46 protein-coding genes and 2 pseudogenes (2 of these 48 cut by a window edge) are annotated in these 57671 nt (G+C 75.2%); 14 read left to right on the top strand and 34 right to left on the bottom strand.

Annotated features, from left to right (window positions below; genetic code table 11):
- The 3 genes from ACWPWW_RS13340 to ACWPWW_RS13330 form a co-directional block, all read left to right on the top strand.
- Positions 1-92: the final stretch of a S8 family serine peptidase gene (locus tag ACWPWW_RS13340; RefSeq protein WP_454051818.1), read on the top strand. 1192 nt of this gene lie to the left of the window's left edge; only the last 92 of its 1284 coding nucleotides appear in the window; the start codon falls outside the window, past its left edge; its stop codon occupies positions 90-92.
- Positions 85-1554, top strand: a complete 1470-nt coding sequence (locus ACWPWW_RS13335) for a hypothetical protein (protein ID WP_454050851.1) — start codon at positions 85-87, stop codon at positions 1552-1554. The genes ACWPWW_RS13340 and ACWPWW_RS13335 overlap by 8 nt, the downstream gene beginning before the upstream one ends.
- Before the next feature lie 270 nt (positions 1555-1824).
- Entirely contained in the window at positions 1825-3075 is a 1251-nt protein-coding gene (locus ACWPWW_RS13330; RefSeq protein ID WP_454050850.1) for a S8 family serine peptidase, read from the top strand.
- Positions 3076-3124: 49 nt separating this feature from the next.
- On the opposite strand, the gene ACWPWW_RS13325 is transcribed toward ACWPWW_RS13330, so the two are convergent.
- Together ACWPWW_RS13325 and ACWPWW_RS13320 are read right to left on the bottom strand one after the other, a co-directional pair.
- Entirely contained in the window at positions 3125-4423 is a 1299-nt protein-coding gene (locus ACWPWW_RS13325) for an RDD family protein (RefSeq protein WP_454050849.1), read from the bottom strand.
- A 54-nt stretch (positions 4424-4477) separates the two neighbouring features.
- Positions 4478-5839, bottom strand: a complete 1362-nt coding sequence (locus ACWPWW_RS13320) for a hypothetical protein (protein ID WP_454050848.1) — start codon at positions 5837-5839, stop codon at positions 4478-4480.
- Between the two features lie 275 nt (positions 5840-6114).
- Here ACWPWW_RS13320 and eccCa point away from each other — a divergent pair.
- Positions 6115-10008 (top strand): annotated as a pseudogene (eccCa, locus tag ACWPWW_RS13315) (type VII secretion protein EccCa); the annotation flags it as partial.
- Between the two features lie 298 nt (positions 10009-10306).
- On the opposite strand, the gene ACWPWW_RS13310 reads toward eccCa, so the two are convergent.
- The 18 genes from ACWPWW_RS13310 to ACWPWW_RS13225 all read right to left on the bottom strand — a co-directional run bounded on the left by ACWPWW_RS13310 (position 10307) and on the right by ACWPWW_RS13225 (position 31400).
- Positions 10307-11587, bottom strand: coding sequence for an RDD family protein (locus ACWPWW_RS13310; RefSeq protein ID WP_454051817.1), 1281 nt, complete (start codon positions 11585-11587; stop codon positions 10307-10309).
- Between the two features lie 2 nt (positions 11588-11589).
- A complete protein-coding gene (locus ACWPWW_RS13305; RefSeq protein ID WP_454051816.1) occupies positions 11590-12597 on the bottom strand; it encodes a polyprenyl synthetase family protein in 1008 nt (335 codons plus the stop codon).
- An 89-nt stretch (positions 12598-12686) separates the two neighbouring features.
- Positions 12687-14405 carry an NADH-quinone oxidoreductase subunit NuoN gene (nuoN, locus tag ACWPWW_RS13300; RefSeq protein WP_454050847.1) on the bottom strand — a complete coding sequence of 573 codons (1719 nt, stop codon included), beginning with the start codon at positions 14403-14405 and terminating at the stop codon, positions 12687-12689.
- Positions 14402-15991, bottom strand: a complete 1590-nt coding sequence (locus tag ACWPWW_RS13295; RefSeq protein WP_454050846.1) for an NADH-quinone oxidoreductase subunit M — start codon at positions 15989-15991, stop codon at positions 14402-14404. The genes nuoN and ACWPWW_RS13295 overlap by 4 nt, the downstream gene beginning before the upstream one ends.
- Before the next feature lie 10 nt (positions 15992-16001).
- Complete coding sequence (gene nuoL / locus ACWPWW_RS13290; protein WP_454050845.1) at positions 16002-17909, bottom strand: NADH-quinone oxidoreductase subunit L; 1908 nt, start codon at positions 17907-17909, stop codon at positions 16002-16004.
- A 16-nt stretch (positions 17910-17925) separates the two neighbouring features.
- Positions 17926-18225, bottom strand: coding sequence for an NADH-quinone oxidoreductase subunit NuoK (gene nuoK / locus ACWPWW_RS13285; RefSeq protein WP_454050844.1), 300 nt, complete (start codon positions 18223-18225; stop codon positions 17926-17928).
- Complete coding sequence (locus tag ACWPWW_RS13280; protein ID WP_454050843.1) at positions 18222-19136, bottom strand: NADH-quinone oxidoreductase subunit J; 915 nt, start codon at positions 19134-19136, stop codon at positions 18222-18224. The genes nuoK and ACWPWW_RS13280 overlap by 4 nt, the downstream gene beginning before the upstream one ends.
- A complete protein-coding gene (gene nuoI / locus ACWPWW_RS13275; protein WP_454050842.1) occupies positions 19133-19861 on the bottom strand; it encodes an NADH-quinone oxidoreductase subunit NuoI in 729 nt (242 codons plus the stop codon). Before nuoI ends, ACWPWW_RS13280 begins: the two co-directional genes overlap by 4 nt.
- Positions 19854-21251 (bottom strand): NADH-quinone oxidoreductase subunit NuoH, encoded by a 1398-nt coding sequence (gene nuoH / locus ACWPWW_RS13270; RefSeq protein ID WP_454050841.1) that lies wholly within the window; start codon positions 21249-21251, stop codon positions 19854-19856. The genes nuoI and nuoH overlap by 8 nt, the downstream gene beginning before the upstream one ends.
- Positions 21248-23830 carry an NADH-quinone oxidoreductase subunit G gene (locus ACWPWW_RS13265; protein WP_454050840.1) on the bottom strand — a complete coding sequence of 861 codons (2583 nt, stop codon included), beginning with the start codon at positions 23828-23830 and terminating at the stop codon, positions 21248-21250. Before ACWPWW_RS13265 ends, nuoH begins: the two co-directional genes overlap by 4 nt.
- Complete coding sequence (gene nuoF, locus ACWPWW_RS13260; RefSeq protein ID WP_454050839.1) at positions 23827-25170, bottom strand: NADH-quinone oxidoreductase subunit NuoF; 1344 nt, start codon at positions 25168-25170, stop codon at positions 23827-23829. The genes ACWPWW_RS13265 and nuoF overlap by 4 nt, the downstream gene beginning before the upstream one ends.
- Entirely contained in the window at positions 25170-26087 is a 918-nt protein-coding gene (nuoE, locus tag ACWPWW_RS13255) for an NADH-quinone oxidoreductase subunit NuoE (RefSeq protein ID WP_454050838.1), read from the bottom strand. Before nuoE ends, nuoF begins: the two co-directional genes overlap by 1 nt.
- A complete protein-coding gene (locus ACWPWW_RS13250) occupies positions 26087-27445 on the bottom strand; it encodes an NADH-quinone oxidoreductase subunit D (RefSeq protein ID WP_454050837.1) in 1359 nt (452 codons plus the stop codon). Before ACWPWW_RS13250 ends, nuoE begins: the two co-directional genes overlap by 1 nt.
- The gene (locus ACWPWW_RS13245; RefSeq protein WP_454050836.1) at positions 27442-28239 is read right to left on the bottom strand and encodes an NADH-quinone oxidoreductase subunit C; all 798 of its coding nucleotides are present in this window, start codon (positions 28237-28239) and stop codon (positions 27442-27444) included. The genes ACWPWW_RS13250 and ACWPWW_RS13245 overlap by 4 nt, the downstream gene beginning before the upstream one ends.
- Complete coding sequence (locus ACWPWW_RS13240) at positions 28236-28787, bottom strand: NuoB/complex I 20 kDa subunit family protein (protein WP_454050835.1); 552 nt, start codon at positions 28785-28787, stop codon at positions 28236-28238. Before ACWPWW_RS13240 ends, ACWPWW_RS13245 begins: the two co-directional genes overlap by 4 nt.
- 1 nt (position 28788) lies before the next feature.
- Positions 28789-29157 (bottom strand): NADH-quinone oxidoreductase subunit A, encoded by a 369-nt coding sequence (locus tag ACWPWW_RS13235; protein ID WP_454050834.1) that lies wholly within the window; start codon positions 29155-29157, stop codon positions 28789-28791.
- 100 nt (positions 29158-29257) lie between these two features.
- Positions 29258-30565 (bottom strand): geranylgeranyl reductase family protein, encoded by a 1308-nt coding sequence (locus ACWPWW_RS13230; protein WP_454050833.1) that lies wholly within the window; start codon positions 30563-30565, stop codon positions 29258-29260.
- A 133-nt stretch (positions 30566-30698) separates the two neighbouring features.
- A complete protein-coding gene (locus ACWPWW_RS13225) occupies positions 30699-31400 on the bottom strand; it encodes a demethylmenaquinone methyltransferase (RefSeq protein WP_454050832.1) in 702 nt (233 codons plus the stop codon).
- A 114-nt stretch (positions 31401-31514) separates the two neighbouring features.
- Here ACWPWW_RS13225 and ACWPWW_RS13220 point away from each other — a divergent pair.
- Positions 31515-32844 (top strand): annotated as a pseudogene (locus ACWPWW_RS13220) (isochorismate synthase).
- Positions 32845-33139: 295 nt separating this feature from the next.
- Here ACWPWW_RS13220 and ACWPWW_RS13215 read toward each other — a convergent pair.
- The 3 genes from ACWPWW_RS13215 to ACWPWW_RS13205 form a co-directional block, all read right to left on the bottom strand.
- Positions 33140-34837, bottom strand: coding sequence for a S1C family serine protease (locus ACWPWW_RS13215; protein WP_454050831.1), 1698 nt, complete (start codon positions 34835-34837; stop codon positions 33140-33142).
- Between the two features lie 106 nt (positions 34838-34943).
- Entirely contained in the window at positions 34944-36755 is a 1812-nt protein-coding gene (gene menD / locus ACWPWW_RS13210) for a 2-succinyl-5-enolpyruvyl-6-hydroxy-3-cyclohexene-1-carboxylic-acid synthase (protein WP_454050830.1), read from the bottom strand.
- Positions 36752-37702: an o-succinylbenzoate synthase gene (locus tag ACWPWW_RS13205; protein WP_454050829.1), complete on the bottom strand. Its 951-nt coding sequence runs from the start codon at positions 37700-37702 to the stop codon at positions 36752-36754. Before ACWPWW_RS13205 ends, menD begins: the two co-directional genes overlap by 4 nt.
- 42 nt (positions 37703-37744) lie before the next feature.
- Between ACWPWW_RS13205 and ACWPWW_RS13200 the strand changes: the two genes are divergently transcribed.
- Positions 37745-38701 carry a 1,4-dihydroxy-2-naphthoyl-CoA synthase gene (locus ACWPWW_RS13200; protein WP_454050828.1) on the top strand — a complete coding sequence of 319 codons (957 nt, stop codon included), beginning with the start codon at positions 37745-37747 and terminating at the stop codon, positions 38699-38701.
- 31 nt (positions 38702-38732) lie between these two features.
- On the opposite strand, the gene ACWPWW_RS13195 is transcribed toward ACWPWW_RS13200, so the two are convergent.
- Entirely contained in the window at positions 38733-39794 is a 1062-nt protein-coding gene (locus ACWPWW_RS13195; protein WP_454050827.1) for a DUF3048 domain-containing protein, read from the bottom strand.
- A gap of 86 nt (positions 39795-39880) precedes the next feature.
- On the opposite strand from ACWPWW_RS13195, the gene menE reads away from it, so the two are divergent.
- Positions 39881-41095: an o-succinylbenzoate--CoA ligase gene (gene menE, locus ACWPWW_RS13190; protein WP_454050826.1), complete on the top strand. Its 1215-nt coding sequence runs from the start codon at positions 39881-39883 to the stop codon at positions 41093-41095.
- A gap of 57 nt (positions 41096-41152) precedes the next feature.
- A complete protein-coding gene (locus ACWPWW_RS13185) occupies positions 41153-42022 on the top strand; it encodes a 1,4-dihydroxy-2-naphthoate polyprenyltransferase (protein WP_454050825.1) in 870 nt (289 codons plus the stop codon).
- Between the two features lie 3 nt (positions 42023-42025).
- Here ACWPWW_RS13185 and ACWPWW_RS13180 read toward each other — a convergent pair whose 3' ends face one another.
- On the bottom strand, positions 42026-42328 hold the full coding sequence (locus ACWPWW_RS13180) for a DUF4229 domain-containing protein (protein ID WP_454050824.1): 303 nt from the start codon (positions 42326-42328) through the stop codon (positions 42026-42028).
- A gap of 104 nt (positions 42329-42432) precedes the next feature.
- Between ACWPWW_RS13180 and ACWPWW_RS13175 the strand changes: the two genes are divergently transcribed.
- Complete coding sequence (locus ACWPWW_RS13175) at positions 42433-42810, top strand: PLDc N-terminal domain-containing protein (RefSeq protein ID WP_454050823.1); 378 nt, start codon at positions 42433-42435, stop codon at positions 42808-42810.
- 97 nt (positions 42811-42907) lie between these two features.
- On the opposite strand, the gene ccsB is transcribed toward ACWPWW_RS13175, so the two are convergent.
- Genes ccsB through ACWPWW_RS13145 form a run of 6 tightly spaced genes read right to left on the bottom strand, consistent with a single transcriptional unit; the run spans position 42908 to position 48491 of the window.
- Positions 42908-44023, bottom strand: coding sequence for a c-type cytochrome biogenesis protein CcsB (gene ccsB, locus ACWPWW_RS13170; protein ID WP_454050822.1), 1116 nt, complete (start codon positions 44021-44023; stop codon positions 42908-42910).
- A gap of 5 nt (positions 44024-44028) precedes the next feature.
- Positions 44029-45765 (bottom strand): cytochrome c biogenesis protein ResB, encoded by a 1737-nt coding sequence (gene resB, locus ACWPWW_RS13165; RefSeq protein ID WP_454050821.1) that lies wholly within the window; start codon positions 45763-45765, stop codon positions 44029-44031.
- 1 nt (position 45766) lies between these two features.
- Positions 45767-46642 carry a cytochrome c biogenesis CcdA family protein gene (locus tag ACWPWW_RS13160; protein ID WP_454050820.1) on the bottom strand — a complete coding sequence of 292 codons (876 nt, stop codon included), beginning with the start codon at positions 46640-46642 and terminating at the stop codon, positions 45767-45769.
- Entirely contained in the window at positions 46639-47238 is a 600-nt protein-coding gene (locus tag ACWPWW_RS13155; RefSeq protein WP_454050819.1) for a TlpA family protein disulfide reductase, read from the bottom strand. The genes ACWPWW_RS13160 and ACWPWW_RS13155 overlap by 4 nt, the downstream gene beginning before the upstream one ends.
- The gene (locus ACWPWW_RS13150) at positions 47235-47891 is read right to left on the bottom strand and encodes a histidine phosphatase family protein (protein ID WP_454050818.1); all 657 of its coding nucleotides are present in this window, start codon (positions 47889-47891) and stop codon (positions 47235-47237) included. The genes ACWPWW_RS13155 and ACWPWW_RS13150 overlap by 4 nt, the downstream gene beginning before the upstream one ends.
- Before the next feature lie 42 nt (positions 47892-47933).
- Entirely contained in the window at positions 47934-48491 is a 558-nt protein-coding gene (locus tag ACWPWW_RS13145) for a MarR family winged helix-turn-helix transcriptional regulator (RefSeq protein ID WP_454050817.1), read from the bottom strand.
- 130 nt (positions 48492-48621) lie between these two features.
- Between ACWPWW_RS13145 and ACWPWW_RS13140 the strand changes: the two genes are divergently transcribed.
- The gene (locus ACWPWW_RS13140; RefSeq protein ID WP_454050816.1) at positions 48622-49176 is read left to right on the top strand and encodes a YceI family protein; all 555 of its coding nucleotides are present in this window, start codon (positions 48622-48624) and stop codon (positions 49174-49176) included.
- A gap of 119 nt (positions 49177-49295) precedes the next feature.
- Here ACWPWW_RS13140 and ACWPWW_RS13135 read toward each other — a convergent pair whose 3' ends face one another.
- Together ACWPWW_RS13135 and ACWPWW_RS13130 are read right to left on the bottom strand one after the other, a co-directional pair.
- Positions 49296-49961 carry a redox-sensing transcriptional repressor Rex gene (locus ACWPWW_RS13135; protein ID WP_454050815.1) on the bottom strand — a complete coding sequence of 222 codons (666 nt, stop codon included), beginning with the start codon at positions 49959-49961 and terminating at the stop codon, positions 49296-49298.
- Between the two features lie 15 nt (positions 49962-49976).
- Positions 49977-50270: a glutaredoxin family protein gene (locus ACWPWW_RS13130; protein ID WP_454050814.1), complete on the bottom strand. Its 294-nt coding sequence runs from the start codon at positions 50268-50270 to the stop codon at positions 49977-49979.
- A gap of 34 nt (positions 50271-50304) precedes the next feature.
- On the opposite strand from ACWPWW_RS13130, the gene ACWPWW_RS13125 reads away from it, so the two are divergent.
- The 3 genes from ACWPWW_RS13125 (at position 50305) to ACWPWW_RS13115 (ending at position 53325) form a co-directional block, all read left to right on the top strand.
- Complete coding sequence (locus tag ACWPWW_RS13125; RefSeq protein WP_454050813.1) at positions 50305-51141, top strand: HAD family hydrolase; 837 nt, start codon at positions 50305-50307, stop codon at positions 51139-51141.
- Complete coding sequence (locus ACWPWW_RS13120) at positions 51138-51668, top strand: N-acetyltransferase family protein (protein WP_454050812.1); 531 nt, start codon at positions 51138-51140, stop codon at positions 51666-51668. Before ACWPWW_RS13125 ends, ACWPWW_RS13120 begins: the two co-directional genes overlap by 4 nt.
- 118 nt (positions 51669-51786) lie before the next feature.
- Complete coding sequence (locus tag ACWPWW_RS13115; RefSeq protein ID WP_454050811.1) at positions 51787-53325, top strand: DUF222 domain-containing protein; 1539 nt, start codon at positions 51787-51789, stop codon at positions 53323-53325.
- 248 nt (positions 53326-53573) lie between these two features.
- Here ACWPWW_RS13115 and ACWPWW_RS13110 read toward each other — a convergent pair whose 3' ends face one another.
- A complete protein-coding gene (locus tag ACWPWW_RS13110; RefSeq protein WP_454050810.1) occupies positions 53574-56654 on the bottom strand; it encodes a glycoside hydrolase family 13 protein in 3081 nt (1026 codons plus the stop codon).
- 305 nt (positions 56655-56959) lie between these two features.
- Here ACWPWW_RS13110 and ACWPWW_RS13105 point away from each other — a divergent pair, with 305 nt between their 5' ends.
- On the top strand, positions 56960-57671 hold the 5' portion of the coding sequence (locus tag ACWPWW_RS13105; RefSeq protein ID WP_454050809.1) for a LacI family DNA-binding transcriptional regulator. It continues 326 nt past the right edge of the window; the window shows 712 of its 1038 coding nt (coding positions 1-712); the start codon lies at positions 56960-56962; its stop codon lies beyond the right edge, outside the window.

Below are 57671 nucleotides of genomic sequence, written 5' to 3'. Positions count from 1 at the left end.
TGGTCGGCGTCGTCGTCGCCCGGAACCGCCGCCGCCGAGACGATTCGCAGGACGTGCAGACGCCCACGTACGCAAGGGGGAACCATGGGTGACAAGGCAGACGAGCTCGGCCGGACTCTCGACGCCGACCTGGGCGCGATCGACAACGCCGGGGCGAGCCTGACGACCTACCGTCAGACGGTCGACGCCTCGGCAGACTCCCTGCGCGGCATCGCGGGCGACCTGGGTATCCGCGGGAGCGGGGCCGAGGCCGCGGAGGCGCGTTTCTCGGCCCTGGCGACCGAGGTCTCCGCGGCAGCCGCGCGACTCGACGCCATCCAGAACGCCGGCGCACAGGCGCGGAGCGCGATCGCCGATGCTCGCGAGGCGTTCCGTGACCTGCCCGACGGCGGGCTCTCGCTCTCCGAGCGCGCGGGCCTCGCGGCGATGACGTCCGTCGTGCTGCCCGGTGTCGGGACCGTGGCCGGGGTCGCGGCCGGCGAGATCATCTCGCGCCAGCGCGAGGAGAAGCGCGAGTCGGCTGCAGCCCGCGCGCTGACCGCCCTCGACGGGTCGCTCAGCGCGATCTCGTTCGACGGAGAGCGGCGAAGCGGCGACCGGCAGGAGCTGCCGACCGCCGGAACCACCGACCCGGGGTCGGGCCCGTCGGGAGGAAGCGGCGGTCCAGGAGTCAGCGGTGGGTGGTCCCCGTCGGCTCAGCCCGGCGCGGGCTCCTCCACTCCGTCCAGCAGCGGCACGAGCACGGTGAGTGCCACGTGGACGCCCCAGGACGGGCTCGGCAGCATCGGCTCCGGCACCCCCGGCTCCGGCGGTGGCGGCTGGTCCGTCTCCGACCCCTGGTCCGGCGCGGGCAACGGATCGGGGTCCGGCGGGAGCACCGGTGGCTCCGGCAGCTCCGGCGGCGCGGGCGGCGGCTCGGGCATCGGTGGCGGGTACGTGCCCGGCACCGGCGACGGCACCTCGTCCGACGGCTTCGTCGGCGGCACCGTGCCCGGCGGCTCGGGCTCTGGTGCGGGTGCCGGCTTCCACCTCGGCGGCTCGGGGGGCAGCGGTGCCTCGGGCGCGGGCGCCCTGGGCGGCCTGGGAGCGGGCGGTCTCGCGGGTGGCCTGACGGTCGGCGGTGCGGCGCTCGGCGGCGCGGGCCTCAACCGCCTGGCGGGGGGCGGCGGCGGCGTCGCGTCGATCGGCGGGATCGGCGGTGCCGGAGGCGCGGGGGCGGGCGTGCCGCTCGGCACCCTCGGCTCGGGCGCCTCCGGGTCGGGCCTGTCCGGGTCGTCCTCCGCGCTCGTGCAGGGCTCGCAGTCCGGTGCGGCAGGAGCCGGCGCCTCGGGCGCCCGCGCGGGCGGCATGATGGGCGGCCCGATGGGTGGCGGCGGTGGCGCCGGGTCCTCGGACAAGTCCAAGCGCCGCGGGAGCGCCGGGCTGCTCGCCCCGGACATCGCGGTCGAGGACGGCGAGGAGGCGCCGCACCTCGGCGCGGCCGCTCGTGCCGGTGGGCGCGACACGCTCCGGAACACCCCCGCGGTGGCGGTCGAGTCCGACGACGAGTGGTGACGCGGAGGCCGCCGTCTGATCGCAGATCCGGGCGGCCGACCGTTCGCGCCGCTGGGTCGGGTGGCGTGCGAGCGCGCCCAGCGGCCGCGCCCCTCGGGCCGACCCTTCGTGTATGGCAGGGACAGAATCGGGAAGCGCGTGATCGCTGTGCGGCTGACGGGATCGACACGGCGACGGGGCACGTCGGTGCCCACGGGCTGCGGCACCACCGGCGCGAGCACGCAGCGACGCCGGTCGCTGCGTGTGCTCGCGCGGGGCTGCACGACCACGATGGCATCACTCCTGCTGGCGGGCACGGCCGCGGTCGTCGCCGGTCCCGCTGCCGCCCAGCCCGCCGGGGACATCGACGAGGGCCTCTGGTACCACAGCCAGACCGGGCTCGAGCAGCTCCATGAGCAGGCCAGGGGCGCGGGCATCACGATCGCCTTGATCGACAGCCAGATCAACCCGGCCGCCCCCGACCTGGTCGGCGTGGACCTCCAGGTGCACGAGCCGTCCTACTGCGTCGATGCGCCGGGCGGTCCTGTCGTGCCCGCGGCCGCCACCACGCCCAATGCCGAGCACACGACCAACATGGCGTCGCTGCTCGTGGGTACGGGTGCCGGCGCGGCGGGGCAGACGGGTGTGCGTGGCATCGCCCCCGGGGCGGCGCTCCACGTCTACACGGTCACCGGGTCGACCTCCGGCACGTGCGAGGCGACGGCCGACGGCGTCCGCGTCGACGACGCGCTGCTCGATGCGCTCGACGACGGAGCCGACATCGTCGTGGTCCCGGGCTCACGCGCGATCCGGGAGGACGCCGTCGCCCGAGCGCTGCGCGCCGGGACGATCCTCGTCGCCGCCGGCGGGAACGACGGCATCGTGACCGGGTACCCGGCGCTCTCCAACGGCGTCGTCGCGACCGGCACCGTCGACGAGACCATCACGCTCGGCGAGGGCAGTCCGCGCGGTGACGAGCTCGGCGTGGTCGCGCCGGGCGCCCACATCCGCGCCGTCCGAGGAACCTGGGACGGCTACGGCATGTCCACGGGCTCCTCGAACTCCGCTGCGTTCACGGCCGGGGCTCTCGCGCTCGCCTGGTCGCTCCACCCCGAGGCGACGGGCAACCAGGTCGTGCAGGCGCTGATCCACACGACCGACGGCCGCACGAGCACGCAGCCCGCGCACGACGACGAGTGGGGCTACGGCACGGTCAACGTGCGGCAGCTGCTCTCGGTCGACCCCAGCGCGTACCCGGACGAGAACCCGTTCCTCTACGACGCCGCGGACCGGTTGCCGACCGTGGCGGACGTCCTCGGGTCCGCGAGCAGCACAGCACCCGCGCCGGACGTCGAGCAGGAGGAGGAGGCGGCGGCGGAGGCGGCGCCGGTCGCAGAGGACGCGGTCCCCGACGCCGGCGCGCCCGTCGGTCTGGTCGTCGGCATCGCAGCCGCGGTCCTGGTGCTGACTGCCGTCGTCGTCGCGGCATCGGCAGCACGACGACGCCGCTCGGAGTCGTCGCCGCGCACCACGGTCCCCTGACGAGGACGCGGCGCTCGCCTCCGGCTCGGTAGCACCGCCGACGGTGGGGTCAGCCCCGCGCCGCCCCCGGCGCGTCGATCCGCACCCCGCGGTCCCCCACCTGGATGGTCGACCCCGACGGCACCAGCACCCGCTGGTCCGCCGGCACGGGGATCACGCGTCCGCCGGGCAGCCGCAGCGTGGTGCCGTTCCCCGAGCCGGCGTCCGACACCCAGAACGTGCCGCCGTCCATCCCGAACCGCGCGTGCGTGCGGGAGACCGAGCGCTCCGGGTCGTCCACGACGATGACGTGGTCGCACCGCTCGCCCGGCGCAGGGCGGGGCATCCGGCCGATCAGGCCGGGGCCGGTGACGGTCATGACCTCGCCGGTGTCGAGCGTGACGAGGAACGGGGCGGGCTGCTCCTGGTGCGTGGTCCGGCTCGGCGGGGCGGGCTCGGGCTGCGCGACGGCGGGGACGACCGGGCGGATCCCGGTCGAGGCCGGCGCGTCCGTGGCGGGCTGCAAGGGCTGCGACGGCACTGCCTGCACCGCCGCGGGCGCGGCCTGCTCGGCGGCGCGCGCGGCACGACGGCCCGTGGGCAGCGCGACCTGCGGCGGGACCGCCTGCTGCGGCGGCACGGCCGCGTGCGGCACGACGCCCTGCGGCGCCGCGGACGGCACGGCCCGCACCGCCTGCACGGCCCGGTCGGCGGCGTCCAGCTCCTCCTCGACCGCCCGCTCGTGCGCGCGCACGTCGACGACCACGGCCCGGCCGACGCGGTCGTGCCACGCCTGCGCCTTGCCGGACTTGTCGAACGCGGTCGACGCCACGACGAGCCACTGCCCGAGCCCGGCGGCGGCGTGCCCGGCGGCGAGCACGAGCCCGCGGAGGAACCCCCGGGCGGGACCGACGGAGTACGGCGTCTCCTCGCGCGCGGTCCGCAGGCCGAGCAGCGAGTTGCCGAGCGTGCGGCCGGTGTGCGCCTCCCAGACCAGCAGGCCGATGCCGAGCTCGAGCACGGTCAGCGCGGCGAGCAGCAGCGACCCGGTCCACGCGTACAGCCCGCCGGCGACGACGCCGACGGCCACGGCGTCGATCGCGTAGGCGGCGACCCGGCGGCCGGTGCCGGCCGGGGTGGCGTCGCCGAACGCGGGGTGCAGCACGGACGGGCGCGGCTCGCGGGCGCGGGCGTCAGCACGGGCCCGGCCCTGGGCGCCCTCGACGACGTGCACGGTGACGTCGCCCTGCACGGGCGTGCCGCAGGCGGTGCAGAACCGCGCATCGGGCCGCAGGGGCCGGTGGCAGCTCGCGCACCCGTGGACGGCGACGCTGCCCAGCGGCACCGCGGCGCTCATCGTCTGCTCCACGTCGGGCCCCCTGTCATGCGCGTCATCCTGCCACCGCGGTCCTGCCGGGCCTCGTCACGAGGTCATCCGGCGCAGCGTCTCGATCATGTCGGCGGCGACCAGCGCCGCGGGGAGGGCGAGCACGACGCCCAGGCCCTCGAACGCGTCGCCGAACCGGGAGGCGACGACGGAGCTCCAGCCGCGGCCGAGCGCCAGGCTGACGGCGGCGGCGACCAGGGCCAGCAGCACGCAGGCGACGGCGAGCAGCGCCGCGTCGAGCCCGAGCCAGGGCCCGCCGACGACGGCCAGCTCCACGAGCACGAGCGACGCGGCGACGCGCGGCGCCCAGCGGGCGACGGGCCCGCGCGCGGTCCGCGGCTGCAGGGTGAGCACGAGGACCAGCGCGGCCACCAGGACGACGCCGCCCCAGCCGCGCACGGTGTCGCCGAGCGCGGGCGCGAGCAGGACCGGCACCAGCACCGGCGGGACCGCGCAGACCAGCAGCACGCCGGCGTCCGTGCGACGCTCGGCGGATCCGACGGTGCGGACGACCTGGCGCTCGTTGACCCGGCCGAGGCCCCGCGGCCGCGGCCCGCGGACGGACGGTGCGGTGCGGGCGACGTGCGCGAGGTCGACCAGCTGCTCGTCGGGCACGGTCAGCGCCCAGACCGGCAGGACCCGCAGCGCGATCGGCACCAGCCCGAGCAGCACGGCCGCCGCGACGACCCCGGGCAGCGCGGCCAGCAGCACCGCCAGGCAGAGCGCGGCGACGGCGCCGACCGCGACCAGGAGCACCGTGGCCAGGTCCTGGCCCCGGCGCTGCGCGCGGGTGCCGACGAACCGCACGGCCGCCACGCCGGTGGCCGTGATCAGCCCGGCGACCAGCGCGAGCCGCCGGTCGGCGTCGGTGGCGGGGTCGACGGCCGCGACGCCCGCGGCGAACCCGAGCACCGGGCCGACCAGGGTGGCGGCGGACGACGCGGCGACCCGGGAGACGGCGAGCACGGCCGCGCCGGCGCCCAGCACGAGCGCGGCGGCGAGCGCCGGCCAGCCGCGCCGGTCCGGGTCGAGCAGCAGCACGGCAGCCAGGACGGCGGCGACCGCTGCGGCGGCACCGAGCAGGCCGGGCTGCGGGTCGGGCCGGCGGGCCACCCACGCGGCGCGGGCCCGGGCCGCACGGCCGCGGGGCCGGGGGGCGGGTGCCACCACGTGCACGAGCGAGCCGTCGACCACCTGCTCGGCCACGGGCGCGGCGAGGTCGAGGACCCGGCCGCCCGAGTCGAGGACGAGCAGGCCCGGGACCAGCGGGACGCCGGCGGCGGCGAGCAGCTCGGCGAGCGTGCGGGACGCGTCGAGCGCGACGTCCAGGCGGCGGCTGCCCAGGTGGACGCCGACGCGGATCAGGGCGGCAGGCGCGGCGAGCCCGGGGACCGTCACGCGCACCTCCTGCCTTCGTCCGGTGCCACGGAGGTCGGGCGTCGGCGGAGGACCCGCCTGCCCCGGGCGCGGCGCCCGCCATGCTATGCGGTCGGACACGCCCGGGGCCCGCTACCGCCGGTACGGCGCCCGGGCATCACCGCATCGCCCGCGACCTGTCGCCCGTCCGGCCGAACGCCCGCGGACCCGACCGCCTCGCGGCAGGTAGGTTCATGCCCTAGATCCGTCGGGGGGCGTGGGGTCCCCCGCCCAGCAGGAGGGACCGAGCGCCGACGATGTCGATCGCGCCGCAGCAGGGGACGCGCCTCGAGCCGCCCGCCGTCCCCAGCGGGCAGGTCGTCCTGCAGCCGCCGCCCGAGATCCAGCCGTCGGACGGCATCAGCGGGATGCTCGCCAACGCGATCCCGATGCTGGGCTCGGTGGGCTCCATCGTGTTCGTGGCGATGAACCAGCCCGGTCCGCGCGGCTACATCGCGGCGGGGATGTTCCTGCTGGCGTCGCTGGGCTTCGTCGGCGTCAACGGCTGGCGGCAGCGATCGCAGCACCAGGCGGCCGTCGTCGGCGCCCGCCGGGAGTACCTCGCGTACCTGTCGGACCTGCGGACGTCCGTGCGCCAGGCCGCGGGCGCCCAGCGTCGCGCCGCCGAGTGGTCCTCGCCGGACCCGCGCGCGCTGCCCGCGGTCGCCGAGGAGCGCACCCGCGTCTGGGAGCGCCGGTCGCAGCACGACGACTTCCTCACCGCGCGGGTCGGCGTCGGCGCGCAGCCGCTCTGCCTGGACCTCGAGGCGCCGCAGACCCCGCCGCTCGCGCAGCTCGACCCGGTCGCCGCGTCGGCCGCGCACCGGTTCCTGGTGACGCACCGGGTGCAGCAGGGCGTGCCGCTGGCGTTCGACGTCCGGTCGGTCGCGCGGATCGAGGTGACCGGCGCCGCGGCAGAGACCCGCGCGCTGGCGCGCGCCGTCGTCGCGCAGCTCGCCACGTTCCACGCCCCGGAGGACCTGCAGATCGCGGTGCTCGCGAGCGACGCCGCCCTGCCCGAGTGGGACTGGGTCAAGTGGCTGCCGCACGCCCACTCCACCCGCTCCCGCGACGCCGTCGGCGCGGCCCGGATGATCGGCACGACGCTGGCCGACGTCGAGTCGCTGCTGCCCGAGGACCTGACGGACCGCCCCCGGTTCGGCTACGCGGCCGAGGCCACGCTGCCGCACGTGCTGGTCGTGGTCGACGGCGGCCAGGTGCCGGTCGGCAACCCGATCCTCACCGCCGACGGCGTGCTCGGCGTGACCGTGCTGGAGCTGCCCGACCGCTGGGGCGAGCTCGACGAGCCGACCACGCTGCGGCTGAACGTCGGCGGTGCCGTCGCGGGCGAGGACGCGGTGCGCGCCCCCGTCGACGTGCTGCGGCTGGGCAACGCCCCCGTCCGGGTCGACGGCGACCAGATGTCGGTGGCCGACGCCGAGGCGACCGCCCGCCGCCTGCTGCCCCTGCACGTCGAGTCCGGGCCGGAGCGGTCCGACGACGAGGTCTCCTCCGAGCTGGTCGACCTGCTGGGCGTCGGTGACGTCCGCGACCTCGACCTGGACGTGGCCTGGCGCCCGCGCCTGGCGCGCGACCGGCTGCGCGTCCCGATCGGCGTGACCCCGCAGGGCCAGCCCGTCGCGCTCGACATCAAGGAGTCGGCCCAGCAGGGCATGGGCCCGCACGGTCTGATCATCGGCGCCACCGGCTCCGGCAAGTCCGAGGTGCTCCGCACGCTCGTGCTCGCGCTGGCGATGACGCACTCCTCCGAGGACCTGAACTTCGTCCTCGTCGACTTCAAGGGTGGTGCGACCTTCGCCGGCATGGCGGACATGCCGCACGTGTCCGCGATCATCACCAACCTCGGCGAGGAGCTCACGCTCGTCGACCGCATGCAGGACGCGCTGCAGGGCGAGATGGTCCGCCGCCAGGAGCTGCTGCGCGCCGCGGGCAACTTCGCCAACGTCGCCGACTACGAGAAGGCGCGCAAGGGCGGCCGGACCGACCTCGAGCCGCTGCCCGCGCTGCTGATCGTCTGCGACGAGTTCTCCGAGCTGCTGTCCGCCAAGCCGGAGTTCGTCGACCTGTTCGTCACCATCGGCCGCCTCGGCCGTTCGCTGCAGATGCACCTGCTGCTGTCCTCGCAGCGCCTGGAGGAGGGCCGGCTCCGCGGGCTCGAGTCGCACCTGTCCTACCGGATCGGCCTGCGCACGTTCTCCGCCGCCGAGTCCCGCACCGTGCTGGGCGTCCCCGACGCGTACACGCTGCCGCCCGTCCCGGGCATGGGCTACCTCAAGCCGGACACGACGACGATGATCCAGTTCCGCGCCGCGTACGTGTCGGGCCCGCCGAAGGCCCGCCGCCGCGGCGCGCACGGCGGCACCGCGACCGGGTCGGGGCTGGCCCGGCTGGAGTCGTTCACCGCGGCACCGGTGCTCGGCGGCGTCGAGGCGCTGCCCGCGTCGACCGAGGTCGTCGCGGCCGACCCCGAGGAGACGCGCGCGACGTTCGACATCGCCGTGCAGCGGATGAAGGGCCAGGGCCCGCCCGCGCACCAGGTGTGGCTGCCGCCGCTGGTCGTGCCCCGCACGCTCGACGAGCTCATGCCCGACCTCGTCGTGGACCCGCGCCTCGGTCTCGTGTCCCCCGGCTGGCGCGCCGCCGGCACCCTCACCGTCCCGCTCGGCACGGTCGACCGGCCGCTGGAGCAGCGGCGGGAGAACCTCACCGTGCAGCTGGGCGGCGCGGCGGGCCACATGTCCGTGGTCGGCGCCCCGCGGACCGGCAAGAGCACTGTGCTGCGCTCGGTGGTCACCGCGCTCGCCCTGACGCACACCCCGCTCGAGGTGCAGTTCTACGTGCTCGACTTCGGCGGCGGCACGTTCGCGCCGCTGGCCGCGCTCGCGCACGTGGCGGGCGTCGCGTCCCGCGCCGAGCCCGACGTCGTGCGCCGCACGGTGGCCGAGGTCGAGTCGATCATCGACAACCGGGAGCGGTACTTCCGGCAGCAGGGCATCGACTCGATCGAGACCTACCGCACCCGCCGCGCGCAGGGCACCGCCGACGACGGCTACGGCGACGTGTTCCTGCTGGTCGACGGCTGGTCCACGATCCGCGCCGAGTTCGACGAGCTGGAGCCGCGCATCCAGGCGCTCGCCGGCCGCGGCCTGACGTTCGGCGTGCACCTGATCGCCTCCGCCGCGCGCTGGATGGACTTCCGCACCCAGGTGAAGGACGTGTTCGGCACCCGGCTCGAGCTGCGGCTCGGCGACCCGATGGACTCCGAGATCGACCGCAAGGTCGCCGTCAACGTCCCGAAGGACCGGCCGGGCCGCGGCCTCGCGGTGTCGAAGCACCACGTGCTGACCGCGCTCCCCCGCGTCGACGCCGACCCGTCGGCCGCCACGCTCGGTGCGGGTGTGCAGCACCTGGTCGAGACGGTGAACGCCGCCTGGCAGGGCCCCGCGGGCCCCAAGCTGCGGCTGCTCCCCGACGAGGTCACGCTCGAGGCGGTCCGCGGCGACGCCCGGGCCGACGGCCGCCGGCTGCTGCTCGGCATCGACGAGGCCGACCTGGCCCCCGTCGGCGTGGACGTCACCGAGGAGCCGCACCTGTACGCGTTCGGCGACGGCGGCTCCGGCAAGTCCGCGCTGCTCCGGGGGGTGGCCGCCGAGATCCAGCGCCTGCACACCCCGCAGCAGGCGCAGATCTTCGCGGTCGACTTCCGGCGGTCGCTGCTCGGCGAGATCCCCGAGGAGTACCTGGCCGGGTACTTCACCACGCAGGACCAGGCGACCGGCGAGATCGCCGGGCTGGCCGACTACCTGCGCGGCCGCCTCCCCGGCCCGGACGTGACTCCCGAGCAGCTGCGGTCCCGGTCCTGGTGGTCCGGCGCCGAGGTCTACGTGCTGGTCGACGACTACGACCTGGTGTCCACCACGACCGGCAACCCGCTGCAGCCGCTGGTCCCGCTGCTCGCTCAGGCCGGCGACGTCGGCCTGCACCTGGTGCTGGCCCGACGCTCCGGCGGCGCCGGCCGCGCGATGTACGAGCCCGTGCTGCAGGCGCTCCGCGACCTCGCGGCGCCGGGCATCGTGCTGTCGGGCAGCCCCGACGAGGGCGCGCTGATCGGCGGCGCCAAGCCGACGCCGGGCGTCCCCGGACGCGCGCAGGCGGTGACGCGCGACGAGGGCCGCCAGGTCGTCCAGGCTCGCCTGGACCCCGCCGACCCTGTAGCGCGGCCCGCAGCGGCGCCCCCAGCACCACGGGGCGAGCGCGTGCTCGGCCCGCGAGTGGGTACGGGACACGGTGGGTGCGCTCCCCCTGGGTGTACCCCCGACGTGTCGGGTGCTCACTCGCGGGCTCGCCCGCGCGGGGTGGGCTCGCCGGGCGCGCGGGTGGGGAGGCGGCGCTGCCGACCCCGGTCCCCCCGGCGCCGGGGCGGCGCGCCTACCGGGTGTCCCGGCCTCGCCATGGTCGCGTGCCGGCGGCGGGCGCGGCGTCACCCGGGCCGGGTGATCGCGGCGGCGTGCGCGCGGTCAGGCCAGGTCGACGCGGACGCGGCGGGTGCCGAGGACCAGCGTCCAGCCGGCGGCGACGCGGGCCGGGGCACCCGGCGCCAGCGACCACGGCTTGCCGTCCGGGTCGAGCAGCACGGTGCCGTTGGTCGAGCCGCGGTCCAGCACGTCGAGGCCGCCCTCGGCCGGCCAGAACGCGAGGTGCGTGGACGACACGGACTGCTCGGGGTCGTCGACGGTGACCAGGTGCGCCCAGGTCTCGTCGCCGGGCACGGGACGACGGCCGATCAGACCCGCACCCGTCACCGGCACGCGGTCGCCGGTGTCGACCACCAGCACGAGGGCGGTCGCGGGACCGGCCGCCTCCGGCCCGGCGGCCCAGCGCCCGACGTGGGTGTGCTCGAGGCTCGCCGAGACCCGGGATCGTGGTGTCGGGGAGGCCGTCGGGGGCGTCGCGCTCGGGCGCCGGCGCCGCGGGGACCGCGGGCGCTGCCGGAGCAGCCGGGGGCGGGCCGGACGTGGGGCCGGGACGGGGCTCCGCGACGGGTGCCGTGGCGCGCGGGGCCGGGGCCGCCGCCGGAGCCGCCGCCGGAGCCGCCGCCCGGTCGGCCACCGGCCGCGCCCGCAGCACCAGCGTCCCGGCGGCCTTGTCGTGCCAGCCGCGCTGCTCGGGCCCCTCGTCCCAGGCGCCGGACCCGGCGACCACGTAGACCCCGATGCCGCCGACCAGCGCGCCGAGCGCCTGCACCACCTGGCGCACCAGCACGGCCCACAGCCCCGCGGGCCGGCCGGTGCGGACGGACAGCGTGCGGATGCCCAGCAGGGCGCCGCCGACCGTGCGCCCGCCGAACGCCTCGCCGAGCCACTGGCCCGCGCCGAGCAGCAGCAGGAGCAGCCCGGGGACGAGCAGCGCGCCGACGGAGCCGTCGTCGCGCACCGCTGGCAGGACCGCGAGCAGTCCGGCGGCACCGACGACCACGGCGAGCAGCTGGTCCACCAGCAGCGCGACGAGGCGCCGCCACACCGGGGCGACCGCGTCGTCGACGTCCGCGCCGAGCGACCAGCCGGCCCGGTCGGACGTGGCGACGGGCGCGGGCGGAGGCGGCGTCGACCCGGCGACGCGCGCACCGCAGGTGCCGCAGAACACGGCGCCGGGCTCGAGCGCGGCGCCGCAGGTGGCGCAGGACGTCACGCCGCCGGCGACCGTGCCCATGCTCAGGAGGCCCGGTCCACCAGGGCGTCGGCGAACGACACGAACGAGTCCTTGACCGCCCCGTCGGGCAGCGGCGCGAGCAGGTCGACGGCCTCGCGGGCCAGGGCGGCGGCCCGCTCACGCGTCTCCCGGACCACGTCGTGGGCACGCAGGGCGGCGACCACCTCGGCCAGGTCGGCGTCGTCGGACAGGTCGCCGTCCAGGCGCGCGACGAGGGCCGCGTCGGCCGGGTCGGCGCCGGTGGCGGCGCGCTCGCGCAGCAGCAGCACCGGCATGGTCGGCACCTGCTCGCGCAGGTCGGTGCCGGGGGTCTTGCCGGAGACGGCGCCGTCGGACGTCAGGTCGAGCACGTCGTCCGCGAGCTGGAAGGCCACGCCGATGCGCTCGCCGAACGCGGCGACGGTCTCCACGACGTCGGGCGCGCAGCCGCCGTACATCGCGCCGAGGCGCGCGGACGTGGCGATGAGCGAGGCGGTCTTGTCGGCCAGCACCTGCAGGTAGTGCTGCACGGCGTCGGCACCGGCGGCGGGGCCGGTGGACTCGTGCAGCTGGCCGAGGCACAGCCGCTCGAACGTCCCGGCCTGGATGACGACGGCCTCGGGGCCGAGCCCGGCCACGGTGAGCGACGCGCGCGCGAACAGCAGGTCCCCGACCAGGATGGCGACGGAGTTGCCCCAGACCTCGTGGGCGGCGGGTGCCCCGCGGCGCAGCGGCGCGGAGTCCATCACGTCGTCGTGGTAGAGCGACGCGAGGTGGGTGAGCTCGACGACGACGGCGGCGTCCAGCACGTCGTCGCTCGCCGGGTGGTCGCCCAGCTCGGCGGACAGCAGCGCGAGCAGCGGGCGCAGGCGCTTGCCGCCGGCGTTCGACAGGTGGTGCGCGGCGTCGTCCACGAGCGGGTCGGCGTAGGCGACGGCGGTGCGCAGACGGTCCTCGACCAGGTCGAGGCGTCCCGCGATGCGCTCGGCGAGCACGGGGTCGGCGAGCGGCAGGGCGGTCGGGGATGTCACGGGTCGAACCTATCTGGCCGGACCGGCCGGGGCAGAACCGACGCGGCCGCGCGCCCGGCCCGTGCGGGACCGGGGCGCGGCCGGCCGGGTCACGGGAGCAGCTGGGAGACGCTCGCGATCGCGTCGAGGACGGGCCCGGGGAACACGCCCAGCACGACGGTGAGCACGGCGCACGCGCCGATCGCGACCAGGGTGAACCCCTGCGACGTGACGACGACCGCGGCGGGCCGGGTCTCCTCGTCGGCGTCGTCGCGCGGACCGCCGTGCGGGCTGGTGAAGAACATCAGGACGATGATCCGGACGTAGAAGAACGCGGCGGCGGCGGAGGCCAGGACGCCGACGACGGCGAGCGGCCACCCGCCGCCGTCCACGGCGGCGGAGAACACCGCGAACTTCCCGGTGAAGCCGGCGGTCAGCGGGATGCCCGCGAACGAGAGCAGGAACAGCGCGAACGTCGTGGCCAGGGCGGGGCTGGTGCGGCCCAGGCCGGCCCACTGCGACAGGTGCGTCGCCTCGCCGAGCACGGGCCCCTCGGCCTCGACGGGCGCCTCGTCGCCGGACCCCGCGGGGACCGTGGGCCCGTCGGCGCTCCCGGTTCCGACGGCACGGCCGGCTGCGGCGCCCGCGAGCGCCGGCACCGGCGTCGCCGCACGCACGGCCCCGCGCTCGCGCACCAGCGTGACGATCGCGAACGCGCCGATGGTCGCCGCCCCGTACGCGAGCAGGTAGAACAGCACCGCGGTGATGCCGGACTGCGTCAGCGCGACCACCCCGGTCAGCACGAAGCCGGCGTGCGCGATGGACGAGTACGCGAGCACCCGCTTGATGTCCGTCTGCACCAGGGCGACGACGGTGCCGAGCGCCATCGTCGCGATCGCCACCGTCCACAGGACCGGCTCGAGGTCCCAGCGCAGGTCGGGGAGCATCCCGTAGAGCACGCGGAGCAGGGCGCCGAACGCGGCGACCTTGGTGCAGGCGGCCATGAACCCGGTGATCGGCGTCGGGGCGCCCTGGTACACGTCGGGGGTCCACGAGTGGAACGGCACGGCGCCGACCTTGAACAGCAGCCCGGCCAGCACCAGCAGGCTGCCGGTGAGCAGCAGCCCGTCCATGCCGGTCTCGGTGCGGATCGTGGTGGCGATGTCCGCGAACCGCAGGGAGCCGGAGAACCCGTAGAGCAGCGCGATGCCGAACAGCAGCAGCGCCGAGGCGAACGACCCCAGCAGGAAGTACTTCATCGACGCCTCCTGGCTGAGCAGGCGGCGGCGCCGGGACAGCCCGGACAGCAGGTACAGCGGCAGCGACAGGACCTCGAGCGCGACGAACAGCGTCAGCAGGTCGCCCGTGGCCGGGAAGATCAGCATGCCACCGGTCGCGAACAGCACCAGCGGGAACACCTCGGTCTGCTGCAGGCCGGCGGCGCGCGCGGCCTCCTCGTAGCCCGACCCGGGCACGGCGGCGCCCTGCGGCGCGAACGCGTCCTCGCCGCCGGTGCGGTCGGCGACGACGAGCACCGCCAGGAGCGCCAGCACCGCGATGGTGCCCTGGAGCACCAGCGTCGGGCCGTCGACCAGCAGCGACCCGGCGAGCACGTCGGTGCCCCCGGTCTCGGCCACGTCGCCCCAGAGGAGCGCGACGGCGACGACGGCCCCGGCCAGCGCGAGCAGCGCCAGGGTCAGCTGGACGGGGCGCCGGAACCGCCGCGGCACGAGGGCCTCGACGAGCACGCCGAGCACGGCCGCTCCCAGCACGATCAGCACCGGGGACAGCTGCGCCCACGCGATGTCGGGCACCGTGAACGCGCTCACTGGTCACTCCCCTCGTGGTCGCCGTCCTCGGCGACCGGCATGTCGACCACGGGCGAGTCGTCGCCGACGTGGGTCACGGTCTGCGCGGCGGGCTCGTCGACCAGCCGCAGGGCGGGCGCCGGGTAGAAGCCGAGCACGAGCATCAGCGCGATCAGCGGCCCGACCACCCAGCGCTCGCGCCCGCCGATGTCCCGGGTGGCGGCGAGGTCGTCCCGGACCGGCCCGGTGAACACGCGCTGGTAGGTCCACAGCACGTAGACCGCGGCGAGCACGACCGCGACCGCGGCGACCACCGCGGCGGGCCGGTTGCTGCCGAACGTGCCGACGAGCACGAGGAACTCCGACACGAAGGTGGACAGCCCGGGCAGCGACAGCGCGGACAGCCCGGTCACCAGGAAGACGCCGGCGAGCACCGGGGTGACCTTCTGCAGGCCGCCGAAGTCCTCGATCCGGGCGGACCCGCGCCGCGCGGCGAGGAACCCGACCAGCAGGAAGAGCCCGCCGGTGGAGAGCCCGTGGTTGACCATGTAGAACGACGAGCCGGCGACCGAGGTCGACGTGAAGGCGAAGATGCCGAGCACGATGAACCCGAAGTGCGACACCGACGTGTACGCGACCAGCCGGAACAGGTCCTGCTGGCCGATGGCCAGCAGCGCGCCGTAGAAGATCGACACCAGCGCCAGCGCGATCACCACCGGCGCCGCCCAGCGGGAGGCGTCGGGGAACAGCGGCAGGCAGAGCGTCAGCATCCCGAAGGTGCCGACCTTGTCGAGCACGCCGACCAGCAGCGTGGACGTGCCGGCCGGTGCCTGCTCGGCGGCGTCGGGCAGCCAGGTGTGCACCGGGAACATCGGGGCCTTGACGGCGAACGCCACGAAGAACGCGACGAACAGCCAGCGCTCCGTGCCGGCCGGCATCGACAGGCCGGTGAGGTTCTCGGTGAGGAAGCCCTGCTCGCCGCCGGGTCCCTGCAGGTACAGGCCGATGACCCCGGCCAGCATGACCAGGCCGCCCGCGAGCGAGAACAGCAGGAACTTCACGGCGGCGTACCGCCGCTGAGCCCCGCCGAACGCGCCGATCATGAAGTAGACCGGGATCAGCATCGCCTCGAACAGCACGTAGAACAGGAACACGTCCCGGGCCGCGAACACCGCGACCATGAACGACGTGAGCACCAGCACGAGCGCGAGGTAGTGCCGCAGCCGGTCGGTCGGGAGCGCGGCGCTGCCCTGCTCGCGCCAGGCGGCGAGGACCACCACCGGCACCAGGACGACGGACAGCAGCACCAGCGCGAGGCCGACGCCGTCGACCCCCACCGCGTAGGAGACGCCGAGCTGCGGGATCCAGCCGTGCGTCTCGGCCAGCTGGTGCACGCCGGCCGCGCCGGTGTCGAAGGCGAGCAGCGCCGCGACGCCGAGGCCGAGCTCGACCAGCGCGACGCCGAGGGCGACGTGCCGGGACCAGCGCCGGGCGGCCGCGGGCAGCGCCCACAGCGCGACCGCGCCGACCAGCGGCCAGACGATCATCAGGGTGAGCCACGGGACGTCGGCGGACAGCACCGTGGTCGCGAGAGCGGGAGAACTCATCAACTTCCCCTCAGATCCGAGGTGCCAGGACGACGACGGCGAGCACGACCAGGCCGAGGAGCATCGTGGCGGCGTACTGGCGGGCGAACCCGGTCTGCAGCCTCCGCACGAGCTCCCCGATCCCGACCGTGACGCGGCCGAGGCCCGTGAACGCCCCGTCGACCGCGGTGCGGTCGCCGTAGACGAGCGAGCGGGTCAGGTGCCGGCCGGGCTCGACCAGCACCGCGTCGTTCACGGCGTCCTGGTACAGGTCGACGCGCGCGGCGCGGGTCAGCGGCGAGCCGGCGGGCGCGACCTCGGGCACCGGCAGCGACGCGTACTGCCGCCACGCCAGGAGCAGGCCGAGGGCGACGGCCAGCAGGGTCGCGCCCTGGATCACCGGCACCGACAGCACCGGCTCGTGGTGCTCGACGTGCCCGGTGACCGGCTCGAGCCAGGTGGTGAACCCGCCGCCGAGCTGCAGGACGAACCCGAGGCCGACGGAGCCGATCGCGAGCACGACCATCGGGACGGTCATCAGCGCGGGCGACTCGTGCGGGTGCGGCTCGTGGCCCGCGGCGTCGCGCGCCCAGCGCTTCTGCCCGTGGAACGTCATGAAGAACATCCGCGACATGTAGAACGCGGTGATGCCCGCGCCGACGAGCGCGACCGTGCCGAACAGCCAGGCGCGCCACTCGCCGCCGACGTCCGGGACGACGAACGCGGACTCGATGATCTTGTCCTTGCTCCAGAACCCGGAGAACGGCGGGACGCCGAGGATCGCCAGCCAGCCCGCCATGAACGTCACCCAGGTGATGACCATGTACTTCCGCAGGGCCCCGAAGCGGCGCATGTCCGTCTCGTCGTCCATCCCGTGCATGACGGAGCCGGCGCCGAGGAACATGCCGGCCTTGAAGAAGCCGTGCGTCACCAGGTGGAAGATCGCGAACGCGTACCCGACGGGGCCGAGTCCGGCGGCGAGCACCATGTAGCCGATCTGCGACATCGTCGAGGCGGCCAGCGCCTTCTTGATGTCGTCCTTGGCGCAGCCGATGACGGCCCCGACGACCAGCGTGATCGCGCCGATGATCGTCACGACCAGCTGCGCGGTGGGCGCGCCCTCGAACACCGGCGCGGACCGCACGATCAGGTAGACGCCGGCGGTGACCATCGTCGCGGCGTGGATCAGCGCGGACACCGGCGTCGGGCCGGCCATCGCGTCGCCCAGCCAGGACTGCAGCGGGAACTGCGCCGACTTGCCGCAGGCGGCGAGCAGCAGCATCAGGCCCATGGCGGTGAGGGTCGCCGTGGACGCACCCGGGACCCCCGCGGCGACGGTGCCGAAGTCGACGGCGCCGAACGTCGCGAACATCAGCATCATCGCGACCAGCAGGCCGATGTCGCCGATGCGGTTGGCGACGAAGGCCTTCTTCGCGGCGACGGCGTACGGCGTGCGGTGGTTCCAGAACCCGATCAGCAGGTAGGACGCCAGGCCGACGCCCTCCCAGCCGACGAACAGCAGCAGGTAGGAGTCCGCCAGCACCAGGATCAGCATCGCGGCGATGAACAGGTTCAGGTACGCGAAGAACCGGCGGCGCGCGGCGTCGTGCGCCATGTACGCGACGGAGTACACGTGGATGAGCGTGCCCACGAACGTCACCAGCAGCACGAACGTCAGCGAGAGCGGGTCCACCAGCAGCCCGGCGGACAGGTCGAACCGGCCCGCGGAGATCCAGTCGAACAGGTGCACGTGCAGGGCGCGGTCCTCGGCGGGCCGGCCGAGCAGCTCGAGCAGCAGCAGCGCGCCGACGACGAACGCCGCGGCCGACGCGAGCACGCCGAGCCAGTGGCCCCATCGGTCGGAGCGCCGCCCGAGCAGCAGCAGCACCGCCGCGCTCGCCAGCGGCACGGCCACCAGCACCGGGGCCAGGGAGGTCACTTCGGTCACGATCCCCTCAGCTCTTCAGCAGGTTGATGTCGTCGACCGAGGCCGACTTCCGGGTGCGGAAGATCGAGATGATGATCGCCAGGCCGACGACCACCTCCGCCGCGGCCACGACCATGACGAAGAACGCCATGACCTGGCCCGTGAGGTCGCCGTGCAGCCGCGCGAAGGTGACCAGCGCGAGGTTGGTGGCGTTGAGCATGAGCTCGACGCCCATGAACACGATGATGGCGTTCCGGCGCAGCAGCACCGTCGCGGCGCCGATCGAGAACAGGATCGCGGACAGCACCAGGTAGTGGGCCAGGGTCACGGCTGCGTCTCCGTCCGGGTCGAGCCGCTGCCGAGCTGGATGTCGGTCACCGGCCCGGTGGTCTCGCCGGGCGGCGCGGCGGGCGGCCGCGGCTCGTCCTCGGCCGCGCCGAGCACGGCGTCGACCTCCTCGTCGGTGACCGCGCCCCGCTCCTGCAGGACGGCGGTGACCGCGCGGCGGTAGGTGTCCGCGCGGTACTCGGCGGTGCCGGCCTCCTGGCCGCGGATCCGGAGCACGCGGGGCACGGAGTCGTCGATCGGGTTGCCGGCCGGGTCGAGCGCGGGCACGTCCATCGCGTTGTGCCGCGCGTACACGCCCGGGGCGGGCAGCGGGGTGAGCCGGGCACCGGCGGCCACGCGGGCCGCGGCGCGCTCCGGCTGCTTCACGACGGGTCGCAGCCGCTGCCGGTGGGTCAGCACCAGCGCGCCGAGCGCGGCGGTGACCAGCAGGGCGCCGACCACCTCCAGCCCGAACACGTGCTGGCCGAAGATGATGCGCGCGACGCCGACGGGGTTGCCGTCGGCGTTCGCCTCGGCGAGCCCCGCGGCGTCGGGGTAGGTCGCGCGGCCGACGACGCCCGCCAGGACGACGCCGAGGCCGAGCGCGGCGATCCAGCCGACCCAGCGCTGCCCGCGGATGGTCTCGACCAGGGAGTCGGACGCGTCGACGCCGACCAGCATCAGCACGAACAGGAACAGCATCATGATCGCGCCGGTGTAGACGACCACCTGGACGACGCCGAGGAACGGCGCCTCCTGCGCGACGTACAGGAAGGCGAGCGAGACCATCACGGTGATCACGCACAGGGCGGCGTGCACGGCCTTGCGGGCGAACAGCAGGCCGGAGGCGGCGAGCACCATGATCGGCGCGAGCACCCAGAACAGGACCGCCTCGGCGGTGGAGGGCGTCATCGGGGCTCCCGCCCTGCCGGGGCCGTCGTCCCGCTCGCCCGGCGCCGGGCGGCGTCGAGCGTCGGGTCGTCCGGGCGGTGCTCCGCCACCCAGTCGACCTGGGCGGTCGTGGGCGCGGTGACCTCGTTGCGGTAGTACTCGGTGTCCGTGGTGCCCTCGACCATGGGGTGCGGGGCGGCGAGCATGCCCTCGGCCATCGGCGCGAGCAGGTCCTGCTTCTCGTAGATCAGGCCCTCCCGGGTCGGGCCCGCCAGCTCGAAGTCGTTGGTCATGGTCAGCGCGCGGGTCGGGCAGGCCTCGATGCACAGCGCGCAGAAGATGCAGCGCAGGTAGTTGATCTGGTAGACGCGGCCGTACCGCTCGCCGGGCGAGTGCTGCTCGTCGGCGGTGTTGTCGCCGGCCTCGACGTAGATGGCGTCGGCCGGGCAGGCCCAGGCGCACAGCTCGCAGCCGATGCACTTCTCGAGGCCGTCGGGGTACCGGTTGAGCTGGTGCCGGCCGTGGAACCGCGGCTTCACGGGCGCCGTCTCGAACGGGTACTGCTCCGTGACGGTGCGGCTGAAGAAGTTCTTGATCGTGACGCCGAACCCCGCGGCGGGCGCGAGGGCGTCCGCCACCGCGCCGCGCTCGGGGATCAGCGACCGGTACGGCCGCGGCTGCCCGGGTGCGGCGACCTCGCCGCCGCCGGTCCGCGGCTCGACGGCCTTGTCGGGCGTGTCAGCCACGGGGCACCTCCTGGGTGGGGGACGCGGGGGCGTCGGACTCGTCGGGCGCGCCGACCAGGGCCGGCGTGGACTCCTGCACCTGCCGGCGGCGCTCGGCACGCGGGGACGGCGGCAGGGTCTGACCGGGCAGCGGCGGCACGGGGAAGCCGTCGGCGAAGGCGTCGAACGGCCGGTCGCCGGGTGGGGCCGGCGGTTCGGGCTTCTTCTCGGGGATGAGGAAGGACGCCAGCACCGCGACGACGATCGCGGCGGCCAGCCACACCATCAGCGTGCTGAGGTCGACGTCGGTGAACTGCCGCACGCCCTGGACGACCGCCACGGCCACCAGCCAGACCAGCGCGGCCGGGATCAGCACCTTCCAGCCGAAGTTCATGAACTGGTCGTACCGGAACCGCAGCAGCGTGCCGCGGATCCAGACGAACAGGAACATGAACATCCAGACCTTGGCCACGAACCACAGCAGCGGCCACCAGCCGGTGTTGAGCACGCCGTCGCCGATCCAGGACAGCGGCCACGGGGCGCGCCAGCCGCCGAAGAACAGCGTGGTCGCCACCGCGGAGACGTTGAGCATGTTGATGTACTCGGCCAGGAAGAACCAGGCGAACTTCATCGACGAGTACTCGGTGGTGTAGCCGCCGACCAGCTCGCCCTCGGCCTCGGGGAGGTCGAACGGCAGCCGGTTGGTCTCGCCGACCATCGAGATGACGTAGATGACGAACGCCGGCGCCAGCGGGAGCAGCCACCACACGGTGGTCTGCGACCCGACGATCTCCGACGTCGACATCGAGCCGGCCAGGATGAACACGCTCACCAGCGACAGGCCCATCGCCAGCTCGTAGGAGATCACCTGGGCCGTGGAGCGCACGGCGCCCAGGAGCGGGTAGGTCGAGTTGGACGACCAGCCGCCGAGCACGATGCCGTACACGCCGACGGACGCGCAGGCCAGGATGTAGAGCACCGCGACCGGGAAGTCGGTCAGCTGCAGCGGCGTCACGACGCCGAAGATCGACACCTCGGGCCCGAACGGGATCACCGCGTAGGTGAGCAGCGAGCAGAACACCGCGATGAACGGCGCCACGACGTAGACGACCTTGTCCGCCGCCGTGACGGTGACGTCCTCCTTGAGCAGCAGCTTCATCGCGTCGGCGAGCGACTGGAACAGGCCGAACGGGCCGTGCACGTTGGGGCCGGGGCGCAGCTGCATCCGGCCGACGACGCGGCGCTCGAACCAGATGGCGATGAGCACGCTCAGCAGCAGGAACACCAGGATCCCGACGGCCTTGAGCACCCACACCCAGAACACGTCCTCGCTGAAGTCCGCGGGACCGCCCTCGGCGGCGGAGGCCGGCAGCAGGGCGGGCAGTGCGGTCAGGGCGGTCAGCGCGGTCACGCCGTCACCTCCGGGTCGAGGACGTCGGCAGGCCCGATCCGCACCGGGTCCCCCGGCAGGGCGTGCAGCGCGTCGCGGACGTGGCTGCCCGTCGACGCGGTCGGCAGCCACACCACGTGGTCCGCCATCGGGGTCACGACCGCCGGCAGGGTGATGGACCCCGCGTCGGTGGCGACGGTCAGGTCGGCGCCGTCGAGCACCCCGGCGGCGGCCGCGGTCGCCGGGGAGAGCCGGGCGACCGGCCGCTTCGCGGTGCCGGCCAGGAAGGGCTCGCCGTCCTGCAGGCGGCCCGCGTCCAGCAGCTGGTGCCAGGTCGCGAGCACCGCGTGCCCGGCCGGGACGGCGGCGGGCTCGGCGGCGGGCACGTCGGGAGCCGGCACGCGGGCGCCGTCCCAGTCCCCGCGCAGCGCCTCGGAGTCGGCGTGCACCGCGGCGATCGTGCGCAGCCCGAGGGTGACGCCGAGCTCGTCCGCGAGCGCGTCCAGCACCCGGTGGTCGGCCATGGCGGTCGACGTCAGCGCCTGCGGGAACGGCCGCGCGCGGCCCTCCCAGCTGACGTAGGTGCCGGGCCGCTCCACGGGCGGGGCGACCGGCAGCACCACGTCGGCCAGCTCGGTCACCTCGGACCGGCGGACCTCCAGGGAGACGACGAACCCGGCGGCCGCGAGCGCGGCGCGCGCCGCGGCGGGGTCGGGCAGGTCGCGGACGTCCACGCCGCCGACGACCAGGCCGCCGAGCGTCCCGCCGGCCGCCGCCGCGAGGATGCCGGCGGTGTCCCGGCCGGGCTCGGCGGGCAGGTGCTCGACGTCCCAGGCGGCGGCGACGTCCACCCGGGCGGCGGGGTCGGCGACGGGGCGGCCGCCCGGCAGCAGGGTCGGCAGGGCGCCGGCCTCGACACCACCGCGCTCCCCCGCCCGCCGGGGGATCCAGGCGACCCGCGCGCCGGTGCGCTCCGCGAGCCGCAGCACGGCGGACAGCGCGCCCGGCACCGCGGCGAGCCGCTCGCCGACCAGGACCAGCGCCCCCTCGGCCGCGAGCGCGTCGCCCGCGTCGGCGAGGTCGCGCGAGCCGATGGCGTCCAGCACCTCGGGCTCGGTGCCCGGCGCGGCGGCGATCAGCCGGCCGTCCAGGCGCTGGAGCCCGCGGCTGGCCAGCGGCGCGACGGACAGGACCCGCGTGCGACCGGCGACGACGCCCTTGCGGAGCCGCAGGAACACGACGCCGGCCTCCTCCTCGGCCTCCAGGCCGACGAGCAGCACCGCGGGCGCGGCCTCGAGGTCGCGGAACGTGACGCCCAGCCCGCGGCCGGCGACCGCGTGGCCGAGGAACGCGAGCTCCTCGTCCGAGTGCGGGCGGGCGCGCAGGTCGACGTCGTTGGTGCCGAGCACCACGCGGGCGAACTTGGCGTAGGCGTAGGCGTCCTCGACGGTCAGGCGGCCGCCGGGGAGCACCCCGACGCCGCCGGCCGCACGGGCCTCGGCCAGGCCGTGCGCCGCGACCTCGAGGGCCTCCGCCCAGGACGCGGGGTGCAGCTCGCCGCGGGTGCCGTCGGCCGCGCGGTCGCGGACCAGCGGCGTGGTGACCCGGTCCGTGGCCGCCTGCCAGGTGAACGCGAACCGGTCCTTGTCGGTGATCCACTCCTCGTTCACCTCGGCGTCCTCGCCGGCCAGCCGGCGCAGCACGACGCCGCGGCGGTGGTCGACGCGGATCGCCGCGCCGGAGGAGTCGTGCTCGCTGACGCCCGGCGTCGACACCAGGTCGAACGGGCGGGCGCGGAACCGGTACGCCGCGCCGGTCAGCGCACCGACCGGGCAGATCTGCACCGTGTTGCCGGAGAAGTAGGAGGCGAAGGGGCTGCCGGACTCGTCGTCCTCGGCCGGGCCGACCGGGATGTCGGCGCCCAGGTCCACCGGGCCGGCGTAGTCGAGCACGTCCGTGTCGAACCGGCCGATCTGCTGCATCGCCCCGCGCTTCTGCAGGTCGATGAAGGGGTCGCCGGCGATCTCGCGGGAGAACCGCGTGCACCGCTGGCAGAGGATGCACCGCTCGCGGTCCAGGAGGATCTCGGTCGAGATCGCGATCGGCTTCGGGAACGTGCGCTTGATGTCGACGAACCGCGTGCTCTCCCGGCCGTTGGACATCGCCTGGTTCTGCAGCGGGCACTCGCCGCCCTTGTCGCAGACGGGGCAGTCGAGCGGGTGGTTGATCAGCAGCAGCTCCATGACGCCGTGCTGGGCCTTGTCGGCCTCGGCGGAGGTGCGCTGCGTGCGGACGTCCATGCCGGGCGTCGCGGTGAGCGTGCAGGACGCCTGCGGCTTGGGCATCTTCGCGACCTTGCCGTCGCGGCCGGGGGCCCAGACCTCGACCAGGCACTGCCGGCACGCGCCCGCGGGGGCGAGCAGCGGGTGGTCGCAGAACCGCGGGATCTGGATGCCGAGCTGCTCGGCGGCGCGGATCACCAGCGTGCCCTTCGGCACCGTGGTCTCGATGCCGTCGATGGTGAACGTGACCCCGTCCGGCTTCTGCTCCGGCGGTGGCGTCGCTCCCGCGCCGGCGGGCTTCGATGCGGTGACGGTCATGCGTGGGCTCCTGCGAGCTGGCCGCTGCGACGCGGCGTGTAGGGGACGAGCGCGGCGCGCTCCGGCGGGAACAGCACGTCGGCCGGGGTGTGCGTCCCGGCCTCGAACTCGTCCCGGAAGTACTGGATGGCCGACGTGATCGGGCTGGTCGCGCCGTCGCCGAGGGCGCAGAACGCCTTGCCGAGGATGTTGTCGCACAGGTCGAGCAGCAGGTCGATGTCCCCCGACGTGCCCTGACCCGCCTCCAGCCGGCCGAGCACCTGCGCCAGCCAGAACGTGCCCTCGCGGCACGGCGTGCACTTGCCGCACGACTCGTGCTTGTAGAACTGCGTCCACCGCGACACGGCCTTGACCACCGACACCGTGTCGTCGAAGACCTGCAGGGCGCGGGTGCCGAGCATCGACCCGGCGGCCCCGACCTCCTCGTAGGTCAGCGGCACGTCGAGGTGCTCCGCGGTGAAGATCGGCGTCGAGGACCCGCCCGGCGTCCAGAACTTCAGCTCGTGGCCCTCGCGGACCCCGCCGGCCATCTCCAGCAGCTCGCGCATGGTGATGCCGAGCGGCGCCTCGTACTGCCCGGGCCGGGCGACGTGGCCCGACAGCGAGAACAGCCCGTGGCCCGGCGACCGGTCGGTGCCCATCGTGCGGAACCAGTCCGAGCCGCCGACCAGGATCCCGGGGACCGAGGCGATCGACTCGACGTTGTTCACCACGGTCGGCCGGGCGTACAGGCCGGCGACCGCCGGGAACGGCGGCTTGAGGCGCGGCTGGCCGCGCCGACCCTCCAGCGAGTCGAGCAGCGCGGTCTCCTCGCCGCAGATGTACGCGCCGGCCCCGGCGTGCACGGTGACCTCCAGGTCGTACCCGCTGCCGTGGACGTCCTTCCCGAGGTGCCCGGCCGCGTACGCCTCCTCGACCGCGCGGAGCAGCCGCCGGTAGACGTGCACGACCTCGCCGCGCAGGTAGATGAACGCGTGGTGGCAGCCGATCGCGTACGACGTGATCGCGACGCCCTCGACCAGCACGTGCGGGTCCGCCAGCATCAGCGGGATGTCCTTGCACGTGCCGGGCTCGGACTCGTCGGCGTTGACCACGAGGTAGCGGGGGCCGCCGTCCGGCGCGGGCAGGAAGCCCCACTTCATGCCCGTGGGGAACCCGGCGCCGCCGCGGCCGCGCAGGCCGGAGTCCTTGACGGTGGTCACCACGTCGGCGGCGTCCATCGTCAGGGCCGTGCGCAGGCCGCGGTAGCCGCCGTTCTCCTCGTAGGTGCGCAGGGTCCAGGGGCGGTCGGCGTCCCACCGGGCGCTGAGCACCGGGGTGAGCGTGGTCGCGTCGGCCATCACGACTCCTTCGACGTGTCGGCGGGCCTGCTCGTGTCGTCGGCCCGGTGCTCGGCCTTCTCCTGGTCGGCGTCCCGGTCCGCGGCACCCGCGGCGGGGCGGTCGACGCTGGACTGCTCGCCGCCGGGCTGCGGGGCGGAGGCGGCGGTGCTGCCGGCGGCGGGGGCCGCGGGCTCCCCCTGCTCGGCGGGCTCGGCGGCCCGCTCCGCGGCGTCGAACGACGGGGCCGTCCAGCCGCGCTCACGGGCGAGCTCCAGCCCGCGCAGCGTCGGCGCCCCGGCGGCCACGCCCTCGTCGGCGAGCCCGTCCGGGAACCCGGCGAGCACGCGGGACACCTGCTTGAAGGTCTGCACCTGACGCGGCCCGCGGGTCGGGGCCACCGGCTCCCCGGCGATCAGCCGGCCCACCACGTCGGCGGCGCCGTCCGGGGTCTGGTTGTCGAAGAACTCCCAGTTGATCATCATCACCGGCGCGTAGTCGCAGGCGGCGTTGCACTCGATGCGCTCGAGCGTGATCTTCCCGTCCGGGGTGGTCTCGTCGTGCCCGACGCCGAGCCGCTCGGTGAGCTCCTCCCAGATCGCGTCGCCGCCCATGATCGCGCAGAGCGTGTTGGTGCAGACGCCGACGGTGTACGTGCCGTTCGGCCGGCGCTTGTACTGCGTGTAGAACGTCGCGACCGCCGACACCTGCGCGGTGGAGAGGTCGAGGGCGTCGGCGCAGAACGCGATGCCGGCGGGGCTCACGTAGCCGTCCTCGCTCTGCACCAGGTGCAGCAGCGGCAGCAGGGCGGAGCGCGGGTCCGGGTAGCGGGCGACGACCTGGGCGGCGTCGGCGGCGAGCCGGACCCGGGTGTCCTCGTCGTAGGCGCCGCGCGGGCGTCCCGTGCCGGGGATCCGCGGGTGGTCGATGGCGGTCATCAGCGGTCCACCCCTCCGAGCACCGGGTCGATCGAGGCGACGGAGCAGACGACGTCCGCCACCTGCCCGCCCTCGCACAGCACCGACACGGCCTGCAGGTTGTTGAAGGACGGGTCGCGGAAGTGCGCCCGGTACGGCTTGGTGCCCCCGTCGGAGACGAGGTGCACGCCCAGCTCCCCGCGGGGGTGCTCGACGGTCTGCCAGACCTGGCCGGCGGGGACCCGGAAGCCCTCCGTCACCAGCTTGAAGTGGTGGATCAGGGCCTCCATCGAGGTGCCCATGATCTCGCGGATGTGGTCGAGCGAGTTGCCCATGCCGTCCGCGCCGACCGCCAGCTGCGCGGGCCAGGCGATCTTCTTGTCGGCGACCATCACCGGGGTGCCGGCGGACACCTGCAGCCGGTCCACGACCTGCTCCACGATGCGCATCGACTGGTAGCACTCCTCGATGCGCAGGACCAGCCGGTCCCAGCAGTCGGAGCCCTGGGCCACCGGCACGTCGAAGTCGTAGGTCTCGTACCCGCAGTACGGGGCGGCCTTGCGGACGTCGTACGGCAGGCCGGTCGACCGGAGCATCGGCCCGGTGATCCCCAGCGCCATGCAGCCGGCCAGGTTGAGCACGCCCACGTCCTTGAGCCGGCCCTTGAGGATCGGCTGGCCGAGCATGAGGTCCTCGAGCTGCGTGAGGTAGCGGCGCACGCCGACCAGGGACTCGCGCACCGAGTCGAGCCCGCCCGGGGGGATGTCCTGCGCGACGCCGCCGGGGCGGATGTACGCGTGGTTCATCCGCAGGCCGGTGACCATCTCGAAGACCCGGAGGATCTCCTCGCGGGCCGTGAAGCCGATCGTCATGATCGTGGTCGCGCCGAGCTCGTTGCCGCCGGTCGCGAGGCACACCAGGTGCGAGGAGATCCGGTTCAGCTCCATCATCAGCACCCGGATCTGGGTGGCGCGCTCCGGGACGTCGTCGGTGATCCCCAGCAGCTTCTCCACCGCCAGGCAGTACGCGGCCTCCTGGAACAGCGGGGCGACGTAGTCCATGCGGGTGCAGAACGTCACGCCCTGGGTCCAGGTGCGGTGCTCCATGTTCTTCTCGATGCCGGTGTGCAGGTAGCCGATGCCCGCGCGGGCCTCGGTCACCGTCTCGCCGTCGATCTCGAGCATCAGCCGGAGCACGCCGTGGGTGGACGGGTGCTGCGGGCCCATGTTGACGACGATCCGCTGCTCGCCGAGGCGGGCGGCCTCCTCGGCGATGTCGGACCAGTCGCCGCCGGTCGCCTCGAAGCTGCGGATGCCGACGGTCTCGTCGTCGACGACGTGGCCGGTCGCCCGGACGTTGTGCGGCGTCTGCGTGCTCATGAGTACTGCCTCCGCTGGTCGGCCGGCGGGATGGTGGCGCCCTTGTACTCCACGGGGATGCCGCCGAGCGGGTAGTCCTTGCGCTGCGGGTGCCCGGGCCAGTCGTCGGGCATCTCGATCCGCGCCAGGTCGGTACGGCCCGTGAAGACGATGCCGAAGAAGTCCCAGGTCTCGCGCTCGTGCCAGTCGTTCGCCGGGTAGACGTCGACGGTCGTCGGGATGGTCGGGTCCTCCTCGGCCACGGCCACCTCCAGCCGCAGCCGCCGGCCGTGCGTGACCGAGACCAGGTGGTAGACGGCGTGCAGCTCCCGGCCGGTGTCGTGCGGGTAGTGCACGCCGCTCACGCCGAGCGACAGCTCGAACCGCAGGTCCTGGTCGTCGCGCAGGTGCTGCGTGACCTCGACCAGGTGCTCCCGGGCGACGTTCAGCGTCAGCTCGCCGCGGTCCACGACCACCGACTCGACCGCGCTCGCGTACCCCGTGCCCGACTCGTCCAGCAGCTCGGCCAGGACGTCGACGACCTCGTCGAACCAGCCGCCGTACGGCCGCTCGCTCGGGCCGGGCAGGACGACCGTCTGCACCAGGCCGCCGAAGCCGGAGGTGTCACCGGTGCCCTGGACGCCGAACATGCCGTGCCGGACGTCGACCACCTCGAGCGGCAGCGTGCGGTCCGCGGGGACGTTCTGCGACCCGGCCTCGAGGGCGGCCTCGCTGGTCCGCTGCGCGCCGGCGTCGGCGGAGGCGGTGTCGCCGGCCTTGGCCGCTGCGGCGGCGTCGCGCTTCTCGTCGCTCATCGCAGCAGCCCCGTCATCTGGGAGGTCGGCGTGGCGCGCAGCGCGGCGGCCTCGACCTCGCGGGCGATGTCGGCGCGGTTCTTGCCGAGCGGCTCGTGCTTGATCTGCTCGTGCAGCTCGAGGATCGCGTTGATCAGCATCTCGGGCCGCGGCGGGCAGCCCGGCAGGTAGATGTCGACCGGCACGACGTGGTCGACGCCCTGGACGATCGCGTAGTTGTTGAACATGCCGCCGCTGCTGGCGCAGACGCCCATCGACAGCACCCACTTGGGCTCGGCCATCTGGTCGTAGACCTGGCGGACGACCGGCGCCATCTTCTGGCTGACCCGTCCGGCCACGATCATCAGGTCGGACTGCCGCGGCGAGGCGCGGAACACCTCCATGCCGAACCGGGAGATGTCGAACCGGCTGCCGCCCGTCGCCATCATCTCGATCGCGCAGCAGGCCAGGCCGAAGGTCACCGGCCACAGCGAGGCCTTGCGGACCAGGCCCGCGAGCGTCTCGACCGACGTCAGCAGGAAACCCGAGGGTGCTTCTTCGATACCCATGTCAGTCCTCGTCCCACTCCAGGCCGCCGCGGCGCCACTCGTACAGGAACGGCACCGTGATCAGTGCCAGGAACCCCACCATCGCCACGAGCCCGAACACCGCGAGCTCGCTGAAGCTGACCGCCCAGGGGTAGAGGAAGACGACCTCGATGTCGAAGATGATGAAGGTCATCGCGACCAGGTAGTACTTCACCGGGAACCGGCCGCCGCCGACCGCGTGCGGGGTCGGCTGGATGCCGCACTCGTAGGCCTCGAGCTTGGCGCGGTTGTAGCGCTTCGGGCCGAGCACGGCGCTGGCGGCGAGGCCGCCGACCGCGAGGACGGCGGCGATCCCCATCATGACGAGGAGGGGGACGTACGGGTTGGTCATCGGTGCTCTCCCGGTGGGGGGGTGGAGTGCTTCCGTGGGTGTCGGCGGGAGCGCGGTCGGCGGGCGAGGCCGGTGCGCGGGGCGCCTCAGGGCGGGGCGGTCACGACGCCGGCGCCAGTCGGGCGAGGCCGGCGATCACCCGGTCGACCGCGTCGCCGCCGTGCGGCTCGTAGCAGTCGGCGAGCAGCTTGTGCGTGAAGCGCATGACCAGCGGGCGAGGCAGGCCGTACCTCGTGCACGCCCGCATGATCTGCGGGTGCTCGATCAGCTTCACGAACACCCGGCCGAGCGTGTAGTACCCGCCGAGGTCGTCCTTCATCCGCGCGCCGTAGGTGGCGAGCGCGCGCTCCCGGCCGGCGGCGGTGCCGCGGGCCGTGGCCTGCACGATGGCGTCCGCGGCGACGCGGCCCGCCTGCAGGGCGTAGGCGATGCCCTCGCCGTTGAACGGGCTGATCATCCCGGCGGCGTCGCCGACCAGCATGAGGCCGCGGCCGTAGAGCGGGCCGCGGTTGAACCCCATGGGCAGCGCGGCCCCCCGCACCGGCCCGATCTGGTTCTCCTCGGTGAACTCCCACTCGGCGGGGGCGTTGGCCATCCACTTCGCGAACAGGTCCTTGTAGTCGACCTTGGTCGCGGCGGCGGTCGAGGACACCGAGCCGAGGCCGACGTTGGCGGTGCCGTCGCCGAGGGAGAAGATCCAGCCGTAGCCGGGCATGAGGTCGGACTCGCCGGGGCGGCCGTCCCAGAGCTCGAGGTGGGACTCCATCCACGGGTCGTCGTGGCGCGGCGTCCGGAAGTAGGTGCGGACGGCGACGCCCATCGGGCGGTCCTGCCGCTTCTCCAGGCCCATGCCGGTCGCGAGCCGGGCGGAGACGCCGTCGGCCGCGATCACGACGGGGGCGCGGTAGGTGACCGGGTCGCCGGCCCGCTTCCCGTCGGCGTCGACGGGCCGGGCCTGCACGCCCACGACCCGGCCGGTCCGCTCGTCGACCAGCGGGCCCGTGACGTTGGTCCGCTCCTGGACCTTGGCGCCGGCGGCCCGGGCGTGCTCGACCAGCAGGTGGTCGAGCGACATCCGGGAGCGAGCGAGCCCGTAGGACGGGTAGGAGGAGAGCTCGGGCCAGGGCAGCTCGACCACGTGGCCGCCGCCGATCACGCGCAGGCCGACGTTGCGGATCCAGCCGTCCTGCTCGCGCAGCGGCACGCCCATCCGCGCCAGCTCGGCCACGGCCCGCGGCGTCAGGCCGTCGCCGCAGATCTTGTCCCGGGGGAACGAGGCCTTGTCGAGCAGGAGCACGGACAGGCCCGCGGCGGCGCAGTGGTACGCCGCGCTCGCCCCGCCCGGTCCGGCGCCGACGACGATGACGTCCGCGTCATCGCTCTTGCCACTGTGCACAGTTCGCCCCATTTGTGAATGCCTTCACACCTGTTACGGCCCGAGTCTAGTGATAGGACGCTCGGTCTGTCTGCGAAGGCTTGCCTCAGAAGCGTCGCTGCTCCTGACCAGGGGTTTTGCAGGACTTTCGTCCCATGAATACCGGCTAATTGATCCCAGGATTCGTGGCGCGGTGCAGGGCGACGATCCCGCCGGACAGATTCCGGTACGCGACGGAGGTCCAGCCCGACTGCTTCAGCAGCCGCGCGAGGCCCAGCTGGTCCGGCCAGTCCCGGATCGACTCCGCCAGGTACGTGTACGCGTCCGACTCCTTCGCGACCACGCCGGCCACCTTGGGCAGGGCCCGCATCAGGTAGCCCGAGTAGATCGTCCGGAACGGCGCCCAGGTCGGCGTGGAGAACTCGCAGACCACGAGCCGGCCGCCGGGCCGCGTCACGCGGCGCATCTCCTCGAGCGCGCCGACGGTGTCCACCACGTTCCGCAGCCCGAACGAGATCGTCACCGCGTCGAACGACCCGTCCGCGAACGGCAGCGCCGTCGCGTCCCCGGCGGTGAACGGCAGGTCGGGGCGGCGGCGCTTGCCGACGGTGAGCATCCCCGTGGAGATGTCGCACGGCACGACCTTCACGCCGGCGTCGGCCAGCGGCTCGCTCGACGTCCCGGTGCCCGCGGCCAGGTCCAGCACGGTCTCCCCCGGCAGCGCGTCGAGCGCCGTCAGCGTCGCCCTGCGCCACGCCCGGTCCTGGCCCAGCGACAGCACGTCGTTGGTCAGGTCGTAGCGGCGGGCGACGCCGTCGAACATCGTGGCGACGTCGTGCGGGTCCTTGTCCAGGGAGGCGCGAGGCATGGGCACATCGTCTCAGGTCGCCGCCGGTGCGGGCGCGCGGGGTCGCGGACGTCACGCCGGGTCACCCCCGGCCCGTGCCGCGGCGCCCGTGCCGCGGTCGTACCCTGGTCGGCGATGACCAGCCCCCTCGGCGACCGCGACCGCGCGGCGTCCCCGCACCCCGAGCCGCTCGTGGTGCGCACCGTCGCCCTCGACGCACCCGAGGACCTGCTGTCCCTGCTGCCCGAGGACGCGCCGCTGACCTGGGTGCGCCGCGGCGACGGGCTGGTCGGCTGGGGCGAGGCCGTGCGGATCGAGGTCTCCGGTGCCGGCCGGTTCGCCGACGCCGAGCGGGCCTGGCAGCAGCTGGTCGCGCACGCCGTCGTCCGGGACGAGGTCCGGCTGCCGGGCACCGGGCCGGTCGCCTTCGGGTCGTTCGCCTTCGACGACGAGTCCGCCGCGGGCGGCGTGCTCGTGGTGCCGCGGGTGGTCGTCGGCCGGCGCGACGGGCAGGCGTGGCTCACGGTCGTCGAGCCCGACGGCTCGCTGGGCCCCGCGCCGGACTGGTCCCTGATCGCCCGGCACGTCGCCGCGCTCACCCCCGTGCGCTCCCCCGGCGCCGTCACCTACTCCTCCGGCGCCGTCGCCGCGGACGACTGGCCCGACGTCGTCGCCCGCGGCGTCGCCGCGATCCGGGCCGGCGAGGTCGAGAAGGTCGTGCTCGCCCGCGACGAGGTCGCGCGCACCACGGAGCCCCTCGACGTCCGGCACGCGCTCGGCCGCCTCGCGACGCACTACCCGACCTGCTGGACGTTCTCCGTCGACGGCCTGATCGGCGCGACGCCCGAGCTGCTGCTCCGCTCCGAGAAGGGCCTCGTGACCTCGCGCGTGCTCGCCGGGACGATCCGGCGCACCGGCGACGACGACGCCGACCTCGCGCGGGCCGCGATCCTCGCGCACTCGTCGAAGGACCTCGAGGAGCACGAGTACGCCGTCGCCTCCGTGACCCAGGCGCTGGCGCCGTTCTGCTCGTCGACCAACGTGCCCGACGCGCCGTTCGTGCTGCACCTGCCGAACGTGCTGCACCTGGCCTCCGACGTCACGGCCGTGCTCGCCGGCGACCAGGCCGACGGCACCCCGCACCCGACGTCGCTGGCGCTCGCCGCGGCGCTGCACCCCACCGCGGCCGTCTGCGGCACGCCCACCGACGCCGCCCGCGCGCTGATCCGCCGGGTCGAGGGCATGGACCGCGCGCGGTACGCCGGGCCGGTCGGCTGGGTCGGCGCCGACGGCGACGGCGAGTGGGGCATCGGCCTGCGCTCGGCCGAGCTCGACCCCGACGACCCGCACCGGCTCCGGCTGTTCGCGGGCTGCGGCATCGTCGCGGCGTCCGACCCGGCGGCGGAGGCTCGCCGAGTCCCGCGCGAAGCTCGTCCCGATGCGCACGGCCCTCGCGACGCACTGACCCCCGCCCGCGTCGCCCCGCCCCCGCCCCCACCCCCTCGCCGAGGTAGTGCGTTCGCGCCGAGGTAGTGCGCCGTCTCGCACTACCTCGGCGGCATCGCACTACCTCGGCGGCACGGGACGGCGGAGGGGGAGCGGGCGGCGCGGCGGCGGACGCGGGACGGCCCTCGCGGGCGCCGGGGGTGTGCGCGCCGCGAGAGGGCCGTCGGGCGGGGGTCGAGGTGCGGGCTCGACGCCCCGGGGCCCGGGCGGGGCAGGGGAAGCACCCGCCCGGGCGTCTGGTCAGCAGGGCGGGGTCAGCCCTGGCCCTGCTGCTGCTGGAACCACTGCCACAGCTCGTCCGGGGTCATGTCCCGGGGGTCGCTGGGCGTGCCCTCGCCGGAGTCGCCCGAGCCGGAGTCGGCCGCCGTCTCCTCGCGGACGGCGAGCGTCACGTCGACGTCCTGGGCCGAGCCGTCGCGGACCACGGTCAGGGTGACGTCGGCACCGGAGGCGTACGCCCGGACGTAGCCGGTCAGCGACTCGGCACCGGCGACGGCCTTGCCGTCGATGGCCACGATGACGTCGCCCTCCTGCAGGCCGGCGTCGGCGGCGGGCGAGCCCGACGTGATCGTCTCCACCTGCGCGCCGGACCGGGTCACCCCGTCGGCCGTCGCGGTGTTGTCGGTGAGCCCGACCCCGAGGAACGCGTGCTCCGCGGTGCCGTCCTCGATGAGCTGGCCCGCGACCATGTCCGCGAGGTTCACCGGGATGGCGAACCCGAGGCCGATGGAGCCGGACTCGCTCGACGTGGTCGCGATGGACGACGTGATGCCGATGACCCGGCCCTGCGCGTCGAACAGCGGACCACCGGAGTTGCCCGGGTTCACCGCGGCGTCGATCTGGATCGCGTTGGTGACCACGGACTCGTTGCTGCCGGTCTCGGTGGTGGACACCGGGCGGTCGAGCGCCGAGACGATGCCGGTCGTGACCGTGTTGGCCAGGCCGAGCGGGTTGCCGACGGCCATGACCGGGTCGCCGACCGTGACCTCGCCCGAGTCGCCGATGGCGGCGGGCGTGAGGTCGTCCGGCGCGTCCTGCAGCTTGATCACGGCGAGGTCGGTGGTCGGGTCGGTGCCCACGACGTCGGCGGTGAGGATCCGGCCGTCGGTCAGCGTGACCGTGACCTGGTCGTCCTGCGCGCCGGACACGACGTGGTTGTTGGTGACGATGTGGCCCTCGGCGTCGACGATCACGCCGGAGCCCTGCGCCTCGCCGGCGGACGTGGTGACCTGGATGGCGACGACGGAGGCCTGGACGGCGGAGGCGACGGCCTGCCAGTCGGGGTTCTCGGACGACGAGCCGGAGACCGGCGCCGCGTCGGTGCTGGTCCGGCCGATCGAGGCGAGGTCGGTGCTGCGCGCCGCGCCCTGGTCGTCGAACGCGCCGGTCAGCGCGGCCGTGCCGAAGCTGGCCAGCAGCGCGGCGGCGACGGCCCCGCCGGCGACCGGGAGCCACAGGCGGTTCCGGTCGGTGCGGGTGCGCGTGGTGGTGCCGCCGCCCTCGCCGGGGGTGCCGAAGGCCGTGGGCTGCTCGGGGCCGGTCGGGGCACCGGGACCGCCGGCGCCACCGGGCGCCGCGGGGGTGCGGAAGACGGCCAGCGGGTCGCCCGACGGCTGCTGCGCGTTCGGGTGCTGCTGCTGCGGCGCGAGCTGCCCGTAGCGCGGCTGCTGCGGCGCGGCGTGCTGGTACGGGGCCGGGTAGGACGTCGGGGCCGGCGCCTGCGGGGCCGGCGGGGCCGCCTGCGGCAGCTGCTGCGTCGGCGTCGGCGCGATCGGCTGGGTCGGGTGCTCCGGCTGCGGCGCGACGGGGGCCGTCGGCGCGGCGGGCACGGCCTCGGTCGCGGCGGCGCGGTCGGGGGTGCCCGGCAGCTCCACCTGCTCGGTCGGCCGGTTCTCCTGCGGGGCGGCCGGGGTCGAGCCGGCGTCGTGCTGGTTCTCGGGGGTGCTGCTCATGGGGTCTACCTCCTTCTCGAGGAGTATTCGACCCCGCGCCCCTGGAACGACGCTCGGCAGAACCTGGGAGTCCGCTGCGAATCCGCGATGGAACCCGCCGGCCGCCTCAGCCGTCCGCGCCCGGGGCGCGCACCGCCTCCCGCACCGCGGCGGCGAGCCGCTCGCCCAGGCCGCGCCGGTCCGCGCGGTCGACGCGCACCTCCACGACGGACGTGCCGGTCCCCGGTGCCGCGAGCGCCGCGGCCAGCGCGGGCACGTCGGAGACCCGGACGTGCCGCACCCCGTACCCGGCGCAGAGGGCGGCGACGTCGACCGCGTGCGGCGTGCCGAACACCCGCTCGAAGGTCGCGGCCCGCTCCGGTGCCCCGTGCTCGAGGGTGGCGAAGATGGACCCGCCGGCGTCGTTGAGGACGACGACCTGCAGATCGACCTCCGGCTCCGTCGTGAGGCGCAGCAGGCCGCCGACGTCGTGCAGGAAGGTCAGGTCGCCCACGAGCGCGCGCACCCGGCGGCGGGGCAGCCCGAGCGCGACGCCGGCCGCGGTCGACAGCATGCCGTCGATCCCCGCGAGCCCGCGGTTGGCCAGCACCACCGGCGGCTCCGCCCAGCGCGCCACGAGGTCGAGGTCGCGCACCGGGTTGGACGAGCCGACCACCAGCACGTCGGACGGCAGGCACGCGTCGGCGACGGCGCGGACGGCGCGCGGGCCGGTGAGCGGCGGCGTGCTGCGCGTGGGTGGCGCGGCGGGGTCCTCCTCGAGCAGCGCGTCGAGCGCCGCGCCGGCCGCGACGTCGGCGCGCTGCCACGCCTCGAGCCACGCGCGGTCGTCGGCGGGGCCGTCGAGCCAGGCGGCGGGGACGGCGGGGAGCACCCGGTCGGCGGACCGGCCCGCGTCGGGCCAGCCGGACCCGGCGGGGGCGATCACCGTGAGGTCGACGTCGTCCCGCCCGAGCAGCACGGACACCGGCCGGGACAGCGTCGGCCGCCCGAGCAGCACGACGGAGCGCACCCGCCCGCCCAGCGCGGCGTCACCGAGCAGCATCCGGTAGGCCGCCGGCGCGTTCGGCCCGCCCCGGGCGCCCGAGGACGGCTCGGCGAGCAGGGGCCAGCCCGCGGCCTCGGCCAGCCGGCGGGCGTCGGGTCCGGCACCGTCGCCGGCGACGACCACGACCGGACCCGGCAGCTCGGCCCGCGCGGGCACGCCCGCACCCACGGCGACCTCGGCGGTCCGGCGACCGGCCACCTCGACCCGGCCCGGCACGGTCCCGGCGGTCGACGGCCACGGCTCGGGGCCGGGGGTCAGCGCCTCGCGGTAGGCCAGGTCCAGGTGCACCGGTCCGGGGTCGCCGGTCCGGGCGCCGAGCGCGGCGGTGACGGCACGCGCGACCAGGTGCCGCAGGTCGCGGTCCTCCCCGGGCCGGCCGGACGGCGCGGGCACGTCGGCCTCCAGGCGGGTCGCCGGACCGAAGATCCCGGGCTGGACGGTCGTCTGGTTCGCGCCGGTGCCGCGCAGCTCGTGCGGGCGGTCGGCGGTCAGCAGCAGCAGCGGGACACCCGCGTGGTGCGCCTCCAGCACGGCCGGGTGCAGGTTCGCGACGGCGGTCCCGGAGGTGGTCACCACCGCGACCGGCCGGGGGCTGCCGTCGGCGGCGGCGGCGCGCGCGAGCCCGAGGGCGAGGAAGCCCGCGGACCGCTCGTCGACGCGGACGTGCAGCCGGACGCCGGGGGCACCGGCGGGACGGTCGGCGGCGGGCAGCGCCGCCTCGGCCAGCGCGTAGGCCAGCGGGGCGCTGCGCGAGCCGGGCGCCAGCACGACGTCCCGGACGCCGTGGGCCGCGAGCTCCTGGACGAGGACGCGGGCGGCCTGCGGGGCCGGCGCGCCGCGCACGGGGCCGCGGGGACCGGTCGGGGTGGTCATCGCCCGACCTCCCGCACGGCCGCGAGCCGCTCGGCCCAGCGTGCCGCGGTCGCCTCGTCGGCGGCGGTCGCCGCGAGCCGCCGCGGGCTCGGCACGACGGCGCGCGCGGCGGCGGCGGACAGCGCCCCGTCGACGGGCAGCAGCGGCGCGTCGACGACGTCGTCGGTGAACAGCTGCGCCGTCGCGAGCCCGCAGGCGTACGGCAGCTCCGGCAGCGCGGCGGCCAGCGCGACGCCCGCCGCCAGGCCGACCGACGACTCCAGCGCGGACGACACGACGACCGGCAGGCCGACCTGCTCCGCCAGCTCGAGGCAGGCCCGCACGCCGCCGAGCGGCTGCACCTTGAGCACCACGACGTCCGCGGCCTCGGCCCGGACGACGGCCATCGGGTCCTCGGCGCGGCGGATCGACTCGTCGGCGGCGATCGGCACGTGCGTGGCCCGGCGGACCCGGGCCAGGTCGCGCACCGAGGCGACGGGCTGCTCGGCGTACTCGAGCCCGCGGGCGGCGCGGTCCAGCACCCGGAGGCGGTCGACGGCGGTGTCCACGTCCCAGGCGGCGTTCGCGTCGATGCGGATCGACCCGCCCGGGCCGAGGGCGTCGCGGACGGCGGCGAGGCGGTCGGCCTCCTCGACGGCGCTCTGCCCGGGCTCGGCGACCTTCACCTTGGCGGTGGTGCAGCCGCCCGACGCCAGGACGATCGCGCGGGCCGCGTCGGGGCCGACGGCGGGGACGGTGACGTTCACGGGCACGCGGTCGCGGACCGGCGCGGGCCAGCCGTCGTCGGCCGCCTCCCGCGTCGCGCGCCACCAGGAGGCGGACTCGGGGGCGTCGTAGTCCCAGAACGGGCTGAACTCGCCCCAGCCGGCGTCCCCCTGGACGAGGACGCCCTCGCGCACGGTGATCCTGCGGAAGCGCGTCCGCAGGGGGATCGCGTAGACGTGCACCTGGTCAGCGTACGGGCACGGGCCCGCCCTACGCTGGGCACCGTGACCGACCAGCTGCCCCCGCGCGTCTCCGACACCTTCGACCCGAACCGGTGGCGCACGGTCACCGGGTTCGAGGACCTGACGGACCTCACCTACCACCGGGGCGTCGCCCGGACCGGCGACGGCACCCGCGACCTGCCGGTGGTGCGCGTGGCGTTCGACCGGCCGGAGGTGCGCAACGCGTTCCGGCCGCACACCGTCGACGAGCTGTACCGCGTCCTCGACCACGCCCGGATGACCTCCGACGTCGGCACCGTGCTGCTCACCGGCAACGGCCCGAGCCCCAAGGACGGCGGCCACGCCTTCTGCTCCGGCGGGGACCAGCGGATCCGCGGACGGGACGGCTACCGCTACACCGAGTCCACCGACGCGGAGACCGCGGACCACATCGACCCCGCCCGCGCCGGCCGGCTGCACGTCCTCGAGGTGCAGCGCCTCATCCGGACGATGCCCAAGGTCGTCGTCGCCGTCGTCAACGGCTGGGCCGCGGGCGGCGGGCACTCGCTGCACGTCGTCGCCGACCTGACCATCGCCTCCCGCGAGCACGCCCGGTTCATGCAGACCGACGCGAACGTCGGCTCCTTCGACGGCGGGTACGGGTCCGCGCTGCTGGCCCGGCAGGTCGGCCAGAAGGTGGCCCGGGAGATCTTCTTCCTGGCGCGCGAGTACTCGGCCGAGCAGGCGCTGGCCTGGGGCGCGGTCAACGAGGTCGTCGACCACGCCCGGCTCGAGGAGACGGCGCTGGAGTACGCGCGGATCATCGCGACCAAGTCGCCGCAGGCGATCCGGATGCTGAAGTTCGCGTTCAACCTCGCGGACGACGGCCTGGCGGGGCAGCAGGTCTTCGCCGGCGAGGCGACCCGCCTGGCGTACATGACCGACGAGGCCGTCGAGGGGCGCGACGCGTTCCTCGAGCGCCGCGACCCCGACTGGAGCCGGTTCCCGTACGCGTACTGAGCCCGCTCGGGCCCTCGCGGGCCGGCGCGGCTCAGCTGATCGCGAGCGAGCCCGTGCCGGCGGGGACCAGCTCGACCCAGGTGTTCCCCGGCGACAGCAGCGCGGGGGCGCCGTCGGCGGTGAACAGCTGCATCGGGGCGTCGCGCGAGTCCTTCTGCCAGCGCACCGGGATCGTCTTCCCGCCGCTCGCCAGCGTGCCGTCGCCCGAGCCGACCAGGTTGTAGGTCGGGACGATCGCGCCGTTCTGCGCGCCGAACGGGGTGCCGGGGTGCTCGGCCACGATCGACACGACGTTGGTCGCGGTCAGCCGGGCACCGGACGCGGCCGTCGCGGGGGTCGTGCCCTCCGAGCGGTCCCAGGTCGTGCCGTTCCAGGTCCAGGACGGCTTCGACTGGCTCGACAGGTCGAACGCCAGGGTCGTCGCCGGGGTGCCCGCCACGACGGCGGTCGCACGCTCGGCGGACCGGGCGAACGCGAACTGCTCCCCCGGGCTCGCCTGGTGGTTCGCGTCGGCCTGCGCCAGCAGCGCTGCCGGGTCGGCGTAGACGTTGTGCGGGGCGGAGCGCGTGCCCACCCGGTACAGCCCGGCCGCGCCGGCGTCGTGGCTGATCACCTGGGTCGGGCTCGCCGCCACCAGCGCGAGGATGCCCGGCTGGCCGCCCGAGAACGTGAGCAGGCCGTTCAGCGGCGACACGATGTCGGGGTCCATCGGGCGCACCGAGCGCACCGGGCCGACCTCGCCCGGCAGCTGCGAGTGCCACACCGCGACGAACCGGGACACGTCGAACTCGACGATGGTCTCCCACACGACGTCCGCCTGGTCCAGGCCGGACTGCGGGCGGGCCGTCGCGGTGTTCTCGATCTTCACGGCCAGCGCCGGGCGGTTCGCGATCTCGCCCGCGACGCCCGTCAGCGGCCAGGTGGGCGGGACCACCGGCTCGGGGGCGGCGGCCTTCTGCGGCTCGAGCGTCGGCGCGACGGTCGACGCGTCGGGTGCGGGCTGGTCGCCCTGCGAGCAGCCGGCGACGAGCAGCGCCGCCGCGACCGCCAGACCCGCGGCGCGCCGGAGCTGCCGCCTGGTGGTGTGGACCATGTGTGCCGAACCCTCCGTACCGCCTGCTGCGCGGTGCGTTCCCCCGCGCGTCCCGCGACACTCTACGGGCGACCTAGGCTGACGAGGTGAACCGCCCCGTCCGCGTCGTCCCCGTCACCCCCGCGCCGGCCCCGGGCGAGATCGCCGCGCTGACGGCCGCGCTGGCCGCCGCGCTGGACGGGTCGGGGCCGGCGGTGCTCCCGGTCGAGGCGGGCTCGCCGGACGCGGCAGACGCGGCAGACGCCGGCACCGTGGGCGACGACGTCGCCCTGCTGGTCCGCACGTCCGGCTCCACCGGTGCGCCGCGCGAGGTCATGCTCACCGCCACGGCCCTGCGCGCCTCCGGCGAGGCGACCGCGGACCGGTTGTCCGGGCACGGCCGCTGGCTGCTGGCCGTGCCGCCCACGCACGTCGCCGGGCTGCAGGTGCTCGCGCGGTCGGTCCTCGCGGGCACGGCGCCGGCCGTGCTGACCGGGCCGTTCCGCCCCGACGCGTTCGCCGACGCCGTCGCCTCGATGCCCGACGCCCCCGGCCCGCGCTACACGTCGCTGGTGCCGACGCAGGTGCACCGGCTGCTCGGGTCGGCAGCCGGCCGGGACGCGCTGGCCGCCTTCGACGCCGTGCTGCTGGGTGGCGCGGCGAGCCCCGCGGGCCTGGTCGGGCGTGCGCAGGAGGCCGGTGCCCGGGTCGTCACGACGTACGGCATGTCCGAGACCTGCGGCGGCTGCGTGTACGACGGGGTCCCGCTGACCGGCGTGACCGTGGACGTGCGGGCCGACGGGCGCATCGCCCTCGGCGGGCCGGTGCTCGCCGCCGGCTACCGCGGGCGCCCGGACCTGGACGCGGAGCTGTTCGAGGTCCGGGACGGCGTGCGCCGGCTGCTCACCAGCGACCTCGGCCGGTGGACCGGCGACCACCCACGCCGGCTGGAGGTGCTGGGCCGCGCCGACGACGTGCTCGTCACCGGCGGGGTGAAGGTGCCGCCCGCCGCGGTCGAGCGCCTCCTCGCCGAGCGCCCCGGCGTGGCGGAGGTGCTCGTCGTCGGCGTGCCGGACCCGGAGTGGGGGCAGGCGCTGGTGGCCGTCGTCGTGCCGGTGCCGGGCACGCCCGACCCGGAGCTCGCGGACTTGCACGCGGCGGCGGCGTCGGGGCTGGGCGGGCCCGCGGCCCCGCGGCACCTGGTCCTGGTCGACGCGCTGCCGCTGCGCGGGCCCGGCAAGCCCGACCGCCGGGCCGCCGCCGCGCTCGCCACCGCCCGGCTCGGCCGTGCGGGTCACGCGCCCGACGCGCCCCGCGGGTAGCGTCACACCCCAGCCCCACCCACCCGCGACCGGTCGCGGACGCACGACAGGAGCACCATGGCCACCCCGTCCGAGTGGATCGCCGGAGCGCGTCCGCGCACCCTGCCCGCCGCCGCCGCCCCGGTGCTCGTCGGCACGGGCGCCGCCGCGCAGATCGACTCCGCGCACCTCGGCCGGGCGCTGCTCGCGCTCGGCGTCGCGCTCGCGCTGCAGGTCGGCGTGAACTACGCCAACGACTACTCCGACGGCGTCCGCGGCACGGACACCGAGCGCGTGGGCCCGCTCCGCCTCACCGCCAGCGGGATCGCGCGGCCGCAGACCGTGAAGCTCGCCGCGTTCGCCGCGTTCGGCGTCGCCGGGCTGCTCGGGCTCGCGCTGGTCGGGCTGACCGGCCAGTGGTGGCTGCTCGCCGTGGGCGTCCTCTGCGTCCTGGCCGCCTGGTACTACACCGGCGGGAAGCGGCCCTACGGCTACGCCGGCCTCGGCGAGGTCGGCGTCTTCGTGTTCTTCGGCCTGGTCGCCGTCCTCGGGACGACCTACACCCAGGCCGGCCGGCTCACCTGGCCCGCGTGGGTCGGCGCCGTCGCCATCGGCCTCATCGCCTGCGCGCTCCTCATGGTCAACAACCTGCGCGACGTCCCCACCGACTCCCTGGTCGGCAAGCGGACGCTCGCGGTGCGGCTGGGCGAGCGCCGGGCCCGGCACGCCTACGCCGTGATGGTCGTGCTGCCGGTGCTGCTCGGCGTCGTCTGCGCGTTCGCCAACCCGTGGGCCCTCGTGGTGATCCTGCTCGCGCTGCCCGCCGGGGTGCTGGCGTTCACGGTGCTGGTCGGGGCGCGCGGGATCGCGCTCGTGCCGGTGCTGGCAGGTACGGGGATGTACGAGCTCGCGTTCGGCGTGCTGCTCGGGCTCGGCCTGGCGGTCTGAGGGTCAGACGGCGCGGCCGGGGCCGCCGCCGTCACGCTCCGCCGCGTCGACCTCGGCGTCCTCCTCCGCGGCGTCCGCCGTCGCCCGGCGGGACAGCCGCGGCCGGTCGCCGCGCGCCTCGGACCGCTGCTGGAGCCACAGCGCCGCGCGGTCGCGGTAGCCGCGGAGCAGCACGTAGGACAGCAGCGCCGCCGCCAGCGCGGCCAGCACCACCCCGAGCAGCCAGCCCGTCCCGAGCCCGACGAAGACGACGAGCGCCACCACGAACAGGGCGAGGCGCAGCAGGGAGTAGGTCACGACGGGCACGCCCCCAGGGTAAGCCGCCCCGCTGAGCGCCGGGCACTGCGTCGGTCGGCTGCCGGTCGGCCGCCGGTCGGCCCCGCTCGCCGGCCCTGGTTAGGCTGGACCGCATGGCTCGCGCGCTGTTCTTCCTCGTGATCATCGGCCTGGCGGTGTACGCCCTGGCCGACATCGCCACGAGCGACGACCGGGCGCGCCGCGGCATCCCCCGCGGGGCCTGGTTGCTCATCGCCCTCGTGCCGGTCGTGGGCGCGGTGTCCTGGATCCTGTCCAGCCGCGCCGCGCGTGCGGCCGGCGGCGCCGGACCCGCGACGGGGCGCCCCGGCGGCGGCGGACCCAGCGGCCCGCGACGCAGCGGCCCCCTCGCCCCGGACGACGACCCGGAGTTCCTCTGGCGGCTCGAGCAGGAGCGCATCCGGCGCGAGCGCGACCGGCAGCGCGAGGACGGCTCCAACGGCGACGTCCCGGACGACGGCACCCGCGGCTGACGCCCGGTCCGGCGCCGCCGACTCGGAGGTGGCGAGAGCGGCCCCGCGCCGCCCAGGTCGGCTCAGCGCTGCCGAGACCTGAGCCCGCGCCGTGGGCTCAGAGGCCCGAGTACGAGTGCTTCCCCTGGACGAACAGGTTGACCACCGTGAAGTTCGCCAGCACGACCGCGTAGCCGACGTAGACGAAGTACGCCGCCTTCCGTCCGGCCCAGCCGCGGGTGGTGCGGGCGTGCAGGTACGCCGCGTACACGACCCAGGCGACGAAGGTGCCGACCTCCTTGGGGTCCCAGCCCCAGTAGCGGCCCCACGCGTGCTCGGCCCAGATCGCGCCGCCGATGAGCGTGAAGGTCCACAGCACGAAGCCGATGGCGTTCAGCCGGAACGACAGCGCCTCGAGCTGACGGGCGGACGGCACCGTGCGCAGCCACGACCACGCCGGGCCGGTGACGCGCCAGCGGGAGAACGCCCGGCGCAGGCCGTCGGCGCTGCGCCACGGGTGGTCGAGGTGCGACCGGCCGGTCTCGCGGCCGTCCTGCAGCACCTGCAGCACCGCGGTGGCGAACGCGACGGTGAAGATGCCGGTCGCGGCGATGGCGACGCCGACGTGGATGATCAGCCAGTAGCTCTGCAGCGCGGGCTGGACGGCGTCGGCCCGGACGTAGAACGCGTTGAGGCCGAGCACCAGCGCCAGGACCCCGATGCCCATGACGGCGACGCCGAGGAACGGGATCACGCGCTTGCGCTGCACCACGGCGAGCACGACCGCCGCGACGAACGTGCCGACCAGGGTGAACTCGTACATGTTGGCGGTGGGCCAGCGCCCGGCGGCGACGCCGCGCAGCACGATGCCGGCCAGCAGCAGCAGGATGCCGAGGTAGGTGGTGGACCGGGCGATGCCGGTGGTGGCCGCGGACGCCGTCATCGGGCGCTCGGGCTCGGCGTCGTCGATCCGGCCGGAGCGGGCGGGCGGCGCGTCGGTCACGTCGTCGCCGGCGGGGACCACGAGGCCGGCCGGGCCGCCCGCGCCGACGGCCGCACGCGTCTGCGCGCGGGCCTCCTGGGCGGCGGCGAGCTTCGCGGCCCGCTCGCGCCGGTGCTCGGCGGTCGAGGCGTCGGCGATGCGCGCCAGCGCGACCGAGTACGCGATCAGGGCGATCGTGAACGCCGTCGCCGCCCCCCACACGAGCAGGGTGCTGATGTCGCCGAGTGCCATGTCTCTTACCTTCCGGTCCGGCCGGTGGGCCTGTCGACGTCGGGGAGGCTCCCGCCCCGCAGCCGGTCCAGCGCCCGGTCGAGCTCCGCCTGCAGGCCCACGTCGTCGCCGCGCGCCAGCGCAGCGGCGGTGACCACTGTACGGCCTGCCCCGGGACCTTCGTCCTCCCCGGAGGCCGCCCCCGAGGCGGCGGGACGCACCCGCACCCAGACCCGGCGCCGGGGGACGAACAGCGACGCGCCGAGCCCGGCGAGCGCGAGCAGCGCGAACGTGAGGACCCACCCGAGCGACGGGTCGTGCCGCAGGTCCAGCGCCACGAACCGCGGCAGCGCGTCGAAGGTGAGCGTGCCGAGCCCGCCGGGCAGGTCGACGGTCTCCCCGGGCCGCGCGTAGAGCGTCACCGGGGTGCCGTCCTCGGTGACCTCCTGCGTGAGGCCGGACTCGTCGAGCTGGTAGACGTTCTGCGGGATGCCGTCGTCCAGGCCCAGGTCGCCGGTCCACACGGCGAGCGCGAGCAGCGGGTCGGTCGGCTGCGGGTCGACGGAGCGGTAGATGCCGTCGGCGACCTCCTCGGCCGTCGGCAGCAGCACGCCCTGCAGGCCGATCTGCGGCCCGGACGTCACGTCGGGCACCTTGATGACCCCTTGCGACGTGTACACCTGGTCCTGCGGGAGGAACGGCACGGCGCCCGCGAAGACGACCTCGCCGACGGCGTCCCGCACGGTGACCTGCGGCGCGTAGCCGTTGCCCTGCAGGTAGACCTTGGCGCCGCCCGTCTCGATCGGGTGGTTCACCTTGATCGTGGTCGCGGCGGGCTCGCCGCCGGGCTCCGTGATCGTGACGTGCGCCGTGAAGTCGCGGGACTGCAGCGTCTCGGGGTCGAACTCCGAGTCGAACGAGTCGAGCCGCAGCGCGAACGGCGACAGGGAGGCGGCCGAGAAGCCCGCCCCGGACTCGAACGTGTCGTAGTCGCTCTGGGTGTTCGCGAACGCGCGGCCCTCGACGAGGATCGCCTGCCCGCGGTAGTGCAGCAGCTGGCCGGTCGCGACCGAGACCAGCAGGCCGACCAGCGCCAGGTGGAACACGAGGTTGCCGGTCTCGCGGAGGTAGCCGCGCTCGGCGGCGACGCTCCAGGTGCCGCGGCCCTCGTCCGTGACGTCGACCCGGAACCGCCGCCACCAGCGGGGGCCACCCAGGGCGACCGCGGCGCGCTCGGCGACCTCCTGCGGGGTGCCGTCGACCTCCAGGGACGCCTGCGCCGGGAACCGGTCGAACCGCCGCGGCGCGCGGGGCGGCCGGCCCCGCATCGCCCGCAGGTGGGTGCGGCTGCGCGGCAGGATGCAGCCCACCAGCGAGACGAACAGCAGCAGGTAGATGGCCGAGAACCAGACCGACGAGTACACGCCGAAGAACCCGAGCCGGTCGAGCAGCGGCCCGAGGTCGGGGTGGTCGACCAGGTACGTCGCGACGCGGTCCGGGTCCTGCGCGCGCTGCGGGAAGATCGTGCCCGGCACGGCGGCGACGGCGAGCAGCATGAGCAGCAGCAGGGCGACGCGCATCGAGGTCAGCTGGCGCCAGCCCCAGCGCAGCCAGCCGACGACGCCCAGCGACGGCAGCTGCGGGGCCTCGCCCGGAGCCGCCGGGGCAGGGGTCGCCGGGGCGCCCGCGCTGAACGCGTCCTCGAGCCCCTCGGGCGTGTAGCCGCGGGGCGCGGGGTCGGTCGTGGGTCGGTCGTGCGTCATCTCATACCGCCGGGACGAAGGGACCGGCACCGGTGAGCAGGCCCTGCAGCCAGGTCGCCCAGGTGGACCAGAGCCCGGTGACCAGGGCGGCCCCGAGCAGGAGCAGGAGGGCGCCGCCGACGCGCATCACCGCGAGGCGGTGCCGGGCGAGCCAGTCGAGCGCGCGGCGGCTGCGCTGCAGCCCGAGCGCCACGGCGACGAACGGCAGGCCCAGGCCGGCGCAGAACGCGAGCGCGAGCAGCGCGCCGCGGCCGGCGGACCCGCCGTCGAGCGACAGCAGGAGGATCGCGGCGAGCGTCGGGCCGATGCAGGGCGTCCAGCCGATGCCGAACGTCACGCCGAGCACGGGCGCGCCCCACAGGCCCGCGCGCGGCGCGAGCAGCGGCCGGCGGTCCTGCTGGAAGAACGGCAGGACGCCGAGGAACGCGAGCCCCATCACCAGCACGCCGACGCCGAGCACCCGGGACACCGGGTCCTGCCAGCGCAGCAGGAACGACCCGAGCGTGCCTGCGAGCGAGCCGTACGCCAGGAACACCGCGGTGAACCCGGCGACGAACAGCAGCACGCCGAGCACCAGGCGGCCGCGGGACGCCGGGGCGGGCGGCTCCTCGGCGCGGGTCAGGGCGGGCTGCGCGGGGAGGTTCGCGGCGAGGTCGAGCCCGGGCGTGCCGGCGGCGACGCGCGGCCGCCGCGACGGGGTCGGCGCCGACGCGGCGGACATGCCGCCGACGTAGCCGACGTAGGCGGGCACGAGCGGCAGCACGCACGGCGACGCGAACGACACCAGCCCGGCCAGCACCGCCACCGGCACGGCGGCGATCAGCGACCCGGACGTCGCGGCCTGCGCGAACGACTCCCCCACGTCGGCGAGGGTCACGCGGCGTCCTCGGCCAGCACCTCGTCGACCAGCGCGCGCAGGGTCGACCCCTCGGCCAGCCCGACGATCCGCGCGGCGACCTTGCCCTCGCGGTCCAGCACGACCGTCGTCGGCGTCGCCTGGATCGGGACGATGCCCTGCAGCGCGGCGATGGCGTGCTTGTCGCGGTCGTCGATGCTCGGGTAGGGCACGTCGAAGCCGTTCTGGAACGGCTCGGCCGCACCGGCGTCGTCGACCCCGTTGATGCCGAGCAGGTGCACGCCGGAGTCCGCGTACTCGTTCGCGATGTCCACCAGGTCGGGTGCCTCCTCCCGGCACGGCGGGCACGCCGCGTACCAGGTGTTCAGCACGACGACGTCGCCGCGCCAGTCCGCCACGTCGACGGCCTGGCCCGCGTAGTCCGTGCCGGCGACCTCGACGGGGCCCTCGCGGTCGTCGACGGCCCACTGGGTGAACGAGCCGTCGCCGGACACGTAGCCCTGGTCGGTGACGTCGGCGTCGTCGCCCGTCCCGCCGCCGGTGCTGCAGCCCGCGAGCGCGAGCACGGCGCCGACGGCGAGCGCCAGGGCGCCCGCCCGGTTCCGGTGCGGGGTCATGCGCCCGCCACGGCGGAGGCGCCGGGCAGCAGGTCGGCGGCCGGCTCCGTGTAGGAGATCCGCACCAGGTGGTCGTCCTCGTAGACCAGGCTGGTCAGCGACGCGAGCGAGCACTGCCGGCGGCGCGGGTCGTGCCACAGCCGGCGGTCCTCGAGGGCGAGCCGGGTCACCCAGATCGGGAGCTGGTGGCTGACGAGCAGCGCCTCGTGGCCGCGGGCGGCCTGGCGGGCGCTGTCGACGACGGCGAGCATCCGCCCGACCTGCCGGCGGTACGGCTCGCCCCAGGACGGGCGGAACGGGTTCACCAGCATCGGCCAGTGCCGCGGGTGCCGCAGCGAGCCGTCGCCGACGCCGAACGTCAGGCCCTGGAAGTGGTTCTCCGCCTCGAGCAGCCCCTCGTCGGTCCGCACCGGGAGGTCGAGGGCGGCGGCGATCGGCGCCATCGTCTCCTGGGCGCGCTGCAACGGGGAGGCGATCAGCACGGTGATGTCGCGGCGCGGCGCGTCGAGCCCGCCGGACACGTGCGCGGCGACGCGCTCGGCCATCTCCTGACCGCGCTCGGACAGGTGGTACCCGGGGAGACGCCCGTAGAGCACGCCGCTGGGGTTGTGGACCTCACCGTGCCGCATGAGGTGGATGGTGGTGGCGACCATGGGGTCAGTCTCGCAAACCCACCTGGGTGGTCGGGCCCACCGCTAGCGGCCCGGGGCCTCCGCCGCCTCGGCCGCGGCGTCGCACCGGGCCTGGAGCGCCGCGCCGACGGCCGCCATCGCGTCGCCGAGCGCCTGCATCTGCGCAGGCGACAGCACGTCCACGAGGCGGGCGCGCACCGACTCGACGTGCGCGGGGGCGGCGTCGACCAGCCGCCGCCAGCCGTGCTCCGTCATCCGGCAGTTCACGCCACGCGCGTCCTCCAGGCAGGGGGCGCGCTCGACGAGGCCGGCGGCCTCCATGCGGCGGACGGTGTGCGTCAGGCGGCTCCGGGAGTGCGCGAGCTCACCGGCCAGCTCCGACATCCGCAGCGTGCGCTGCGGCGCCTCGGAGAGCCGGACCAGCACCTCGTACTCGCCGAGGGACAGGCCGGAGGACTCCTCCAGGTCGTGCGCCAGGACGTCGAGCAGGCGGGCGGTGCCGTCGCGGTAGGCCCGCCACGCGCGCTGCTCGTCCGCCGACAGCCAGCGGACCTCGTCGTCGGTCCGAGTGCTCCGCGGGTGCTGCGACGTCGTCCCCACCGCCTCGGTCGTGCTCGCCATGCCGTCCTCCTCCGCGCGCGCTGTGACGTCGGGCGCTGATCGTCCCACGGCCTTGCGCAGCGGACGCCACTGTAGTAGAAATCTCAACTAACCGCAGTTGATGCTTCAACCATCTAGCAGGAGGCACCTCATGTCGACCACGACGCTCCCCACCGCCCTCACCGCCGGCACCTGGACGATCGACCCCTCGCACACCGAGGCGGCCTTCACCGTCCGCCACGCAGGCATCTCCAAGGTCCGCGGCACCGTCGCGGTGACCTCCGGCACCATCACCGTCGCCGAGGACCTCGCGCTCTCCGGCGTCACCGCCGCGCTCGACCCGTCGACCATCAACACCGGCGACGCGGGCCGCGACGGCCACCTCAAGTCGGCCGACTTCTTCGACCTGGAGAAGTTCGGCGAGTGGACCTTCGCCTCGACCTCCGTGGCCACCGACGGCGAGGACTACGTCGTCACCGGCGACCTCACCATCAACGGCGTGACCAAGTCGGTCGACCTGGCCACCGAGTTCGGCGGCTCCGCCACCGACCCGTTCGGCAACCAGCGCGCCGGCTTCTCCGCCTCCGTGACGATCTCCCGCAAGGACTTCGGCATCACCTGGAACGCGGCCCTCGAGGCCGGCGGCGTCCTGGTGTCCGACAAGGTCGTCATCTCCCTCGAGATCTCGGCCATCAAGCAGGCCTGATCTCGCGCCCGGGTCACCGGGCCACCGAGCCGAAGGGCCCGATCGCGCACCCCCTGCCGCGATCGGGCCCTTCGTCGTACCGACACCGGCCCGGCGTCGGGCCGGCGTCGGCGGCGCGGTCAGTCGACCGCGGGGACCGGCTCGGGGAGCGCGTCGGGGCGGGTGGAGCGCTGGCGGGCGTGGAAGCCGAGGATCTGCAGCTCCGACCCCAGGTCGACCTCGCGCACGTCCACGCCCTCCGGCACCCGCACGGTGCGCGGCGCGAAGTTCAGCACCCCGGTCACGCCCGCCGCGACGAGGCGGTCCGTGGTGGCCTGCGCGGCGGACGCCGGCGTCGCGACGACCGCGATGCTGGCCTCGGCCTCCGCGACGACCTTCTCGAGGTGGTCGACGTGCTGCACGACGTGCCCGCCGACGGTCGTGCCCACCAGGTCCGGGTCCGCGTCGAACAGGCCGACCAGCACGAAGCCGCGGTCCGCGAAGCCGGAGTAGTTCGCGAGCGCCTGGCCCAGGTTGCCGATGCCGACGATGACGACCTGGCGCTCCTCGGCCATGCCGAGGGCCTGCGCGATCTGCTTGCGGAGGTGGTCCACCTCGTAGCCGACGCCGCGCCGGCCGCCCGCACCGAGGTACGACAGGTCCTTGCGCAGCTGGGCGGGGGACGCACCCACGAGCTCGGCGAGCTGGTCGGAGGAGGTCGTGGTGACCCCCTCGGACGCGAGCCCGCCGAGGGAGCGCAGGTATCCCGGGAGGCGGGCGACGGTCGTCGGCGGCAGGGCTCGCACGACCACAGGGTAGGCCTACCGCGCGCCGGTCAGGGCGTCGCCGAGCCGGTCGGGGTCGATCTGCCAGTAGCCGACGCGCACGCCGTCGACCTCGACCACCGGCAGCAGCTCCCCGTACGCGTCGGCCAGCGGGCGGCCGTCCGGCGCCGTGCCCCCGGCGTCGACGTCCACCTCCGCCCAGGTCTCGCCGTGGGCGGCCGCCACGTCCCGCACCACGTCACGGGCGGCGTCGCACAGGTGGCAGCCCGGCCGGGCGAACAGCACGACGCGGGCGGCGGGGGTCACGGACGGCTCGGTGGGGGTCGGCACGGCACGAGCCTAGGCATCTGGCTACAGTGGCGGCGTGCCCGAGCCCACCGAGCCCACCCTGCCCGGCGCCAGCACGGCCGTGCAGCCGGGCCGCGTGGCCGCCTTCTTCGACGTGGACAACACGATCATCCGCGGTGCCAGCTCGTTCCACCTGGCCGTCGGCCTGTACCGGCGCGGCTTCTTCCAGCGGGGCGACATCGTCCGGTTCGCCGTGCACCAGATCCGCTACCTGACGTTCGGCGAGAACCGGCAGCAGATCGACGAGGTCCGCCAGCGCGCGCTCGAGATCATGCGGGGCCGGTCCGTCGCCGAGGTCGTCGCCATCGCCGAGGACATCTACGACGAGGTCCTCTCGCTGCGCATCTTCCCCGGCACCCAGCGCCTGCTCGACCAGCACCTGCGCGCCGGGCACGAGGTCTGGCTCGTCACCGCCACGCCCGTCGAGATCGCCGAGATCATCGCCCGCCGGCTCGGCGCCACCGGTGCGCTCGGGACCATCGCCGAGCACACCGACGGCTTCTACACCGGCCGCCTGGTCGGCGACCTGCTGCACGGCAAGGCCAAGGCCTCCGCCGTCCGCGCGATCGCCGACCGCGAGGGGCTCGACCTGTCGCAGTCCTTCGCCTACGGCGACTCCACCAACGACGTGCCGATCCTGTCCGAGGTCGGCTTCCCCTGCGCCATCAACCCCGACGGGCGGCTGCGCAAGCACGCGGCCGAGGTCGGCTGGCCGATGCGCGAGTTCCGCGGCCGCCGCAACGCCACCCGCCGCGGCGTGGACGCCGCCACCGTCGCGGGGTCGGCGTGGGTCGCCGGGCTGATCTTCCGGGCCGTGCGCCGCGCCGTCCGGTCCCGCTGGGGCGGCCGGTGACCGTCGCCGTCCGTGCTGCCCGCGCCGGCGAGGCCGACCCGCTCGCCGCCCTCGCCGCCGTCACGTTCCCGCTCGCGTGCCCGCCGTCGTCGACCCCCGAGGACCACGCCGCGTTCATCGCGGCGCACCTCACCCCGGCGCACTTCGCCGGCTACCTGGCCGACGACGCCCGGGACCTGCTGGTCGCCGACGACGACGGCACGCTGGTCGGCTACACGATGCTCGTCGCCGGGGAGCCGTACGACGCCGACGTCGCCGCGGTCGTCCCGCTCCGGCCGACCGTCGAGCTGAGCAAGTGCTACGTCCTGCCCGGGCGGCACGGCGGCGGCGTCGCCGGTGCGCTGATGACCGCGAGCCTCGACGCGGCCCGCGGGCGCGGCGCGGCCGGGGTGTGGCTCGGCGTCAACGGGGAGAACCTCCGGGCGCAGGCGTTCTACCGGCGGTCCGGGTTCGTCGTGGTCGGCGAGCGGCGGTTCCAGGTCGGGGACCAGGTGCATCACGACCTGGTGCTGCACCAGGCGGTCTGACGCCGGACCCCCTGGATCAGGACGCGCGAGAACCTCCACAGCACTCGATGGTGCACGCGGTCCCCAGGTCCGGACGTCGGCGGCAGATGGGTGTCGGTGCCGCTCCTAGAGTGCCGGTATGCCCGCTGACCTGCGCGAACGCGCCGCCACGACGCCACCGGATGCCCCGGGGGCGGATGGGGTCGTGCCGCAGGGCGAGGCGGAGTTCACCGCGTGGCTGGCGGCGTTGCCGGCAGGGGTGGCGCTGCTGTCCGTGCTGGAGCACCTGGACCTGGAGCGGCTGACCGCGTTCGAGCGGGTGGAGGTGGCGGTCGCAGCGGCTCGCCTGGAGTCGCGGGCCCACGCGCTCAAGGCCCGTGCCGCGGCGTCGGTGGACCGGCACCCGGACATGCGCCCGACCACGCGGCCGGCCGGCGCGAGGCTCACGCCCGGGACGGCGGTGCTCTCCCGGCACCTGACCGCGGCGACGCTGTCGATGCGGCTGCAGAGCAGCACGCGCGAGGCCGACCTGCTGGTCCGCGAGGGGCAGTGCTACGCAGGCGTGCTCGCGGACACCGGCGCAGCGCTGGCGGACGGACGGATCGACGCCGGGCGTGCGCGGGCGATCGTGCGGGGCGTGGGCGAGGAGCCCCCCGCTGTGGCGGTCGCGGTGCAGGACCGTGTGCTGCCCGGCGCGCCGGGGCGGACGAGCGCGCAGGTCCGCCAGGACGTGGAGCGGGCGCTCGTGCGGGTGGACGGGGAGCATGCCGCCGACCGGCACCGGGACGCGCGGCGCGGTCGGTGCGTGTCGCGACCGAAGGTCCTGCAGGCGGGGATGGCCGGGACCTGGGTCGTGCTGCCCGCGACCACGGCCGTGCAGGTCGACGCCGCTCTCGACGGGGCGGCCCGGGCCGCGCGCGGGAGCGGCGACGGGCGGACCCTGGACCAGCTGCGCGCCGACCTGCTGTGCGACCTGGTCCTGGGCGGGTCCGACGCCGCTCCCGACGTGCCGCCGACCCAGAGGGACGGTGCGTTCGAGCTCGTGGACCGGGTCGGCTCCGGCACGGGCTCCCCCGCGACGACGCCCGTCGCGCCGGACGCAACCGTCGTGGTCCCCGGCCCGCGGTCGCCGCGCACGCGGGTCCTGGTGACCGTGCCGCTGTCCACCCTGATCGGCCTCGACGACGGCCCCGCCGAGCTCGACGGCTACGGTCCGGTCGACGCCGTCCAGGCCCGGGCGCTGGCGATGGGCGGCGTGTGGCAGCGACTGGTCACCGACGGACCGTCCGGCACGGTCCTCGACGTCGGGCGCACCACCTACCGACCACCGACCGCCCTCGCCGAGCACGTCCGCTACCGCGACCGGTACTGCACCGCACCCGGCTGCGCCGTCCCCGCCGCACGTGCGGACCTGGACCACACCGTGGAGTTCCATCCTCCGCCCGAGGATGCGCCTGCGCGCCCCCTGGGGTCGACCAGCGACACCAACCTCGGCCCCCTGTGCCGCCACCACCACCGGCTCAAGACCAGCGGCGGGTTCACCCTGCGCCAACGCACCGCTGGGGAGTTCGACTGGCGCGCGCCCACCGGCCACAGCTTCCGCGTCCGGCCCGGCACCGACCAACCCGTGATCCACCTCACCGGCCCGGTGCCACCCGACGATCCACCGCCCTTCTGACGGTCGGTCAGTCAGTCGGTCAGTCGGTCAGTCGGTCGGTCAGTCGGTCAGTCGGTCGGTCGGTCGGTCGGTCGGTCGGTCGGTCGGTCGGTCGGTCGGTCGGTCGGTCGGTCGGTCGGTCGGTCGGTCGGTGACGATCGCGCGGTCGGCGTCCGAAGGTGCGCAGCGCGGCGGGCCGGCACGACGAAGCGCCGCGGACCGGTCCCGGCCCGCGGCGCTCCGCCCTCCCCCACGTCCCGACGGGTGGGTCAGGACCAGCTCGCCGCCAGCGCGGTCGCCTGCGCCCCGAGCCGGGCCGCCGCCTCCGGCGTGACCCGGCTGTGCCGCCCCGGCGGGTCCTCGAGCCGGTCGACGAACCGCTCGAGCTGCCGCACGGCGGCCGCGTCCTTGCCGTGCACGTGCAGCCGCTCGGCGAGCAGCAGGTGCGTGCTGAGCAGCAGCGACACCGGCCCGGTGACCTCGCGCGCCCGCTGCGCCTCGCGGAGCGCCGCCTGCAGGTCCTCGATGGTGGGCGCGGCCGCCGCCTCGGAGATCAGCACGTTGCCGTCGAGCGCCGGCACCGTGAGGGTGAGCCGCCCGTCGGCCGGTGTCGCGTCGGCCTGGGTCAGCGCGTCGGTGAACACCCGGCCCGCTCCCCCGTCCGGCAGGTCGACCGTGACCTCGTGCGCCTCGGTGTCGTTGTTGTACGCGGTGACGGCCTGGACGCCGTCCTGCTCGCGGAGCAGGACCACCACGTGCTCGTCGACGTGCAGCGGCGCGCCGATCGAGCCGTTGCGCAGCACGTCGTGCTCGTTGCGCAGCGCGATCAGCTCCTGGAACTCCGCCAGCAGCGCGGTGTCGGGGTCGCCGCCCCGGTCCTCCCACGGGTAGGTGGCCCGGTTGAACGGGTCCTCTCCGCCGGTGACGCCGACCTCGTCGCCGTAGAACACGCTCGGTGCGCCGGGGAAGGTCATCTGGAACAGCACCGCGAGCCGCAGCCGCTGCTTGGCCTCCGCCTCCTGCTCGGGCGTGGCGGAGTCGCCGGTGTAGCCGAACTGGTGCAGGGCGCGCGCCGCGTCGTGCGTGGAGAGCAGGTTCATCAGCGCGTAGAACGCCTGCGGCGGGTACGCCTCCCGCATGAGCTCGATGTTCTCGTAGGCCTGGCCGGCGTCGCGGCCGTCGGCGTAGTCGAGCACCGCGTTGCGGAAGATGTAGTTCATCGTCGTGTCGAAGGTGTCGCCCAGGAAGTACTTCGAGGAGTCGAACCAGGTCTCGGCGATGGTGAGCGCCTCGGGGTCGGTGGCCTTCACCGAGGTGCGCCACTCGCGCCAGAACGGGTCGCTGACCCACGGCGCGACGTCCATCCGCCACCCGTCGACGCCACGCGCCTGCCACGTGCCCATCACGGAGTCCGGCCCGCGGAACGCGAAGTCCTTCCAGCTCTCGGACTCGGTGAGCTCCGGCAGGGTCGTCACGCCGGTCCAGCCGTCGTACTGCCGGTCGGGCTCGGTCTGCTCGGGGTGGAAGGTGTAGAAGTCGGCGTACGGCGAGGCCGGGTTGATCGTCCCGCCCTCGAAGGCGCCGTCCTCGGGGAAGTTGCTGTAGCGGTCGAAGTACGCCGAGTCGCTGCCGGTGTGGTTCAGCGAGGTGTCCAGCACCACGCGCATCCCGCGGGCCTCGGCCTCGGCCGTCAGCCGGGACACGTCCTCGTCGGTGCCGAAGTTGTCGTCCACGTGCAGGTAGTCGGCGGTGTCGTACTTGTGGTTGCTGGCGGCCTCGAAGATCGGGTTGATGTAGAGGGTGTTCACCCCGAGCTCGTCCAGGTAGTCGAGCTTCTCGATGATCCCGGGCAGGTCGCCACCGAAGAAGTCGTTGTTGTACTGGTCGTCGTCGGTGGTCGACCCGTCGGCGTCGCCGGGCACGAACGGTCGGTCGAGCCAGTTCTCGTGGAACTCGATCGGCTCGTCGAGGTAGGTGTCCTCGGCGGGGTCCGGGTCGTTGCCGGCGTCCCCGTTCCGGAACCGCTCCGGGAAGACGTAGTAGTAGACCGCGTCCGACGCCCAGTCCGGGACGGTGAAGTCCGGGCTGTACGAGGTGTGCCGGTAGCGCTGCACGTCTGCGCGGTCCTCGGGCGCGAACGCGATCTCGCCGACGCCGCCGGAGCCGCGCTCCAGGGTCCAGTAGATGGTCGCGTCGTTGTTCTGGTACACGTACGTCTCGCCACCGACGACGACCTCGAAGTAGTACCCGTAGACGCTCACGGCGTCGAAGGTGTGGCTCCCGGTCCACCGGTCCAGGTCGGTGCCGGGCTCCCGGGTCAGGGGCACCCGGACGGGGTCCAGGTACTCGAGCACCTCCTGGTTGCCCTCGAGCCGGCGCTTCTCCACGACCAGCGTCGCGGACTCCACGCCGGCGGGCGCCTGCAGCGCGAAGTCCACGGTGGTCCCGGCGGGCTGGGCGCCGTACGGCGCGCGGTCGGACTCGGCGCGCGAGTCGAACCGCACCTGCCGGGCGACGGGGTCGGTGACCGGGGTCGGGATCCCCGGGTTCACGAACGTCTCGTCGGTGATGGTCAGCGTCGGGGCGCTGCCGTCCTCGGCGACGTCCAGGCGCAGGGTGTGCCGGCCGGTGAAGTCGAACCGGACCGGCTCGACCGTGGCGGCGTCGCCCTGGGCGACCAGCGGGAACGGCTCGTCGGGCTGGGCCTGGGCGTGCTCGGCGTCCGGGGCGCCGAAGGTGGTCGCACCGCCGCCGACCGGGTCGGTGACGACGAACTCGTGCGCGCCCTGCAGGTCCACGTTGAGGAAGTAGGCGTCGCAGCCGCGCACGAAGTAGTCCGCGGTGCCGGGCTCGCCGTCGTTCATGGTCCCGGACAGCGCGAGCAGGGCGTCGCCGAGCGGGGGCGCGGGGCACGAGGTGATGGTCAGCGTCGGCTGCGTGACCGACGCGGAGACGTCCAGCACCACCCGCTGCGTGCCGGCGAACGCGTAGGTCAGGTTCGGGCCGTGCAGCGCGAGCGTGGTCGGCTCGCCCGGGGTGAGCTCGCCGCCGCCGAAGTCGGCGTCGGCCGACCAGTCAGCGTCCGCGATCTTGAACGAGCTGGTGCCGTCCAGGTCGAGGAGCGCCTCGAACCGGTTGCAGCTGTAGACCAGCTCGTACTCGGGCAGCGCGTTCCAGCTGCTGAACCCGCCGCGCAGGTACAGCGGGCGGTCGCCGAACGGGTTCTCGACGCAGTCGCCCTCGGCGGCCGCGGCAGGCGCGGACCGCGTGACGGCGCCGCTCACGACGCTCAGGACGAGCGCGAAGGCGGCGGCGAGGGCCGCCACTCTGGCGCGGGAGGACCTTCTCATCTCTCAGCCTCCTTGCTGGACGATGACCGGGTGCCGACGTCGTCGGCAGGTGTCGGGCTCGGCCACGGGGGGTGGCCGTGGACCGCAGGAGCGCCGCTGCTGGACGCGACGGGGCGACCCCGGGGCGACGGCGCACCGAGGTCCGTAAGCGCTTACTCACCATGCGGTTCCTGTGACCCGGCTGTCAAGCATCTCCATGACGTCGACCGCGGATCCTGGCGCGAGTCCGACCATCTCCGGGATGAGTGGCCCGGTCACGGGACCGGAAGCGCTTACGGACGACGGCACGCAGGTACGCTCGCGGCGTGACCTCCGGCCGCGCCGCCCTCAACATGGCGGACCTCGCGCAGCGGGCGGGCGTGTCGATCGCGACCGTGTCCCGGGCGTTGAACGACACCCCGGGCGTCTCGGCCGCGACGCGGGCTCGGGTGCGCGCGCTCGCCGACGAGCTCGGGTACGCGGTCTCCCCCGACGCCGCACGGCTCGCCCGCGGGTCGAACGGGCGCGTCGCGGTCGTGACCCCGAACGTCGCGCACTGGTTCTACGCGTCGATGCTGGACGGCATCGTCACGGCGCTGCACGACACCGAGCTCGACGTGCTGCTCTACGAGGTCCAGGAGGAGCCGCAGCGTCAGCGGTTCTTCGCGGAGCTGCCCGCGCGCCGGCAGGTGGACGCCCTGATCCTCATCGCGCTGCCGATCAGCGACGAGGAGCGGCGGCGCCTGGACCTGATGGGCGTCACGGTGGTCATGGCGGGCGGCACGCTCGGGGACCACCCGCACGTCCGGATCGACGACGTGGCGGCCGGCCGGCAGGCCGCGGGGCACCTGCTCCTCGCGGGCCACGAGCGCATCGCGATGATCAACTCGACCGGTGACTGGGCGCTGGAGTACGCCGCGCCGAGCGCGCGGCTGCGCGGGTTCACCGAGGCGCTCGAGGGCGCCGGGGTGGCGGTCCGCCCGGAGCTCGTCGTGCACGAGCGGTGGGGTGCCGACGGCGGCGCGCGGGGCATCAGCC

The organism is Cellulomonas sp. Marseille-Q8402, from assembly GCF_965119525.1.
The sequence above is the reverse complement of the archived record's forward strand: the minus strand, read 5'-3'. Positions and strand labels throughout refer to the sequence as shown.

Excerpts from the sequence above, each read along its gene's own strand:
- ACWPWW_RS13335 (WP_454050851.1), top strand. The coding sequence starts at position 85 with ATGGGTGACAAGGCAGACGAGCTCGGCCGGACTCTCGACGCCGACCTG.
- ACWPWW_RS13330 (WP_454050850.1), top strand. The coding sequence starts at position 1,825 with ATGGCATCACTCCTGCTGGCGGGCACGGCCGCGGTCGTCGCCGGTCCC.
- ACWPWW_RS13310 (WP_454051817.1), bottom strand. The coding sequence starts at position 11,587 with ATGGGCACGGTCGCCGGCGGCGTGACGTCCTGCGCCACCTGCGGCGCC.
- ACWPWW_RS13295 (WP_454050846.1), bottom strand. The coding sequence starts at position 15,991 with ATGAGTTCTCCCGCTCTCGCGACCACGGTGCTGTCCGCCGACGTCCCG.
- ACWPWW_RS13280 (WP_454050843.1), bottom strand. The coding sequence starts at position 19,136 with ATGACGCCCTCCACCGCCGAGGCGGTCCTGTTCTGGGTGCTCGCGCCG.
- ACWPWW_RS13265 (WP_454050840.1), bottom strand. The coding sequence starts at position 23,830 with ATGACCGTCACCGCATCGAAGCCCGCCGGCGCGGGAGCGACGCCACCG.
- nuoF (WP_454050839.1), bottom strand. The coding sequence starts at position 25,170 with ATGGCCGACGCGACCACGCTCACCCCGGTGCTCAGCGCCCGGTGGGAC.
- nuoE (WP_454050838.1), bottom strand. The coding sequence starts at position 26,087 with ATGACCGCCATCGACCACCCGCGGATCCCCGGCACGGGACGCCCGCGC.
- ACWPWW_RS13250 (WP_454050837.1), bottom strand. The coding sequence starts at position 27,445 with ATGAGCACGCAGACGCCGCACAACGTCCGGGCGACCGGCCACGTCGTC.
- ACWPWW_RS13245 (WP_454050836.1), bottom strand. The coding sequence starts at position 28,239 with ATGAGCGACGAGAAGCGCGACGCCGCCGCAGCGGCCAAGGCCGGCGAC.
- ACWPWW_RS13240 (WP_454050835.1), bottom strand. The coding sequence starts at position 28,787 with ATGGGTATCGAAGAAGCACCCTCGGGTTTCCTGCTGACGTCGGTCGAG.
- ACWPWW_RS13235 (WP_454050834.1), bottom strand. The coding sequence starts at position 29,157 with ATGACCAACCCGTACGTCCCCCTCCTCGTCATGATGGGGATCGCCGCC.
- ACWPWW_RS13230 (WP_454050833.1), bottom strand. The coding sequence starts at position 30,565 with ATGGGGCGAACTGTGCACAGTGGCAAGAGCGATGACGCGGACGTCATC.
- ACWPWW_RS13225 (WP_454050832.1), bottom strand. The coding sequence starts at position 31,400 with ATGCCTCGCGCCTCCCTGGACAAGGACCCGCACGACGTCGCCACGATG.
- ACWPWW_RS13215 (WP_454050831.1), bottom strand. The coding sequence starts at position 34,837 with ATGAGCAGCACCCCCGAGAACCAGCACGACGCCGGCTCGACCCCGGCC.
- menD (WP_454050830.1), bottom strand. The coding sequence starts at position 36,755 with ATGACCACCCCGACCGGTCCCCGCGGCCCCGTGCGCGGCGCGCCGGCC.
- ACWPWW_RS13195 (WP_454050827.1), bottom strand. The coding sequence starts at position 39,794 with ATGGTCCACACCACCAGGCGGCAGCTCCGGCGCGCCGCGGGTCTGGCG.
- ACWPWW_RS13185 (WP_454050825.1), top strand. The coding sequence starts at position 41,153 with ATGGCCACCCCGTCCGAGTGGATCGCCGGAGCGCGTCCGCGCACCCTG.
- ACWPWW_RS13175 (WP_454050823.1), top strand. The coding sequence starts at position 42,433 with ATGGCTCGCGCGCTGTTCTTCCTCGTGATCATCGGCCTGGCGGTGTAC.
- ccsB (WP_454050822.1), bottom strand. The coding sequence starts at position 44,023 with ATGGCACTCGGCGACATCAGCACCCTGCTCGTGTGGGGGGCGGCGACG.
- resB (WP_454050821.1), bottom strand. The coding sequence starts at position 45,765 with ATGACGCACGACCGACCCACGACCGACCCCGCGCCCCGCGGCTACACG.
- ACWPWW_RS13155 (WP_454050819.1), bottom strand. The coding sequence starts at position 47,238 with ATGACCCCGCACCGGAACCGGGCGGGCGCCCTGGCGCTCGCCGTCGGC.
- ACWPWW_RS13150 (WP_454050818.1), bottom strand. The coding sequence starts at position 47,891 with ATGGTCGCCACCACCATCCACCTCATGCGGCACGGTGAGGTCCACAAC.
- ACWPWW_RS13145 (WP_454050817.1), bottom strand. The coding sequence starts at position 48,491 with ATGGCGAGCACGACCGAGGCGGTGGGGACGACGTCGCAGCACCCGCGG.
- ACWPWW_RS13140 (WP_454050816.1), top strand. The coding sequence starts at position 48,622 with ATGTCGACCACGACGCTCCCCACCGCCCTCACCGCCGGCACCTGGACG.
- ACWPWW_RS13115 (WP_454050811.1), top strand. The coding sequence starts at position 51,787 with ATGCCCGCTGACCTGCGCGAACGCGCCGCCACGACGCCACCGGATGCC.
- ACWPWW_RS13110 (WP_454050810.1), bottom strand. The coding sequence starts at position 56,654 with ATGAGAAGGTCCTCCCGCGCCAGAGTGGCGGCCCTCGCCGCCGCCTTC.